This is a genomic window from Neobacillus rhizosphaerae, from assembly GCF_050477885.1.
Lineage (GTDB): Bacteria > Bacillota > Bacilli > Bacillales > Cytobacillaceae > Neobacillus > Neobacillus rhizosphaerae_A.
Map to the genome: position 1 here is coordinate 1 of NZ_JBCNAC010000110.1, position 57,671 is coordinate 57,671.

At 37.0% G+C, this 57,671-nt stretch carries 63 protein-coding genes and 1 pseudogene (1 of these 64 running past the window's edge); 21 read left to right on the forward strand and 43 right to left on the reverse strand.

Features of this window, described 5'->3' with window-relative positions:
* Window positions 1-131: 131 nt before the first annotated feature.
* The 4 genes from ABES03_RS14930 to ABES03_RS14945 all read right to left on the reverse strand — a co-directional run bounded on the left by ABES03_RS14930 (window position 132) and on the right by ABES03_RS14945 (window position 6,358).
* Window positions 132-1,016 carry a YitT family protein gene (locus ABES03_RS14930; RefSeq protein ID WP_430118107.1) on the reverse strand — a complete coding sequence of 295 codons (885 nt, stop codon included), beginning with the start codon at window positions 1,014-1,016 and terminating at the stop codon, window positions 132-134.
* Window positions 1,017-1,196: 180 nt separating this feature from the next.
* Window positions 1,197-3,077 carry a molecular chaperone HtpG gene (htpG, locus tag ABES03_RS14935; RefSeq protein ID WP_430118108.1) on the reverse strand — a complete coding sequence of 627 codons (1,881 nt, stop codon included), beginning with the start codon at window positions 3,075-3,077 and terminating at the stop codon, window positions 1,197-1,199.
* A gap of 267 nt (window positions 3,078-3,344) precedes the next feature.
* Window positions 3,345-4,952 (reverse strand): ABC1 kinase family protein, encoded by a 1,608-nt coding sequence (locus ABES03_RS14940; protein WP_430118109.1) that lies wholly within the window; start codon window positions 4,950-4,952, stop codon window positions 3,345-3,347.
* Window positions 4,953-5,071: 119 nt separating this feature from the next.
* On the reverse strand, window positions 5,072-6,358 hold the full coding sequence (locus ABES03_RS14945) for an NCS2 family permease (RefSeq protein WP_430118110.1): 1,287 nt from the start codon (window positions 6,356-6,358) through the stop codon (window positions 5,072-5,074).
* Window positions 6,359-6,466: 108 nt separating this feature from the next.
* Here ABES03_RS14945 and ABES03_RS14950 point away from each other — a divergent pair, with 108 nt between their 5' ends.
* Both ABES03_RS14950 and deoD read left to right on the forward strand, forming a co-directional pair.
* Complete coding sequence (locus ABES03_RS14950; protein WP_430118111.1) at window positions 6,467-7,183, forward strand: Crp/Fnr family transcriptional regulator; 717 nt, start codon at window positions 6,467-6,469, stop codon at window positions 7,181-7,183.
* Window positions 7,184-7,348: 165 nt separating this feature from the next.
* On the forward strand, window positions 7,349-8,050 hold the full coding sequence (gene deoD / locus ABES03_RS14955) for a purine-nucleoside phosphorylase (protein ID WP_430118112.1): 702 nt from the start codon (window positions 7,349-7,351) through the stop codon (window positions 8,048-8,050).
* 52 nt (window positions 8,051-8,102) lie between these two features.
* On the opposite strand, the gene ABES03_RS14960 is transcribed toward deoD, so the two are convergent.
* From ABES03_RS14960 to ABES03_RS14970, 3 genes are all read right to left on the reverse strand, one after another.
* Window positions 8,103-10,130: a YhgE/Pip family protein gene (locus ABES03_RS14960; protein ID WP_430118113.1), complete on the reverse strand. Its 2,028-nt coding sequence runs from the start codon at window positions 10,128-10,130 to the stop codon at window positions 8,103-8,105.
* Window positions 10,131-10,267: 137 nt separating this feature from the next.
* Window positions 10,268-12,220: an LTA synthase family protein gene (locus tag ABES03_RS14965; protein WP_430118114.1), complete on the reverse strand. Its 1,953-nt coding sequence runs from the start codon at window positions 12,218-12,220 to the stop codon at window positions 10,268-10,270.
* Window positions 12,221-12,438: 218 nt separating this feature from the next.
* Window positions 12,439-12,807, reverse strand: coding sequence for a carboxymuconolactone decarboxylase family protein (locus ABES03_RS14970; RefSeq protein WP_430118115.1), 369 nt, complete (start codon window positions 12,805-12,807; stop codon window positions 12,439-12,441).
* Window positions 12,808-12,998: 191 nt separating this feature from the next.
* Between ABES03_RS14970 and ABES03_RS14975 the strand changes: the two genes are divergently transcribed.
* From ABES03_RS14975 to ABES03_RS14985, 3 genes are all read left to right on the forward strand, one after another.
* Window positions 12,999-13,172, forward strand: a complete 174-nt coding sequence (locus ABES03_RS14975) for an asparagine synthase (RefSeq protein WP_430118116.1) — start codon at window positions 12,999-13,001, stop codon at window positions 13,170-13,172.
* Between the two features lie 155 nt (window positions 13,173-13,327).
* Window positions 13,328-13,840: a DUF3231 family protein gene (locus ABES03_RS14980; RefSeq protein ID WP_430118117.1), complete on the forward strand. Its 513-nt coding sequence runs from the start codon at window positions 13,328-13,330 to the stop codon at window positions 13,838-13,840.
* A 168-nt stretch (window positions 13,841-14,008) separates the two neighbouring features.
* Complete coding sequence (locus ABES03_RS14985) at window positions 14,009-14,329, forward strand: hypothetical protein (protein WP_430118118.1); 321 nt, start codon at window positions 14,009-14,011, stop codon at window positions 14,327-14,329.
* A gap of 54 nt (window positions 14,330-14,383) precedes the next feature.
* Here ABES03_RS14985 and ABES03_RS14990 read toward each other — a convergent pair whose 3' ends face one another.
* From ABES03_RS14990 to ABES03_RS15065, 16 genes are all read right to left on the reverse strand, one after another.
* The gene (locus tag ABES03_RS14990) at window positions 14,384-15,169 is read right to left on the reverse strand and encodes a hypothetical protein (RefSeq protein ID WP_430118119.1); all 786 of its coding nucleotides are present in this window, start codon (window positions 15,167-15,169) and stop codon (window positions 14,384-14,386) included.
* 86 nt (window positions 15,170-15,255) lie between these two features.
* Window positions 15,256-16,104, reverse strand: coding sequence for a tryptophan 2,3-dioxygenase (gene kynA, locus ABES03_RS14995; RefSeq protein ID WP_430118120.1), 849 nt, complete (start codon window positions 16,102-16,104; stop codon window positions 15,256-15,258).
* Between the two features lie 62 nt (window positions 16,105-16,166).
* The gene (locus ABES03_RS15000; protein ID WP_430118121.1) at window positions 16,167-17,579 is read right to left on the reverse strand and encodes an amino acid permease; all 1,413 of its coding nucleotides are present in this window, start codon (window positions 17,577-17,579) and stop codon (window positions 16,167-16,169) included.
* A 41-nt stretch (window positions 17,580-17,620) separates the two neighbouring features.
* Window positions 17,621-18,892: a kynureninase gene (gene kynU, locus ABES03_RS15005; RefSeq protein WP_430118122.1), complete on the reverse strand. Its 1,272-nt coding sequence runs from the start codon at window positions 18,890-18,892 to the stop codon at window positions 17,621-17,623.
* A gap of 46 nt (window positions 18,893-18,938) precedes the next feature.
* Window positions 18,939-19,727: a 2-keto-4-pentenoate hydratase gene (locus tag ABES03_RS15010; RefSeq protein ID WP_430118123.1), complete on the reverse strand. Its 789-nt coding sequence runs from the start codon at window positions 19,725-19,727 to the stop codon at window positions 18,939-18,941.
* A complete protein-coding gene (gene dmpG / locus ABES03_RS15015; protein ID WP_430118124.1) occupies window positions 19,724-20,758 on the reverse strand; it encodes a 4-hydroxy-2-oxovalerate aldolase in 1,035 nt (344 codons plus the stop codon). Before dmpG ends, ABES03_RS15010 begins: the two co-directional genes overlap by 4 nt.
* Before the next feature lie 24 nt (window positions 20,759-20,782).
* On the reverse strand, window positions 20,783-21,679 hold the full coding sequence (locus tag ABES03_RS15020; RefSeq protein WP_430118125.1) for an acetaldehyde dehydrogenase (acetylating): 897 nt from the start codon (window positions 21,677-21,679) through the stop codon (window positions 20,783-20,785).
* Between the two features lie 14 nt (window positions 21,680-21,693).
* Complete coding sequence (locus ABES03_RS15025; protein ID WP_430118126.1) at window positions 21,694-22,473, reverse strand: 2-keto-4-pentenoate hydratase; 780 nt, start codon at window positions 22,471-22,473, stop codon at window positions 21,694-21,696.
* Window positions 22,474-22,544: 71 nt separating this feature from the next.
* On the reverse strand, window positions 22,545-24,011 hold the full coding sequence (locus ABES03_RS15030; protein ID WP_430118127.1) for an aldehyde dehydrogenase: 1,467 nt from the start codon (window positions 24,009-24,011) through the stop codon (window positions 22,545-22,547).
* On the reverse strand, window positions 24,004-24,480 hold the full coding sequence (locus ABES03_RS15035; protein WP_430118128.1) for a RidA family protein: 477 nt from the start codon (window positions 24,478-24,480) through the stop codon (window positions 24,004-24,006). The genes ABES03_RS15030 and ABES03_RS15035 overlap by 8 nt, the downstream gene beginning before the upstream one ends.
* Window positions 24,481-24,500: 20 nt before the next feature.
* Window positions 24,501-25,511, reverse strand: coding sequence for an amidohydrolase family protein (locus ABES03_RS15040; protein ID WP_430118129.1), 1,011 nt, complete (start codon window positions 25,509-25,511; stop codon window positions 24,501-24,503).
* Window positions 25,496-26,035 (reverse strand): 3-hydroxyanthranilate 3,4-dioxygenase, encoded by a 540-nt coding sequence (locus tag ABES03_RS15045; protein ID WP_430118130.1) that lies wholly within the window; start codon window positions 26,033-26,035, stop codon window positions 25,496-25,498. The genes ABES03_RS15040 and ABES03_RS15045 overlap by 16 nt, the downstream gene beginning before the upstream one ends.
* Window positions 26,036-26,054: 19 nt before the next feature.
* Window positions 26,055-26,246 carry a tautomerase family protein gene (locus ABES03_RS15050; RefSeq protein ID WP_430118131.1) on the reverse strand — a complete coding sequence of 64 codons (192 nt, stop codon included), beginning with the start codon at window positions 26,244-26,246 and terminating at the stop codon, window positions 26,055-26,057.
* Window positions 26,247-26,250: 4 nt separating this feature from the next.
* On the reverse strand, window positions 26,251-26,817 hold the full coding sequence (locus tag ABES03_RS15055) for an NADPH-dependent FMN reductase (RefSeq protein ID WP_430118132.1): 567 nt from the start codon (window positions 26,815-26,817) through the stop codon (window positions 26,251-26,253).
* Window positions 26,818-26,855: 38 nt separating this feature from the next.
* Entirely contained in the window at window positions 26,856-27,395 is a 540-nt protein-coding gene (locus ABES03_RS15060) for an FAD synthetase (protein WP_430118231.1), read from the reverse strand.
* Window positions 27,396-27,428: 33 nt separating this feature from the next.
* Window positions 27,429-28,907, reverse strand: a complete 1,479-nt coding sequence (locus ABES03_RS15065; protein ID WP_430118133.1) for a 4-hydroxyphenylacetate 3-hydroxylase family protein — start codon at window positions 28,905-28,907, stop codon at window positions 27,429-27,431.
* A gap of 257 nt (window positions 28,908-29,164) precedes the next feature.
* Between ABES03_RS15065 and ABES03_RS15070 the strand changes: the two genes are divergently transcribed.
* Window positions 29,165-29,800 carry a Crp/Fnr family transcriptional regulator gene (locus ABES03_RS15070; RefSeq protein ID WP_430118134.1) on the forward strand — a complete coding sequence of 212 codons (636 nt, stop codon included), beginning with the start codon at window positions 29,165-29,167 and terminating at the stop codon, window positions 29,798-29,800.
* A complete protein-coding gene (locus ABES03_RS15075; protein WP_430118135.1) occupies window positions 29,797-30,453 on the forward strand; it encodes a Crp/Fnr family transcriptional regulator in 657 nt (218 codons plus the stop codon). Before ABES03_RS15070 ends, ABES03_RS15075 begins: the two co-directional genes overlap by 4 nt.
* A gap of 21 nt (window positions 30,454-30,474) precedes the next feature.
* Here ABES03_RS15075 and ABES03_RS15080 read toward each other — a convergent pair whose 3' ends face one another.
* The 6 genes from ABES03_RS15080 to ABES03_RS15105 form a co-directional block, all read right to left on the reverse strand.
* Window positions 30,475-31,284 carry a rhamnogalacturonan acetylesterase gene (locus ABES03_RS15080; protein ID WP_430118136.1) on the reverse strand — a complete coding sequence of 270 codons (810 nt, stop codon included), beginning with the start codon at window positions 31,282-31,284 and terminating at the stop codon, window positions 30,475-30,477.
* A gap of 205 nt (window positions 31,285-31,489) precedes the next feature.
* Entirely contained in the window at window positions 31,490-32,194 is a 705-nt protein-coding gene (chbG, locus tag ABES03_RS15085) for a chitin disaccharide deacetylase (RefSeq protein WP_430118137.1), read from the reverse strand.
* On the reverse strand, window positions 32,187-32,498 hold the full coding sequence (locus tag ABES03_RS15090) for a PTS lactose/cellobiose transporter subunit IIA (RefSeq protein ID WP_430118138.1): 312 nt from the start codon (window positions 32,496-32,498) through the stop codon (window positions 32,187-32,189). Before ABES03_RS15090 ends, chbG begins: the two co-directional genes overlap by 8 nt.
* Window positions 32,499-32,519: 21 nt before the next feature.
* Complete coding sequence (locus tag ABES03_RS15095) at window positions 32,520-33,836, reverse strand: 6-phospho-beta-glucosidase (RefSeq protein WP_430118139.1); 1,317 nt, start codon at window positions 33,834-33,836, stop codon at window positions 32,520-32,522.
* Between the two features lie 27 nt (window positions 33,837-33,863).
* Window positions 33,864-35,234 carry a PTS sugar transporter subunit IIC gene (locus tag ABES03_RS15100; RefSeq protein WP_430118140.1) on the reverse strand — a complete coding sequence of 457 codons (1,371 nt, stop codon included), beginning with the start codon at window positions 35,232-35,234 and terminating at the stop codon, window positions 33,864-33,866.
* 5 nt (window positions 35,235-35,239) lie between these two features.
* Window positions 35,240-35,548: a PTS sugar transporter subunit IIB gene (locus tag ABES03_RS15105; RefSeq protein ID WP_430118141.1), complete on the reverse strand. Its 309-nt coding sequence runs from the start codon at window positions 35,546-35,548 to the stop codon at window positions 35,240-35,242.
* Window positions 35,549-35,853: 305 nt separating this feature from the next.
* Here ABES03_RS15105 and ABES03_RS15110 point away from each other — a divergent pair, with 305 nt between their 5' ends.
* Window positions 35,854-36,582 (forward strand): GntR family transcriptional regulator, encoded by a 729-nt coding sequence (locus tag ABES03_RS15110; RefSeq protein WP_430118142.1) that lies wholly within the window; start codon window positions 35,854-35,856, stop codon window positions 36,580-36,582.
* 98 nt (window positions 36,583-36,680) lie between these two features.
* On the opposite strand, the gene hpt is transcribed toward ABES03_RS15110, so the two are convergent.
* Together hpt and ABES03_RS15120 are read right to left on the reverse strand one after the other, a co-directional pair.
* Complete coding sequence (hpt, locus tag ABES03_RS15115) at window positions 36,681-37,208, reverse strand: hypoxanthine phosphoribosyltransferase (RefSeq protein WP_430118143.1); 528 nt, start codon at window positions 37,206-37,208, stop codon at window positions 36,681-36,683.
* 362 nt (window positions 37,209-37,570) lie between these two features.
* On the reverse strand, window positions 37,571-39,952 hold the full coding sequence (locus ABES03_RS15120) for a polyprenyl synthetase family protein (protein ID WP_430118144.1): 2,382 nt from the start codon (window positions 39,950-39,952) through the stop codon (window positions 37,571-37,573).
* 175 nt (window positions 39,953-40,127) lie between these two features.
* Between ABES03_RS15120 and ABES03_RS15125 the strand changes: the two are divergent.
* Together ABES03_RS15125 and ABES03_RS15130 are read left to right on the forward strand one after the other, a co-directional pair.
* Window positions 40,128-40,367 (forward strand): annotated as a pseudogene (locus tag ABES03_RS15125) (NIPSNAP family protein); the annotation flags it as partial.
* An 84-nt stretch (window positions 40,368-40,451) separates the two neighbouring features.
* On the forward strand, window positions 40,452-40,901 hold the full coding sequence (locus ABES03_RS15130) for an NUDIX hydrolase (RefSeq protein WP_430118233.1): 450 nt from the start codon (window positions 40,452-40,454) through the stop codon (window positions 40,899-40,901).
* A gap of 36 nt (window positions 40,902-40,937) precedes the next feature.
* On the opposite strand, the gene ABES03_RS15135 is transcribed toward ABES03_RS15130, so the two are convergent.
* Complete coding sequence (locus tag ABES03_RS15135) at window positions 40,938-41,285, reverse strand: hypothetical protein (RefSeq protein WP_430118145.1); 348 nt, start codon at window positions 41,283-41,285, stop codon at window positions 40,938-40,940.
* A gap of 180 nt (window positions 41,286-41,465) precedes the next feature.
* Here ABES03_RS15135 and ABES03_RS15140 point away from each other — a divergent pair, with 180 nt between their 5' ends.
* Together ABES03_RS15140 and ABES03_RS15145 are read left to right on the forward strand one after the other, a co-directional pair.
* Window positions 41,466-41,720 (forward strand): hypothetical protein, encoded by a 255-nt coding sequence (locus ABES03_RS15140; RefSeq protein WP_430118146.1) that lies wholly within the window; start codon window positions 41,466-41,468, stop codon window positions 41,718-41,720.
* A 111-nt stretch (window positions 41,721-41,831) separates the two neighbouring features.
* Window positions 41,832-42,131, forward strand: coding sequence for a DUF3243 domain-containing protein (locus ABES03_RS15145; RefSeq protein WP_430118147.1), 300 nt, complete (start codon window positions 41,832-41,834; stop codon window positions 42,129-42,131).
* 70 nt (window positions 42,132-42,201) lie between these two features.
* On the opposite strand, the gene ABES03_RS15150 is transcribed toward ABES03_RS15145, so the two are convergent.
* Window positions 42,202-42,441 carry a hypothetical protein gene (locus ABES03_RS15150; RefSeq protein WP_430118148.1) on the reverse strand — a complete coding sequence of 80 codons (240 nt, stop codon included), beginning with the start codon at window positions 42,439-42,441 and terminating at the stop codon, window positions 42,202-42,204.
* 335 nt (window positions 42,442-42,776) lie between these two features.
* On the opposite strand from ABES03_RS15150, the gene ABES03_RS15155 reads away from it, so the two are divergent.
* Together ABES03_RS15155 and ABES03_RS15160 are read left to right on the forward strand one after the other, a co-directional pair.
* Entirely contained in the window at window positions 42,777-43,739 is a 963-nt protein-coding gene (locus tag ABES03_RS15155) for a DMT family transporter (RefSeq protein ID WP_430118149.1), read from the forward strand.
* A 14-nt stretch (window positions 43,740-43,753) separates the two neighbouring features.
* A complete protein-coding gene (locus ABES03_RS15160) occupies window positions 43,754-44,326 on the forward strand; it encodes a cysteine dioxygenase (protein WP_430118150.1) in 573 nt (190 codons plus the stop codon).
* A gap of 53 nt (window positions 44,327-44,379) precedes the next feature.
* On the opposite strand, the gene ABES03_RS15165 is transcribed toward ABES03_RS15160, so the two are convergent.
* The 7 genes from ABES03_RS15165 to ABES03_RS15195 form a co-directional block, all read right to left on the reverse strand.
* Window positions 44,380-45,990, reverse strand: a complete 1,611-nt coding sequence (locus tag ABES03_RS15165; RefSeq protein ID WP_430118151.1) for a DUF4352 domain-containing protein — start codon at window positions 45,988-45,990, stop codon at window positions 44,380-44,382.
* Complete coding sequence (locus ABES03_RS15170) at window positions 45,987-46,853, reverse strand: ABC transporter permease subunit (RefSeq protein WP_430118152.1); 867 nt, start codon at window positions 46,851-46,853, stop codon at window positions 45,987-45,989. Before ABES03_RS15170 ends, ABES03_RS15165 begins: the two co-directional genes overlap by 4 nt.
* 198 nt (window positions 46,854-47,051) lie before the next feature.
* Window positions 47,052-47,447, reverse strand: coding sequence for a DsrE/DsrF/DrsH-like family protein (locus ABES03_RS15175; protein ID WP_430118153.1), 396 nt, complete (start codon window positions 47,445-47,447; stop codon window positions 47,052-47,054).
* A gap of 219 nt (window positions 47,448-47,666) precedes the next feature.
* Entirely contained in the window at window positions 47,667-48,338 is a 672-nt protein-coding gene (locus ABES03_RS15180; protein WP_430118154.1) for a GNAT family N-acetyltransferase, read from the reverse strand.
* An 18-nt stretch (window positions 48,339-48,356) separates the two neighbouring features.
* Window positions 48,357-49,028, reverse strand: a complete 672-nt coding sequence (locus tag ABES03_RS15185; protein ID WP_430118155.1) for a GNAT family N-acetyltransferase — start codon at window positions 49,026-49,028, stop codon at window positions 48,357-48,359.
* Window positions 49,029-49,060: 32 nt separating this feature from the next.
* Window positions 49,061-49,924: a carbon-nitrogen hydrolase family protein gene (locus tag ABES03_RS15190; protein ID WP_430118156.1), complete on the reverse strand. Its 864-nt coding sequence runs from the start codon at window positions 49,922-49,924 to the stop codon at window positions 49,061-49,063.
* A 703-nt stretch (window positions 49,925-50,627) separates the two neighbouring features.
* Window positions 50,628-50,996 (reverse strand): winged helix-turn-helix transcriptional regulator, encoded by a 369-nt coding sequence (locus ABES03_RS15195; RefSeq protein ID WP_430118157.1) that lies wholly within the window; start codon window positions 50,994-50,996, stop codon window positions 50,628-50,630.
* A gap of 231 nt (window positions 50,997-51,227) precedes the next feature.
* On the opposite strand from ABES03_RS15195, the gene hxlA reads away from it, so the two are divergent.
* From hxlA to ABES03_RS15210, 3 genes are all read left to right on the forward strand, one after another.
* Window positions 51,228-51,857, forward strand: coding sequence for a 3-hexulose-6-phosphate synthase (gene hxlA, locus ABES03_RS15200; protein WP_430118158.1), 630 nt, complete (start codon window positions 51,228-51,230; stop codon window positions 51,855-51,857).
* Between the two features lie 8 nt (window positions 51,858-51,865).
* Window positions 51,866-52,423 (forward strand): 6-phospho-3-hexuloisomerase, encoded by a 558-nt coding sequence (hxlB, locus tag ABES03_RS15205; protein WP_430118159.1) that lies wholly within the window; start codon window positions 51,866-51,868, stop codon window positions 52,421-52,423.
* A 116-nt stretch (window positions 52,424-52,539) separates the two neighbouring features.
* On the forward strand, window positions 52,540-53,259 hold the full coding sequence (locus ABES03_RS15210) for a 3-ketoacyl-ACP reductase (RefSeq protein WP_430118160.1): 720 nt from the start codon (window positions 52,540-52,542) through the stop codon (window positions 53,257-53,259).
* Between the two features lie 152 nt (window positions 53,260-53,411).
* Here the strand turns inward: ABES03_RS15210 and ABES03_RS15215 are convergent, their stop codons facing one another.
* A complete protein-coding gene (locus tag ABES03_RS15215; RefSeq protein ID WP_430118161.1) occupies window positions 53,412-54,950 on the reverse strand; it encodes an ATP-binding protein in 1,539 nt (512 codons plus the stop codon).
* A gap of 198 nt (window positions 54,951-55,148) precedes the next feature.
* Between ABES03_RS15215 and ABES03_RS15220 the strand changes: the two genes are divergently transcribed.
* Window positions 55,149-55,532 (forward strand): hypothetical protein, encoded by a 384-nt coding sequence (locus ABES03_RS15220; RefSeq protein WP_430118162.1) that lies wholly within the window; start codon window positions 55,149-55,151, stop codon window positions 55,530-55,532.
* Between the two features lie 9 nt (window positions 55,533-55,541).
* On the opposite strand, the gene ABES03_RS15225 is transcribed toward ABES03_RS15220, so the two are convergent.
* Window positions 55,542-56,048: a hypothetical protein gene (locus ABES03_RS15225; protein ID WP_430118163.1), complete on the reverse strand. Its 507-nt coding sequence runs from the start codon at window positions 56,046-56,048 to the stop codon at window positions 55,542-55,544.
* A gap of 170 nt (window positions 56,049-56,218) precedes the next feature.
* On the opposite strand from ABES03_RS15225, the gene ABES03_RS15230 reads away from it, so the two are divergent.
* Both ABES03_RS15230 and ABES03_RS15235 read left to right on the forward strand, forming a co-directional pair.
* A complete protein-coding gene (locus tag ABES03_RS15230; RefSeq protein WP_430118164.1) occupies window positions 56,219-56,419 on the forward strand; it encodes a hypothetical protein in 201 nt (66 codons plus the stop codon).
* A gap of 3 nt (window positions 56,420-56,422) precedes the next feature.
* A complete protein-coding gene (locus ABES03_RS15235) occupies window positions 56,423-56,719 on the forward strand; it encodes a hypothetical protein (protein WP_430118165.1) in 297 nt (98 codons plus the stop codon).
* A 56-nt stretch (window positions 56,720-56,775) separates the two neighbouring features.
* On the opposite strand, the gene ABES03_RS15240 is transcribed toward ABES03_RS15235, so the two are convergent.
* A complete protein-coding gene (locus ABES03_RS15240) occupies window positions 56,776-57,024 on the reverse strand; it encodes a hypothetical protein (protein ID WP_430118166.1) in 249 nt (82 codons plus the stop codon).
* 275 nt (window positions 57,025-57,299) lie between these two features.
* On the opposite strand from ABES03_RS15240, the gene ABES03_RS15245 reads away from it, so the two are divergent.
* Window positions 57,300-57,671 carry the 5' portion of a cell wall hydrolase gene (locus tag ABES03_RS15245; RefSeq protein ID WP_430118167.1) on the forward strand. The gene runs 57 nt beyond the window's last position, so 372 of the gene's 429 nt are visible here — the first part of the coding sequence; the start codon lies at window positions 57,300-57,302; the stop codon falls past the right edge of the window.

A 57,671-nucleotide genomic window follows, 5' to 3' on the forward strand; every position in this document is an offset into this window, starting at 1 on the left:
GCTGGAGCTAGATTCAGATATCTAGTCCAATTATCCACACTAGGACCTTTTATAACTTCCTGGTGTACAATAAAAAAAACGGATTTGCCTTTTAACAGGCAGATCCGTTTTTTTTTTTACAAATTAGAAAGCTAATGAATATCCCTTTTCTTAAAGCGTCCACCACGAACTTCAGAAATATCAGCGATAGCTAAAAAAGCTGAAGGATCTATTTCCTCCACAATAGTGGTAAGTTTAGATTCTTCCAGTCTTGTGATGATACTAAAGATGACCTTTTTATTATCCCCAGTATAGGCTCCTTCTCCCTTAAGATAGGTTACTCCTCGCCCCAAACGAGCATTTACCGCATTCCCTATCTCTTCTGCTTCATCACTAATAATCCATACAGATTTAGATTCCTCTAGTCCGGCTACGACCGTATCAATTGCCTTGGCAGCAATGACATAAGCCAAAAGTGAGTACATGGCACGATCCCAACTAAAGACAAATCCCGCTGCTCCTAAAATGAATACATTGATAAACATGATTATTTGTCCGACAGAGAATGGCACTTTTTTAGTAATCACTAATGCAAGTATTTCGGTGCCATCTAAAGCTCCACCATTTCGAATAACCAAACCTACGCCTATGCCTAAGATCATTCCTCCAAAAACAGTGGCAAGTAGTATATCTTCTGTAAAGGGTGGAATTGGATGAAAAAATGAAGTGAAAATGGATAAAACAATAATTCCATATATGGTAGAAAACGCAAAGGTTTTCCCCAATTGTTTATACCCTAAGTATACAAATGGCAAATTGAGAATGAATAGAAACAGTCCTAATTTCCATCCGGAGATATGAGCAAGCATAATAGATATACCTGTTATTCCTCCATCGATGACATGATTGGGAACCAAAAAGATTTCTAACCCGGTGGCCATGAGAATGGCACCAATTGTAATGGCGATTACTCGAAGAATCACTTTCCTGAGGGGAAGTTTACGGTGTTGAATATTTGTATTGGTGATTTCTGTCATTCGGTCACACCCTTCTGTATTTTCGCTTTTATGTTTTCATTCTTTAAAGCACTATAAACAGTTTAACATATTTCAGCAAAAAAGTGAACCTTAGTTCACTTTTTAACACCGTAAAGCCGCGCTCACTTAAATGTGAACGCGGCAATATTCTTTATCGGATTACCCACAGTCTTTTTGGGCTTACACCATTATTTTACAAATATCATTAGTAAATTCTACTGGGTCCTGAATAGGCAGTCCTTCTATTAATAATGCTTGATTAAATAATAATTTTGTATATAGGTCTAGTTTTTCTTTATCGTTTTCAAATGCTTCCTTTAACGATTGGAATACTTCATGATTTTTATTGATTTCCAATACTTTTTCAGCTTTAATATTTTGATTGTCTGGCATTGCAGCAAGAATTTTTTCCATTTCAATCGATATTTCACCCTCAGTTGCTAAGCAAACCGGGTGAGATTTTAACCTTTTAGAGACTCTTACATCCTTCACTTTGCCAGCTAGAGTTTTTTTCATATAGTCAAAGAGTTCCTGGTTTTCGTTAACCGGTGTTTCAGAATCTTCTTTGCTCTCTTCCCCTTCGATTCCTAAGTCACCACTAGATATAGATTTAAATTCCTTTTCGTTATATGTCATCACCATTTTAATGGCAAACTCATCGATATCATCTGTAAAGAATAAAATTTCATAGCCTTTTTCAGAAACGAACTCTGTCTGTGGAAGTTTTTCTATTCTTTCAATAGAATCTCCTGCAGCATAATAAATGTACTTTTGTTCCTCAGGCATTCTAGAAATATACTCGTCAAATGTAACTAATTTCTTCTCTTTAGAAGAGTAGAACATGAGCAGGTCTTGAAGTACCTCTTTGTTAGCACCAAAATCACTATACACACCGTACTTTAACTGACGACCAAATGATTGATAGAATTCTTCATATTTTTCTCGTTCATTTTTTAAGAGGCTCTGCAATTCACTTTTGATTTTTTTAGTAATATTTTTAGCAATTAGTTTCAACTGACGATCATGCTGAAGCATTTCTCGAGAAATATTGAGTGATAAATCCTCCGAATCCACCATCCCTTTTACGAAACTAAAATAGTCAGGAAGCAGGTCTGCACACTTGTCCATGATTAAGACACCATTAGAATAAAGCTCTAATCCCTTTTCAAATTCCTTCGAATAATAGTCAAATGGGATCTTTTCAGGGATATATAGTATCGCATTATATCTTACCGTTCCATCCACACTGATATGGATATGCTTGATAGGCTTGTCAAAACCATAGCGTTTTTCAGTATAAAAGTTTTGGTAATCTTCATCTGTTAACTCACTTTTATTCTTTCTCCAAATAGGAACCATACTATTAATTATTTGTTCTTCTTGATAGTCCTCGTATTCGGATTCACTGCCTTTCTTCAGCCTACTACCAGTTACTTCCATTTTTATTGGATAACGTATAAAGTCTGAATATTTTTTGATAATCGACTTTAAGCGATATTCCTCTAAATATTCATCGTAGCTTTCGTCTTCTGTATTCTCTTTCATTTTTAAAATTATCTCTGTGCCTACTGCATCCTTTTCAACCATCTCAATGGTATAGCCTTCAGCACCCTCGGATTCCCACTTATAAGCCTCGTCACTTCCTAAAGCTTTACTAATAACGGTAACAACGTCTGCAACCATAAATGCTGCATAAAATCCTACACCAAATTGGCCGATAATGTCATAGCCATCTTTTAGCTCATTCTCTTTTTTAAATGCCAAGGAGCCGCTTTTTGCGATCGTCCCAAGGTTCGTTTCTAACTCATCCTTGGTCATACCAATACCAGTGTCTATAATTTTCAACGTCCTGTTTTCTTTATCTGCAACCACTTTAATAAAGTAATTATCTTGGTCAAAACTTAATGAGTCGTCAGTTAATGCCTTGTAATAGATTTTATCAATCGCATCGCTTGCATTTGAAATTAACTCCCGTAAGAAAATCTCGCGATGAGTATAGATGGAGTTGATCATCATGTCTAATAATCGCTTTGATTCTGCTTTAAACTGTTTTGTTTCCATTAAGACCTCTCCTTTATTCTTCCAGTATTTAATAATTTTTAGAGGCTGAGTCGTCCAGCCACATTATTTTTAGCACTCAATAAACGAGAGTGCTAACCACTTATTTTAATAACATATCTCTTTATTTTCTGTCAATATTTTTACCCATGTTTTGTAAAATTCATTTTGAGGAATGGACTATTACCGACTATAAATCTTCATAATATCAATAATTTCTAAAATGATTATATAAATAGATAGAGGCCGACAAATGTCAGCCTCTATTTTTCAGGTAATTTTCTTAAGCCACTTTCTTTGTTTCGCACTGCATATTATGTAAAATACCAATGATACTCCTGCTATTCCAAGGGATCCTTTCCAAATTAAAGGATGAGTTATATAGGCTCCGGTAAAAGCGCCAACAATTCCAAGTATACCTATATATGACAACTGTTTTTTCTGATTTTCAAAGATTTGAAATTGAAATTCTTTCTGCTTCTCAGATTCCTTTGCCGCAAGAAGTTTCTGTGGGATTTCAATCATTTCAGTAATAGAATGAAACACTTGGAAAATCGGTTGTGACTGAATCCATTTTACGATTAGTTTCCATTTGTTTTGGTTGCCTTGATTCAGCCACTCCAAAAAGGCTGGCTTGGCAATTTCCAAAAACTCCTGATTTGGGTTAATCGTATGTAGCATCCCCTCGATTGTTACAAAAGACCGCCCTAAAAAGATAAACCTGGTAGGAACTTGAATAGGAAGTGATTTAACCATCTCATTTAAGTCCTTTTTTACTTGAAACAGGTCCATTTCCTTTAACTGATTCAGATCAATAGAAAGTGCTTCTTTTAAAATTGGTTCAACCGTTTTTAGATTTGTATCCGGTAATAAGAAACCTAAATCAAATAAGACTTTTACTGCCATTGAATAATTCTTCGCTAGGATTGCCTGTAACAGCTCTTGGAAATTGGCAGCATCTTTTTTGGATATTTCCCCCACCATTCCAAAATCAATTAGGACAATCGTTCCGTCTGATTTTACTAGTACGTTACCTGCATGTGGGTCTGCATGAAATGTGCCAGCTTCTAACCACTGTGGAATAAATATCCGAAAGAGTCTTTGTGATAATTCTACTCTATCAATTGAGTGGCGGTTTAAATACTCCTCATCAGTAATCCTTGTTCCTTCAACCCAGTCCATCACTAAAACCTGTGAAGTACATAGTTGAGAATAAACCTTTGGGATCTCTAAATTGCTGATCGTTTGGAACCGTTGACGAAAATGATTAACAGATTCCATTTCTTTATTAAAATCAACTTCCCTTTCAATCACTGTTTTTAACTCTTGGAATAACATTTTAAAATTTATGAAACCCTTTGGAACAGGTGCAAAGTGGTGAGCAAACCAAATAATAATAGAAAGTGAACGAAAATCCGTTCGAATGATAGATTTAATAGTCGGCCTCTGCACCTTTACCGCTACGTTTGTACCATCTTTCAATCTCCCTCGATATACTTCCCCAATTGATGCGGATGCAATTGCTGTTTTTTCAATTGATTGCAACTTGTCTTCAATAGGACTCTCCCATTCACTTTCTAAGACTAGTTTAATATCTTCCCACGGAGAAGGTGGTACTTTGTCCACTAAGTCTTGAATTTGTTCGACAAATTTACTGGGAAGCAGGTCTGCACGTATGCTTAGAAATTGACCTACTTTAATTAATAGACCCTCAAGCTCAAATAATGTCTGACGAAATTCTTGACCGAACCTGCCCCATAGCTTTTCGCGCTCGGACAGAGGCTTTCTTAACAACCGGAACCAGTAAAATCTTATTAATACAGATAAAGCAAAGGATAAGATCCTCCACATACGGTACCAATTTTTATTAGTTTTCATTTTAAGCTCCTCTCAAAAGCTTGACGAGAAAAATGCTTTTTTATAGATTTTACCAGTAACACATACAAGCTGTATATTAAATTTCATAAAAATAAAACCAGGCAGCAGCCTGGTTTTTGTTAAAGTGAACCTAAAATAAAATACAGCAGAAAGAAAAATGCAATCACGTACATTGTAACTGAGACTTCCTTCTTTCGACCAGTTACAACCTTTAAAATAGGATAAGCGATAAAACCAAATGCAATCCCGTTTGCAATACTAAAGGATAATGGCATAATCGCCATCATTAAGTAAGCTGGGAAGGCTTCTGTAAAATCATTGAAAGGTATTTCTTTCAGACTTTGAACCATTAAACAGCCAACAATAATCAGAACCGGTGCAATCGCTTCGTTTGGAATCACTTTAAAAAGTGGAACTAGAAAAAGTGCCGGTAAAAACAACAATCCAGTCGTAAACGAAGTTAAACCGGTTTTTCCCCCGGCAGCAATCCCAGTCGCTGATTCAGCTGCTGTTGTCGTTGGGCTACAGCCTAGTAATCCTGCACTTATAACAGATAAAGCATTTGCCTGAAAGGACCTTTGAAACTTAGACTTATCAGGGAGCATTCCAAGCTGCGCCCCCATATTTTGAAAAATGATCACCATTGATAAGGAGAAAACAGCTGTCCAGAAATTAACAGTACCAATTTCGCTAAAATCAAATGCTAAAAAAATCTGATCGTATCCACTAAAAGATAAACTAAAATCCCTAAGCGACGAGAAATCCACGATACCAAGTAATGCACCAATTAAGGTACCAGCAATAATTCCAATCAAGAAGTTCCCCTTCACATTACGCAAGAAAAGCGGAACTAAAATCACCAATGTAAGTATTGTAGTAAGCGTATGCGGGCTTCCCAAGTCCCCCAGTTGTACAAATGTACCTTCACTTGCTTCGATAATACCCCCATTTTTCAATCCTAAAAAGGCGATAAAAAGTCCAATTCCAGCTGTCATCGAATGAATCATAGATTTCGGAATTGAGCGTGATAAATAATCTGCTCCTTTGGTCACTGTTGTAAGGAAAAAGACAATCCCAGCAATAAAAACAACGGCAAGTGCTTGCTGCCAAGATAACCCAAGTGAAAAGACTAGGGTAAAAACAAAAAATGCATTATCACCCATACCCGGAATAAGGACTAATGGTGAATTCGCCCACAATGCCATTAACATACAGCCTAAAAAGCAGCTAATTACAGTTACTAAAGTGACTGCCTCGTAGGGCATGCCTGCTTTACTTAAAATAGCACCGTTTACGGCAATAATATAAGCAACCGTCATAAACGATGTTAATCCAGCAAGTACCTCTGTCCTTATACTCGATTTTGCTTTTTCAATATGAAATAAACCATTTAATATCTTATTCAACCAAAGTTACCCCTTTTGTTTACACGAATCAATGATGCAAATCGTGTTATAATTATGTTACTACTATTTATTAAAACTAGGTACCAAGCCTTGAAAGGTTGTATGTTTATGATTACCAATATCTCAGAAATCGCGATTTTTTCTGATATTCCTGAGGGTGATTTGCCAAATATTCTTCCGCTTCTAAAGGAACGGAAATTTAAAAAGAACCATGTCCTCATGTTTGAAAATGACCAGGGAGACGAAATATACATCATCCGATCAGGAATGGTGAAAATTTATCGTAATCATGAAGGGAAAGAAATCGTTCTCAGCATAGCTATGCCAGGAGATATCGTAGGTGAAGTGGAAGCATTGTCAAATGACAATCACCGAATTTCCTCTATTGAAGCACTTGAAAATGTAACAGCTTGGCAAATTACGAAACAAGATTTCCTTTTAATTGTAGATAAGTATCCTTCTATTTTAAGAAAAGCCTATTTGATTCTCGTTGAGCGCACACGGATGTTAAACCGGTTAGTTCGCTACTTGACCTTTTATGATGTCCGTACAAAAGCAGCAAATCTGTTAATGGATCTCTATTATAATTTTGGCACACCAAGTGGCACGATTTTTAAAATTGATTTTAAAATTAACCAATCCTTACTAGCCAGTATGCTGGGTGTCACTAGAGAATCCATATCGAAAACACTGGGTGATTTTCAAAATGAAGGTCTTATTGATATTCGCGATAAGTATTTTTATCTTTTAGATAAAAGTCGGTTGGAAGCCATTTGTAGTGAAACAGAGGAAGTTCCCACGCTTCGAAAATGGTATAACATCTAATACATTTACCAATATACCAAATGAAAGCGTTGTATTGCAGTTATCCCTCTAACGAATATTTTGTTAACTAGTTCACAAAAATGTAGTTATCTTTTTAACAGATTGTAAAATGGCAGTATGCTATGCTAACTCTAACAAACATGACATATGAGGGAGGACTATGAAATGAGTGTACATATAGAGGCAAAAGTTGGAGAAATCGCTGAGTCTGTTTTACTGCCAGGAGATCCTTTACGGGCAAAATATATTTCTGAGACATTTTTGGAAAATGCGGTTTGCTATAATAATGTTCGCGGTATGTTAGGTTTTACAGGCACGTATAAAGGAAAGCGTGTTTCAGTTCAAGGCACTGGGATGGGTATGCCCTCTGCATCCATCTATATTCATGAACTCATCACTGAATACGGGGCAAAGAATTTAATCCGAATTGGAACATGTGGTGCTATTAAAGAAGATGTAAAAATACGTGATGTCATTATTGCACAAGCAGCTGCAACAGATTCAATGATTATCCGTGATAGTTTTCCAGGATACGCTGTTCCTCAAACTGGAAACTTTGAATTGATTAAAAAAGCCTACGAACTTGGAGTCGAAAAAGGGCTTAATCTCCATGTTGGAACGGTTCTTTCATCTGACATTTTTTACTCTGAAAAGGAAGACCCATATAGCAAACTAAGTAATTATGGAGTTCTTGCTGTCGAAATGGAAGCAGCTGGCCTTTATTACCAAACGGCTAAATTCGGGGTAAAGGGTTTAACTCTCTTAACTGTAAGTGACCATATCCTTACAGGAGAACAAACCACTTCACAAGAGCGTCAAACCACTTTTAACGACATGATTGAAGTCGCTCTTGAAACTATTATTTGATAAAGTTTAAGGGGAAGTACTAAGAGAGCAGCTCTAATGAACTGCTCTTTTTTTATGGAATGATCTTGGTTGTTCTTGCTTTTTGGGCGGTTTGTTGTATCCGATTTTCTAAAGGCTTTTTTAAAACAAGGGCTAATAGAAAACTCACGGCTGCAAAAGCTAGGAGAAAAAAGATATCCCTTATTACTACCTCTTTAACCATTCCGCCGACCGTCTCACGAAGAATACTTACTGCATATGTGAATGGCATAAAAGGATTAATCGCCTGAAAAAATGAAGAGGTCGTACTTACCGGGAAGGTGGCACCGGAACTGGAAATTTGCAGCACCAAAAAAATAATCGCTAACCCTTTCCCAATATTTCCAAACACGGAACATAAAGTATACGTAATAATGATAAATACCATGCTGACAAGAATGCTTAACAGAACAAACCAAAGTTTATCCACTACATAGGTGTGAATTAAAAGCAAATCACCAAGGGAGACAATGGAAGACTGGAAAATTCCTATAGTCAAAAAAGTTAGGAGTCTTCCTAAATATAAATGATAACCACGGTATATAGCATTAGAATTCTCTACATCTACTCGGAGTGACGCTATTAGGAGAGTCGCTCCTACCCATAGCGCCAGCATCGTATAAAAAGGTGACATGGCTGAACCATAATTGGGAATAGGAAAAATTCGTTTCGTATTTAATAAAATTGGGTTTGAGAGAAAGCTGCTCTCTTTTTCAGGGTCATGTTTAAGAAATTCAATTAGGTCACGGATATTCACACTTCTCTCAAATTGGCGGAGCTTATCTGCAGCATTTCTAATTTCTGCCTCGAATCCAGGAAGATCATTCCTAGCAAAATCAGCTGCTTTGTGAATCAGCTTTTCCACCTCAGGAAGCTTTGTTCGAACAAGGTCCGCAGCTTTTCTAATATCTGACTCCACTTTTGGTAAGTCATTCCTTACAAAATCAGCTGCATTATGGACCTTTTTTTCAACGACTGGCAATTCATTACTAAAAAAATTTGAAGCAGTATTCAGATCCTTTTCCACAGTGCTCACTTTCTGCTGTAGACCTAAATGGATTTCCTGGATTGTTCCTTGAATTTTTTCTAATTCAGCTTGTAACTGATTTAACGCTTTCTGATTTTCATCAGTGTTAACCTGGACCTTCTCCTTTACCCTGTCAATGGCCTCGTTCACTTTCGCTTCTATATCCGAAATGCTCGCTAAAACATCTGAAATAATGGAAGTGGTCTTTTTCAAATCATTCATCTTAGCTTGAAGAGCTACTATTTTGTCACCAGCTTCCTGTATTCGAGGTAATGCACTTTCAACCTTCAATATACTATCCCCTGCTTTTTGAATCTCTGGTATTCTTTGTTCGAGTTCTATTACTTTCTGTCCTTTCTCGTGTAATTCCGGTAACTTCCCTTCAAGTTCAATCGCTTTTTTCCCCATTTCTTGAATCTGAGGTAAGGACTTTTCAAGTTCAAAAATTTGATTTTCTACCTTTTGGATATTTGGCAGGTTTTTCTCCAACTCCACACCCACCTTATAAAATCCAGAAAAAATAGCATTCCCGACCGTCTTAATAAACGCCTGACTGATTTGAGCTGTGACACTTGAGGCTCCCGAGCTAGTGATTTTTGGTGCAACCGCATTAATTTTTTCATTTACTCCAAACTCAATTTTGGGTTTTTGCGGATTGATTTCTAAAATACTAGTTAATTTTTGAGAGAAGTCCTTTGGAATTAGCAAGTAGGCATAATATTTTCCATTCTTTACACCCTGCACTGCCTTATCCTGTTTGACAAATACCCACCCAAGTTTATGATTTGCTTTTAAGGTACTTATGATTTCATTTCCCACATTAATCCTTTTTCCATTAAGCTCTGCACCAGTATCTTCGTTCGTAACCGCCACTTTAATACCTGAAGTATTGCTATAGGGGTCCCACATGGACTTGATATTAATCCAGGCATATGCAGACGGTAAAACCATAAGTGCCACAATTAAAAACAATACGGTTGGTACTCTGATAATATTGACCCAATCAGTTTTGTAAATGTGCCAAATCTTTTGCATCCATTCTCACCCTTATCATTCCATACTTTCCTATATTAGCTTTAGGAAAAGTATTTAAATTAATACAAAAACCAATGATAAGAAGTTTTAGGCAAATAAAAGGCTACCTAAGAATTTCTTAGGCAGCCTTTGAGTGTTTATTTTTCTGTTGTGGTAATGTCCGCTTTTTTATAGTCATATTTTGAGCGGTCAACTGGGGTAAAGTTATCAGGTGTATAGAATCGTAATAAATCACCGTTTACCACTTTATCAGAAAGTGCTAATTTTTGCATAACTGATTTCTGATATTTTTTTGCTTCTTCTATTCTTTCCTGCTCAAGTTTCATCCCTGTCGTTGAGTCATAGAATTTACCATCAACCGATGTAATCGTTGGACTTACAAAGTCTCCATTTCGGAATGGGATAAGATCATCGTGCTGTTCAGATAATAGGTCTGTACCAAATTGAACATAATCTTTTGAATCAATGCCTACGAGGTGAAGTAGAGTTGGAAGAAGATCTATTTGTCCACCGTACTCATGGTTCACTCCACCCTGCATGCCTGGAACATGAATAAATAATGGTACACGCTGTAACCCAGAGCCTTCAAATGGAGTAATTTCTTTACCCATTATTTGCTTCATTGCTTTGTTATGATTTTGTGAAATACCATAGTGGTCACCATACATAATAATAATGGAATGATCATACAATCCAGATTTCTTCAAGTAATCAACAAATTGCTTCAAAGCTTCATCGGCATAACGGGCCGTTTGGAAGTACGTATCCACTGATGAATCACCAGTTGTTGCCGGTGCAATCGTCGCATCCTTTTCAGGAATTGGATACGGATAATGGTTTGAAACCGTAATAAATTTCGTATAGAAAGGCTGAGGTAATGATTCTAATAATGGAATCGATTGATTAAAGAATGGTTTATCCATTAAACCATACTCTGCTAAGTCTTGAGATTTCAAATCATAATAATTTGCATCAAAAAATTTGTTGAAGCCGAAAGATTTATAAATCTCATTTCGATTCCAGAAGCTTCCTGAATTTCCATGGAACACGGCTGATGTGTAGCCCTGTTGACCTAAAATAGCAGGTGCCGCTTGGTACGTATTTAAACCTTTAGTCGTATATGCTGATCCTTGAGGTAAGCCAAATAATGAGTTCTCTAGCATAAATTCGGCATCAGATGTTTTACCTTGTCCAGTTTGATGGTAAAAGTTATCAAAATACATTGTATTGCCTTCGTTGACCATCGAATTTAAAAATGGTGTAACTTCTTCACCATTTAACTTGTAATTAATAAGGAAGTTTTGCATGGATTCAAGATGCAGGTAAATTACGTTCATTCCTTTACCAGCACCAAAATATTTAGGGTTTGGCTCAGCATAGTTAGATTTTGTATAGTTAATCACTTCTGTCATATCATCACTATTTGCCATTACTCTTTGTGCAGAGGCCTTCGTGCTCTTTACTGCATCATAAATAGTATAATTGTACATTCCTAAATATTTAACAATATAATTACGGTCAAATCCTCTTGTCAATAATTGAGGTCGATCGACTTCTGCTAGAGATAAATTAGCGCAAGAAATCGCGAGTGACAATGAGAAAAGAACAGAAACCTTTCTGCGGTTCATATCCTTAACATCGATTTTAACCAAACGAAATGCAAGCAACCCTATTAAAATAAGAATATCAATAAAAAATAAAAAGTCATATGGTCTTAATAGAGAAGTTACACTTCCACTTACATCTCCAAAGTTTTGCGTCTGAGTTAAGGTTGGCAAAGTAATAAAATCATTGAAGAAACGGTAAAATAAAACATTCGCATACAATAAAAAAGACAAAAGAAATTCTATAATAATAAGACCTATATATTTTTTTCTTCCTTTTAGGAAAAAAGAAAAACCTAAAAATAGTAAGGATGAGCCTAAAGGATTGAAGAATAGTAGAAACTTTTGCAAGGAATTTTCAATTCCTAAATCAAATTGTGTTAATTGAATGATATATGTTTTAACCCAAAGGAAAATAACTGTCAAAAAGAAAAAGCCAATATATTTATTGAAAATACTTTGACCTCTGTGAAGTAATGTATTCATTTTTTTACACCCGCCTTCTAGAAACGTATTATTACAAAGTTTTATTGATTTGGCTATATGTGATTAGTTCCAAATCACCTAACATCTAGCATACATGTTAATTATGAACAGATTATGAACAAACCAAGAAAAATTGGTTTAAAATTGTAAATTACTCCTAACAGAATGAAAAGAAAAAGAAGAAGCAGGTTCCCACAGAAATCCTGCTTCTTCTATCATTAATGCTTCATATTTGAGAGTTGGTTCATACACTCCTGAACAAGTGTGACTCCCTGACTCATGGCCGCCCCGCCTCCAAGTGCTGCAGCCACTCCAATTGTTTCAAAAATTTCTTTCTCAGTACAGCCTTGATCAATGCATCCTTTTGTATGATAAATAATGCAATATTCATCCTGCGAATAAACACTTATTCCAAGCGCAATTAAATGTTTATTTTTTTGAGATATTTCTCCTTCCTTAAAACATGCACCAGTAAATTCATTGTAGGCACCAATTAATTCTGGCATCATCTGTGTGTAGGTTCCAATGCCTTGTTTATAATTATTCAAGTGTGTTTGGATCGAATTATTTACTCCTGATTGTTCCATTATTGTTCTCCCTTTCTTTCCACGTTAATATTACCACTCCATTTTAGGTTAATTATTTTCAGTGAATTTATACTTTCTTTATAAATTTATGTTCGTTCCTAAAAGAATAGGTTAATCCACTATTTGAGAAAATAACAAAGGATATTCAATTAGAATGTTCACTAGAACCAACATAGTGGGAGGTAGGTAGTTTGAATATTCGCGAAGGATTAATACCAACTGCTTTAGGAACAGCTGTTACAGCGACCGGCTACGTATTAAAACAAAAACGAAGATCCAATAAAATGCTGGCTAATACAATATTTGGATTCGGTTTAGCTCATATTGTTTTGGGTGCTATTGACCTGGTTGAACATCGTCGTTAAATCATAACGAGCTCAGGAATGAGCTTGTTGTAAGTGTTAATTGGAATACAGAAACCATAAATTATTTTGATTCTAACGGGCAGACTATTTGATGTGCTTCAAGAAAGGTGGCACTTCAAATGAATAAATTTTCTTATAATCTAAGGAGGGTTACAATGGGAATATTAAATGGAAACCCTAAAGAAGAGCCTTTACATTACGGAGAAGTGTTTGATATATGGGCTTCTCTTTTAGCCGGAAATAGCTTAATTGCTGGGTACCAAACAATGTTAAACCATGCAGGTGACGATGATTTGAAAAAGTTAATCGTCGAAGCAATAGAAAGTTGCCAACAGGAAAAAAAGCAAGTCGAAGAACTTTTAAAGGAAAACGGCATTGGGTTACCTCCTGCAGCACCTGAACCTCCGGAAGCATGTTTAGAGGATATTCCAGTAGGTGCAAGAATTCCTGACCCAGCAATTGCTGCTACTCTTTCTGTTGATATTGCGGCTGGTTTAGTTGCCTGCAGTCAGGTAATTGGTAAATCCATCCGTGAAGATGTTGCTATGATGTATGGTCAATTCCATGCTCAAAAAATGGCACTTGGTGCAAAGGTATTGCGTCTAAATAAAGAAAAGGGCTGGTTAATCCCACCACCCCTTCATCTAAAGAAACATACTGATTGCTAATGAGTGAATTTCAAGAAGAGCACGATTCGTAATCGTGTTCTTCTTTTTTTAATTCGTTTCACTTGAAACTTTTTGAAAATATGGTATTCTAAATTTAAATTTTTATAATATTCTTTATATTCAAAATACAATAAATCATAAATTAATGAAAATGGGGTGGATGTAAAAATGTATCAATCGCAAGGTGGGTCTGCTGAATTAGCCAACTCAGCAGTTTGTCAAAGTTGTGGTAGCGTTACAGTCCTTTATCCAGAAAAGTCTACCGGTAAAAAATCAGGCATGGCATTTGTTGTTTTTGGATGGTTGTTTGCAGCTATTTCGTTTCTATTCCTTCCAATTGTTTTCGGAATCTTAGCATTATATATGGGCTTTATGACTTATATTGACAGAAGTAAGGCCCATGGCGCAGTATTAATGGCCTTCGCAGCAGTTGGTTTAATCTTTGGCTCACTGATAAGTATTGTTGTAGCAGGAACTGTATTTATTTAGTCAAATTTAAATGAAAAACCCCTTAGGTAGTAGTAATTTACCTAAGGGGTTTTTTTACTTTTTATTAAAACTACTTCTAAATTGATCATAGTCTGTTTTGATGTAATGAAAAGCTGCTGCCGTTCCTCCATGGTCAGGATGTGTTATTTTTAATAGTTTTTTATATCCTACTAGAATATCTTTTTCACTTGCTGTTTTTGAGAGACCTAATTTTTGCCGATGATTTGTCTGCATTGGAGGAGGCGGAGTATGATTCTGGTCTTGTTCCTTATTAGACCCTCTAAGAAGTTCCTCTTTAAGCTTTAACATTTCATTCCGCAAATTAATATTCTCTTGAAGTAACTTTTTCGTTTCCTTTTGTAATTCATTTTTTTCTTTGTCTATGTGGGCGATCTCTACTTTTAGTTTATTTCTTTGCTGTATTAATGTATTAATTGAGTTTTGATGGAGCTTTTCCATACCTTCTATATGCTCATCTTGTGCTTTAATTTTGACTTTTAATTGGCGGATGATCTTATCATGATCAGTATGACCCACTCGCTTTGTGGCAGTTTCCTTGGGAATCGTTTCTGTTACGAGTTTCCCATTGCCTACATTTTGAATCTTGCCTTCTCTCAGCCATCGTCTTACTAATGGAGTACACATGCCTTCCGGGACACCTGCGTCCATTAACATGCCAAAAGCTTGATCGGTATCCTCGAGTATGTATCCGGATTTTCGAAGTCCATTGCCTTCGTAATTAATCTTTCTTTCACGAAGCCAACGCCGGACCGTTTGAATACAGATATCCTCTGTCACTCCGGCTTGCCTTAAAAAGTCAAAAGCTTGCTCTGTGTTCACAATGCCCCTCCATCCCCTCGTCATATCTTATGTTATTAATAATATATAAGTATATGGATTATGGGAATGGATAAAAAAGACTACAACTAAAGCTTCGTTCGTAAACTCCAAAGTTCAGGGAAAAACTTCTGATCCACAACTCTTTTTAAATAGGTTACACCCGAAGAACCACCTGTCCCTTGCTTATGGCCAATAATTCTTTCAACGGTACTCATATGATTAAAACGCCATAACTGTTGCTGATTACCAATATCGACTAATTTCTCCGCTAATTCGTATAAATCCCAGTATTGATCAACATGACGATACACGGTTAGCCATGCTTCTTCTACACTGGCATTTGGCTCATAGTTTTTTGATAAATCGCGCTCGATAACCTCTTTATCAATAGGTAATCCTCGTGCAACAAGCGCATTGATCGCTGCATCATATATACTTGGTTTTTGTAGTGCAACCAGCATTTTTTCATATAATTCTGGTTGATGCTGATAGACTGCTAGTGTTTGAACATTTTTGTTCCCTAAAGCAAATTCAATTAAACGGTTTTGATAAGATTGAAACCCTGAAGCTTTTCCCAGTTTATCTCTAAATTCCAAGTACTCTGAAGGGGTTAAGGTAGAAAGCACACTCCATGACTGTATTAATTGCTGCTGTACTCTTGAAACTCGTGACAAAATTTTAAATGATGGTTCCAAGTCATTATTGCTTATATACCTAATAGCTGCTGTCAATTCATGTATTATTAATTTCATCCATAGCTCACTTGCTTGATGAATGATAATAAATAACATTTCATCATGGTGATCTGATACCAGATTTTGACTAGATAAAATATTATCAAGATGGAGGTAATCTCCATATGACATTGATTTTTGGAAATCTGTTTGAATCTCATTCTCTAGTTCCATGTTTGTGTTTTTCTCTTGGGTACTCATGGTTTATTTTCCTCCCCGTTTTTTTATTAAAATACTTCTAAAGGCTTAATTAACATTTACGGTTAAGATATCATTTGTTTCTTTTCAGGGTTTTGATTGAATCGCCTCTTTTTAAAAATAAAATAAGAAACTGTTAAAAAAAGTAACCATGGAATACCGAATTGAAGCATGATTTTAAAATCTGTAAACCAAGTTGTAATCATTAAACTCAATAAAAGGATTGCTCCAATGCTCGTTAAATATGGGAAACCTACCATTTTTACAGGTAATTTCCTGCCTCCAGATTTCTCCCACTTTCTTCTGAAAAATAAGTGTGAAACAAACACCATAAACCAGGTGAAGATAGCACCAAACATGGAAATTCCCATCATAAAAGCATATGACGAACCTGGTAATACAGTACTAACTAATGCAGCGAGAAAAATCCCCAGTGTAGAAACAGCAAGTGCTCTTAGTGGAACTCCTTTTTTGCTTAATTTCCCTAAAAAGGCTGGAGCATCATTCCCTTTGGAAAGCGAAAACATCATTCGAGTAGAAGCATATAATTGGCTGTTCATAGATGATAGGGCTGCTGTTAAAATAATAAAATTCATAATTCCTGACGCCCCTGGAATATTTAAGAGATCCATAACCTTTACGAAAGGACTTTCTTCCACACCTGCAGATTTCCACGGAACTATCATTAGCATGATACCAATTGTCAAAATATAAAAGGTGGATAAGCGGAAAACCGTAGCTTTCAACGCTTTTGGGACTGCAACATCTGGATCCTTCGCTTCACCAGCTGTAACCGCTATCAATTCTGTGCCCAAAAAGCTAAATAAGGAAATAAAAGTCGCAACCCACACTCCCCACCATCCGAAAGGTAAAAAACCTCTGTCATTTACTAAGTTCTCTGGTCCCAAATTCGATTGATGTGTTCCGCCAAATAAAATATATGATCCAAGTAAGATGAATCCAACAATGGCACTTATTTTAATCATGGAAAACCAATATTCAAATGTACCAAAAGCATTTACACTTGTAGCATTTACATAAATAAGAACCGCCGCAAACAATAGTATCCAAACCATTCCAGGCACATGAGGAAACCAGTACTTCATATATACAGCAATGGCACTTACCTCTACCCCAATAGCTAAAACGTTGGCAACCCAATAGGAATATTTCACAAGATATCCTGCGAGTGGGCTAACATATTTCTCAGCAATCGTGCCAAAAGCACCTGTAGTAGGATGAGCAACTGTCATTTCAGATAGGCATCCCATTAACAGGAGGACAATAATAGCACCGACTCCATAACTTAGTAATACACCTGGCCCTGCTGTACTAATGGCTAAACCGCTCCCAAGGAAAAGACCTGTTCCAATGGCACACCCCATTGCAATCATCGAAAGCTGGTTGGTTTTTAATTCACGCTTCAATCCATTTTCAGAATTATTTCCGTTATTCATAGGAATATGTTTGTTCACCATTTAGCTCCTCCTCTATTAAAGTATCAATGCAACCTATCTCTTTATGCTACGACTTCTCTTTCATTCTCAAACTTATCATATTGTTTTTCCGTCATGATTTTTTTAAGAATTTGTACCACCTCAAAAACTTCTTTATAAGAGGTATAAAGTGCAACAGGTGCAAGACGAATAATGTTAGGAGCTCTAAAATCAGGAATAACACCATTTTCTTTTAATGCTTTGCATATTCTAGCAGCTTCATTATGTTCTAAACTAATATGACCACCACGTTTAACATCATCTATTGGGTTTCCAATCCTGAATCCCATTTCTGGTACCTCATGTACCAATAAGTCCATTAAATATTGATTAATCTTTAATGACTTCAAACGGATATTATCAATCCCAGCTTCCGCAAAAATCTCCAAAGCTCCAAGTAAAGGTGCCAGACTCAAAACATGAGGAGTCCCAATCTGATAGGCACCTGCGGACTCTGCGTGTGTTAAAGTGTGCTCCATATCAAACTGTTTCTCTTTCTTAGATCCAAACCAGCCAGCAAGACCAGGATTTGTTCCAAAATGTTTACTATTTACATATAAACTACCAACACTGCCCGGGCCGCCATTTAAATGTTTATAATTGCACCAATACGCAAAATCAACACCCCAATCACTAAACGAATGAGGTATAGCCCCAATGGAATGGCATCCGTCAAAACCTATTAAAATTCCTCTTTTGTTTGCTTCGCCTGTTAATCTCTTCATGTCCAAGATTTGCCCGCTGCGATAGAGGACAGTAGGCAAAATGATTAAAGCAATCTCCTCAGTCATAGCTTCAATAATATCCTCTTCTTCTAAAAAACGACCATCCCGACTTTTCACACGAATTAAATGTGTCTCAGGGTCATACCCGTGAATTCGAAGCTGACTTTGGAGAGCATAAATATCAGATGGAAAGGTTAATTCATCCGCTAAAATTTTTGTCCTCTTACCTTCTGGCTTATAAAAAGTTGCTACAAGCTGATGTAAATTTACAGTTGTGGAGCCCGTTACAATCACTTCATTAGCTGAAGCACCGACTAATGGTGCCATCATTTCTCCTAATTTTTCGGATAAGAAAAACCATGGGTGTTTCCCATTTGTCCATCCATCGATACCATGCTCTTTCCAATCTGCTAAAGATTCCAAGAGGGTGCGTTCTGCTCTTTTCGAAAGAAGTCCCAATGAATTCCCATCCATATAAATAGAGTTTGGTTTTATGTAAAATTCTTCACGAAATTTAGAAAGGATATCTTCTTGGTCCAGTTGTTTTGCATATTCTAATGTAAACTGCATAATAAACCTCCATTCTTCTATACCTATTTTGCGATTTCATCTCTTATTATTTGCAAGAGAATGATACACTTCCGAGGTCCGCAAATTGTGCTAGGATTGTATCACCCTTTTGAAAGCTAATTGCTTCCGTAATCGCACCGCTTAAAACGATGTCGCCCTTTTTCAAGCCTAAGCCCTTTTCCCCAAGCTTGTTTACAGCCCATGCAACAGCAGTGGCAGGATGGCCTAAAACAGCTGCACTTGTGCCAACTGTAGCTACCTCTGAATTTTTAGACATATAGACGCCAATTTCTTTCAGGTCAAGAGCTTTGGGTGATACCCACTTGTTTCCTACAATGAATTTGGAGGACGAACAGTTATCTGCTATAACGTCAACGAGTGTAAATTTAAAATCTAAATAGCGGCTATCGATAATCTCAATAGCTGGTGCTACATATTTTGTTACTCGTAATATATCCTCGGCTGTTACAGAAGTACCTTGGATGTCCTCTTCCATCAAGAAGGCAATTTCAGGTTCTGCCTTCGGATGGATAAACTCGCTAAATTGTACTGGTTCCCATTCAGGTGCAAGCATATCATCCATCAAATAACCATAGATTGCTTCATGAACACCCATCATCTCTTGCTTCGCCTTACTCGTTAATCCAAGCTTAACACCAATTCGACGTAGACCCTCCTGTTCTTTTTGTTCAATTAATTTTTGTTGTATTTCATATGCCTGCTCAAATGTTAAGGAAGGATAATTAGTAGTAATTTTTTCGACTTCTCGTTTTTCCTTTTCTGCCGCTAACAGGTATTCTACTATTTCTTGTTCTGTTCCTTGCATCAGTGTCATGATTGAACCTCCACTTTTTTCTTATTTGCCATTTCAGCTGCTACATCAAGAATCATATCTTCTTGGCCTCCAACGACCTTTCTTTTGCCAAGTTCAAGTAAAATATCACGTGGATCAAGGTTAAATCGTTTACTCGCTCGTTCCGCATGAAGGAGGAAGCTAGAATAAACACCCGCATATCCCATAACTAAGCTTCCCTTACTAATTTCCTGTGAACCAGGAATTAAGGGCTTCACAAGATCCTCAGCAATGTCCATCATTTTGTAAAGATCAATTCCCAAGTCGATCCCCATTTTATTTAAAACCGCAACCAACACTTCTGTTTGTGTATTTCCTGCACCGGCACCTAAACAGCGAACACTTCCATCAATTCGAGTAGCCCCTTCTTCAATCGCAACAAGAGTATTGGCAACTGCAAGTGATAAATTGTTATGAGCGTGAAAACCTATTTCTATATCTAAAGACTCTCTAAGGGCGCGGATTCGCTCTCGAACTTGATGCGGTAATAAGGCACCTGCGGAATCTGTCACATAAACTGCTTGTGCACCATAGCTCTCCATGAGTTTGGCCTGTTCCACTAATTTTTCTACTGGTGCCATGTGGGCCATCATGAGGAATCCAAGTGACTCCATCCCTAGTTCTCTTGCCATGGCAATATGCTGTGCAGATACATCTGCCTCTGTTACATGTGTTGCAACTCTAACCAATCCTGCTCCAAGCCCATGTGCTTGTTTCAGTTCATGGACTGTGCCGATCCCAGGAATCAATAATACGGCAACCTTTGCCTGTTTACATTCCCCTACAGCAGCTTCGATTAGTTTCATCTCATTTACCAATGAACGTCCGTACTGGAGTGTTGATCCGCCTAAGCCATCTCCATGACTCACCTCAATATAATGCATTCCAGCTCGATCCAATGCACGTGTAACCGAACGGACTTGTTCCTCTGTGTATTGATGTGCAACAACGTGACTCCCATCCCGTAAACATACCTCGGTAATTTTGATTGGCAGGTTTTTATTTACATTCATCTTTCTATGTCCTCCCTTAAATGATTAATCCAATGCGGCAGTTCCAACCGTTTTTTGTCCTAATTGGGCACGGGCAAAATCTTCCGCCACTTTTGTCGCTGCCGCTGTCATAATATCTAAATTCCCAGCATATTTCAGAAAGTAATCGCCTGCACCTTCCACTTCCAAGAAAACTGTCACTTTATTCCCATCAAATAATGGTTCTTGTTTTAATCGATAACCTGGTACATATTGCTTAACAGTGTCGATCATTTCATAAATAGATTGAAGAATTCGGTCCTTTTCCACATGCTTCACTTCACAAAAAACGGTGTCACGCATAATAACAGGCGGTTCTGCTGGATTTAAAATAATAATGGCTTTCCCTTGATCAGCTCCACCAACCTCTTCAATCCCTCTTCGTGTAGTAATCGTGAACTCATCGATATTTGCCCTTGTTCCAGGACCTGCACTTTTGCTGGAAATTGTCGCAATAATTTCCGCGTATGAGACATCAGCAACTCGGTTAATCGCATGAACAATCGGGATTGTCGCTTGCCCGCCACAAGTAATCATATTTACATTCAATTCATTTAGGTGTGTTTCTATATTTACAGCGGGGCATACAAATGGCCCTCTAGCTGCAGGAGTAAGGTCAATGGCAAGTTTACCTAACTCCCTTAAAATTTTCGCATGTCTAACATGGGTTTTAGCAGATGTAGCATCAAAAACGATGTCTGCAAGAGTAGGTGAATCTACCAGTGCCTGAATCCCATTTGAAAAAACTTGAAGTCCTCGTTCCTGTGCTCGTTTCAAGCCATCTGATTCTGGGTCAATCCCAATCATGGCCGTTAATTCTAACCAATCACTTCTCTCAAGCTTATACATAAGATCTGTACCAATATTTCCTGAACCAATAATTGCAGCTTTTAGTTTTTCCATGATTAAAACCTCCTCTACTCAAATGTGACAGAAACTGTACCCAATGGACCGAATTGTGCGGAAATTACGTCGCCTACTTTTACAGCAATGGCACCTGTTAGTGCTCCAGGAAGAATGAGTTCACCTGCTTTTAGATGAATTCCGAATTCATGCAATTTATTTGCTAACCATGCCACGGCTTGTGCGGGATGGCCTAGCGCGGCTGTTCCAGATCCGGTTGCCACAAGCTCTTTATTTTTATAAAAAACCATTCCTTGCGTTCGTAAATCCAGCCCATCAATCGTGCTTAGCTTTGTTCCGACGACAACCCTTGCTGATGAGCCATTATCAGCTACTGTATCGACCAATTTAATTTTCCATTCTGATATCCGGCTATCTATAATTTCAATAGTTGGCACCACATATTTTGTAGCCAATAATACATCTAGATAATTCACATTTGGCCCTACTAAGTCACGGTCTAAAATAAAACCAATTTCCGCCTCCACTTTCGGACTAATGAAATCAGCTAGTTTCACTGTTTCACCATCTGCTATTTTCATATCATTTAAAAGATGGCCGTAATCTGGCTCATTGACACCAAGCATTTGTTGCATCGCCGCACTTGTAAGTCCTACCTTCTTCCCAATTACCTTCTGCCCTAGTTTTAACTTTTTATCAATCACTTCGAGCTGTATTCGGTACGCATCACTCACATTCAGCTCAGAATAGCGCTGTGTTAAAGGATCAACTGAATACTGACGTTTTTCTGCATCGAGTAATTCTTGAGCAATCGATTCTACTAGTGTTTTCAATCGTACTGCACCTACCTTTGATATTTTTATAGATAAAAAGTGGCCTATCAGCCACCTCTTCATTTTCAATATTATAATTTCATTGTAATAGTCTTGGCTTCTGTATAAAATTCAAAGCTGTGACGTCCACCTTCCCTGCCAATCCCACTAGCCTTTGAACCTCCAAATGGAGTTCTTAAGTCACGATAGTACCAACAATTAATCCAGAATAATCCTGAATTTATTTGGGCCGCTACACGATGGGCACGTCTAAGATTATTTGACCAAACGACTCCTGCCAGGCCGTAAATAGAATCATTAGCTATTCGAATAGCCTCTTCTTCCGTTTTAAACGGAATGACAACTAAAACTGGGCCAAAAATTTCTTCCTGAGCTACTCTCATTTTAGTATTTACATCGTATAGTACCGTCGGCTCATAAAAATTACCCTGAGTAAATCCTTCCACGCGCTTGCCGCCAATTGCAAGCTTTGCGCCTTCAGAGATTCCAATTCGCACATAATTGTCAACAGTTTCTAAGTGACTTTTAGAAATAAGTGCACCCATATCAGTACTTTCATCCAATGGGTCGCCAACTTTAATTTTCTTTACAGCTGCGACAAATTTTTCGAGGAATTTATCATAAACGGATTCTTGCACTAACAAGCGTGAACCGGCTAAACAAATTTCTCCTTGATTTCTAAAAATCGCCTCAATCGAGCCAGCAACGGCTTCGTCTAAATCCGCATCGTCAAATACAATATTGGCAGATTTCCCACCTAATTCTAATGATACGGGGATTAACTGTGATGCTGCATTTCTCATAACCGTTTTACCGGTTGAACTTTCCCCAACAAAGGATATTCGACGAACGTTAGGATTAGTAGTCATCGCGGTACCTACTGTTCCACCTGGTCCTGTAAGTATATTCAACACACCCGGCGGTAATCCTGCTTCGTTGGCAATTTCACCTAACATGACTGCACTAAGTGGGGTATAGGATGCTGGCTTAACGATTACCGTATTACCTGCAGCTAAAGCAGCTGAAGCTTTCCAAGTCATTTGCATAAAAGGTAAATTCCAAGGAATGATTAAACTTGTTACACCTGCAGGAGCATATTGCGTATAGCTCATATGCATGGGTTGTTGGTAATGCTCATGATTGATATATTTAGCCATTTCAGCGAAAAATCGTAAATTGGATGCTGCTCTAGGAATATCAAAATCTCTGCTTTCTTTAATCGGCTTGCCTACGTCTAAGGTTTCGATTAAAGCTAGCTCATCCACACGTTCCATCACTAGATCTGACATGCGGCAAAGAATTTTTGCCCGCTCTTCAACCGCCATTTGGCTCCAAATACCACTTTCATAGGTTCGTTGTGCTGCTTGAATGGCGATTTCTACATCTTTTTCACTAGCACTTGCGACAGCAGCAAGCTTTTGATTGGTTGCTGGGTTAATCGTATCAAAGGTTTCTCCTGAAATAGCATCAACGTATTCTCCATTAATAAATAGCTTTGCATCGTTCATTTGTAGCTGTTTTTCAAGCAATTTACTCATTTTGATCACCCTCCTCAACCTCTAAAATCATCTCAACCTCAACGGTGTTATTGTGGGGTAACTGTGCCATCCCTACTGCCGATCTCGCATGCCTTCCTTTTTCCCCAAACACTTCAACCAATAAATCGGAGGATCCATTCATTACCTTAGGCTGATCCGTAAAGTCAGGAGTACTATTGACAAAACCAAGAATTTTGACCACACGTTTTACTTTGCTAAGATCACCTAGCTCATGTTGAACAACCGCTAAAAGATTAAGCATGCACTGTCTTGCGGCCTGATACCCAACCTCTATAGATACATCATCACCAAGTTTTCCACGATATTCATCTGTACCCTGACCAGAGGTAAAAATAAAATTCCCTGTTCGAACACAGCTTACATAATTTCCAGAAGCGGGGCGAAGAGCTGGTAACTCTAAACCAAGACTTGCTAATCTCTCTTCTGGTGTCATCACTTTTTCTACCATTTTCTCATCTCTTTTCGCTGCTAGATTAGTTGATTTACCGGTAAGTTTAAGAATCGTAATGCGTTTTCCCCTAACATGGCTCTTTTCTGCGCTTCTGTAAGTGTTAAGGTATCATCTATGATCTTGCCTGGTGGAGTTTCACGGAGTAAGAATGGATAATCGGACCCCATGATGACTTGTTCTGCCCCAAATTTTTCAACTAAGAATTTAATATTCACCGGGTTATTGACGATCGAATCATAGAAAAATTTCTTTGCATAAAAACTTGGCGGCTTTTCCGTCATCTGCAAGTGCGGCCAAACATTCCACCCATGATCAAGTCTTGGTAGGATGTAAGGAAGTGAACCCCCGCCATGAGAAAAACAAATCTTTAATCCAGGAAATTTCTCCAACACTCCACCGAGGATGAGACTTGCGGCAGCTAATGCTGTCTCACTTGGCATCCCGACGGTATACATTAGGTTATGAGAGGCCAATCGATCACTTCCCATTGTTTCCCATGGATGAACGAAAATAGGAACATTCCATTTGTCACACATTGCGAAGAAGTCTAATAGTGATTCATCATCAAGGTTTTTTCCGTTAATATTTGTACCAATTTCAATCCCTTTTAAGCCTAGTTCATGCACACAGCGATCTAATTCCCGAATTGCAGCTGTCACATCCTGCAGAGGGACCGTCCCTAACCCTATAAACTTGCTAGGATGCTGTGAAACTGTCTCAGCAATAAAATCATTTTGAAATTGAGCCATGGCTACTGCTTCTTCAAGGGGTGCCCAATAAGAAAATGTAACAGGAATAGGTGATAAAACTTGAATGTCTACATTTTCTTTTTCCATATCACTAATTCGTTTCTCAGGGCTCCAAACCTGGTCTGTCACTTCTCGAAAAACGTTGCCAGCTACCATAATATTGGCACCACATGAACAGGTAGGCTGAAGTACAGGCCACTTGTGATTTTGGTACTTTGTTGCAAAGTCCGGAAAATTTTCAGGGATAATATGTGTATGAAAATCTACTCGCATTTCCATTCACTCGCTTCTTCTGGCATGATATGTCCACAATTCTTACATGTACGAAGTTCAAGATTTCCATTAAACCCGTTGATTGCTTCTTTCACTTGTACCTCAATATTCGTTAATTGAACGGTAACTCGATGCAATTCATGATCACATTCGTCACAGAACCATACAAAATCCTCTAATTCTCCTGTAGCCCTGTCTCTTTCGATGACAATACCGATCGTATCAGCAACACGATGTGGGGAATGAGGAACATTCGCAGGCAGGTGGAAAACTTCTCCTTCTTTCACCGTAATAACTTCTCGCTTTCCCTCGTTATTAATAATCTCAACGTAGCAATCACCCTTAATTTGATAGAAAATCTCTTCAGAAGGATCCACGTGAAAATCGCGTCGTTTGTTCGGGCCACCGATTACCATAAACATTAACTCCGAATCCTTCCAAACGACCTTGTTATTAACTGGCGGCTTAAGTAAGTCCTTATTTTCTTCTATAAATCCCCATAGGTTTATTGGCTTTAATGAACTTGACATAAATAATAGTCTCCTCTCATTATTCAGGTGAACTTGATTTTGGGGTTCCCCCAACGATCCAATTTTCTGCCGGAATTTCATATAACAGAATCCTGATCTTGTCATGTGGAACACTAAGATTCTCCGCAATGACATCGGTGATATCTTTCACTAGCTTCTTTTTGACTTTTGCTTCTCTGCCTTCTACTATTTTCAGTTCAACTATTGGCATAAACTTATTGAACTACCCCTACAAATTTTTCTTCCGACGATTTTAATGCCTCCTGCATGAAGACCACTTCTTTGGCTAAGGCTGAGATTCTGGATTGTACTTCAGAATCTATGATTTCATTTTCTTTGTTAAAATGATCATTATTAACGTATACGTATCCAGGTGCTACAAATGCCCGAAAAAATCCTGCAATTGGTTTCAACTGATTTTCGATCACAAGGTAGTGCTGATACGTTCCGCCTGTCGCAACAAACCCCATCACCTTATTGCGAAAATCTTTTGGATTAATCAAATCAAATAAATTCTTAAGCGGGCCTGATAAAGATCCTTGGAAAATCGGTGTACCGATAATATAAAAATCTGCTGAATGAATTGCTTCAAGAACTTTTCTTGTGTCATCGTTGTAGGATGACGGATTTCGCCCATCACAGAATTGAACGTCATAATCTCTTAAATCCAAGAGTTCAACTTCTACATGAGGATAGTATTTCTTTGCTTCCTCAAGTACTTTTTGAACAACAATACTCGTTTTCGCTCCAATGATCGTGCCAGAAATTCCTAATAGTTTCATATACTAAAGACCTCCGATATTTAACTAAGCAGTAATTGTTATTTTATTCCTGCCTGCCATCCCAGCAATGAGTAAGACTGCTGAAAATCTCCTTGTGAAATAAGCTGTCGGATTCGTGTAGATGAAATAAGTTTGCCCCCATTACAATAAACAGGTGGTGCTACATTTAGCCTAAAATACTTTTCTAAAAGACTAACATCACCTTTTCTATCTTTACCAAAATGAAAATCGGAACCAACCGTAATCTCAATCGGATTAAGTTTCGATAATTCACAGATAAAATCCTCAGGTGGACGAGTTGCATACCATTCATTAAAACTAGCAACCACCACATAATCTACACCTAACATCGAGATCCTTCTCAGTTTTTCCTCAGTAGAAGTCAATGTTTGAACGCCCTTAAAAAAATGTCGAGGAGGTGGATCGAATGTATACACGACACTGGGGACTTGAGAGATCCGGCTCTTTATTACCGCCTGCTTAATCACCGCTTGATGTCCTTTATGAACCCCATCAAATGCACCTATAGCAATTACTGAACCCGAAAGTGTCAAAACTCCATCTCTTAGCGTCTTAATCGTTCACACCTCCCCATAATTAACTAACTATTTTTATAAACTGGGCACTTCACCTTTACGTTCAAATATTTTCATGGCTTCATCAACAAGCTCAAAAGAATTTTTCCTCTTAAAGTTGTTATAAAAGATTGCTCTTTTACGAATTGGGTCTCCTGTATAATAGCGTTCGTATTGAAGAAGCCTTTGTCCAAACGCTTCACCGCATAAATCCCAAGCAAGTTTAAAGAGGTGAACACGCTCTTCTGCGGAAACTCCCTCTCTTCCAAGATAGTACTTCTCTAAATCCTCTCTTAATTCTGGATTTTGGAAGTCGGCATCTGTAGGAGACATCAAAAGACCGCCAGCACCAATAATTTGCATGACTTCAATCGCACGTGGGTACATTTTTGGCAGCAATCCCCGTATGGTTTCTAGTGATGTATAGGCAGGCATAACCTCACCAGATGGCAGCACTTCATATTCATATTCTGCAATCCTAAGCAAAGCCCTAATAGTTTCAACCGATTGTACCAATTCACCTAAATCATTTTGAACATTTAGGTATCCATCTACGCCAATAGAATCAGCTATCTTACAAGCCACCTCAGTAGCAAATTGAAGCTTAATTAACCCTCTTACTCCCGATTGATGTGCCGGTTGCTGTCCAATTCCAGTCTTCGGATAAAGTAGATTAGCAGCTTCCACATTGTTATAAAGGAATACACGATCCCATGGAACTAAAACATCATTAAACACTAGAACTGCATCCATTTCCTCGAATCTTGATGCTAACGGATGGTCGTAAACAGGTCGTTTTCCGTCTTGCATGGCTTCACGACATAATATACGAAGACCAGGTGTATCAAGTGGAAGAGCAAAAGCAAGTGCATATCGCTCATCCCCAGGTTTAAACCCAGGAAAAGAATAAACAATCACTTCATCCGTTATCGGTGCAAGAGTTGCTAACATTTTAGCTCCTCTGACCACTAAACCATCTGGTGTTTCTTTCACTGTTCCTAAGTGGGTAAACATATCCTGTTGTTCATGCGAAGATTTACTCCTGTCATTTTGAGGGTTAATAATCGCATGTGTTAAAAACAAGTCATGATCGCGAACATGCTTAAAATATGCACGAATGTTTTTACCCCATTCAGGATTGTATTTATCCAAGAACTCTGAATTGCTTGCCATTGATGTAACAACGACATTAAGGAAATCAGGCGTTCTACCCATTAATCCAAATGTTACTTTGGCGAACACCTCAAACGTTCTTTTTCGAGCTTCTAAATCTTGATAACTTCTAGGTACCAAGAATGCATTCGAGGTCCTTTCGCCAGTTTCTTCACAAATATGTGTAATGTCCTCTTGATACTGAGGGTTATGTTGTAAATCATATAGTTTTGCCATTTCAAGGATTGGTTGATTGAAAACAGGCTCTTCAAAGACATTATTAATTCTTTTTCCGGATAACCAAACTTCTGGATTTCTGGCCTTTAGTGCTTCAATATACTGTGCTCCTGTACGAATTCCCATAAACATCCTCCTCATGATTCATAAGGTCATTATAAATCTGAATATTTCGAGTAATTGTAGTCTATTTAACATTTTTTCTGAAAAATTACTTTTTTCTTTTCTAAATATCAAAATTCTTTTACACTATTGTTAAGCTGTTAACATCTATAAACTTTTTTTCTTATAAGTATTTTCAAAAAATGTAAGCGTTATCAAAGTTGATTCATATTAGACATTTCTCTACCAAGGCAGTCAAATTTCACTTAGGAGTTGATTTAGTGGCAATCCTGTTTGATAGTGATATTAATTGGGAAACATGTTTGCAGTTTGGTACTAGAGAATTTTTCAAGGAAAAAGCTTGTATTTACCAGCAGGGCACTACCGGGGAAGGATTCTATTATATCCAACAGGGGTTAATTAAAGTGACGACTACAACTGCTATGGGAAAAGAGCGTTTGTTAAACATTGCCATTCCCGGACAGCTATTAGGAATTCAAGCAATGGACCGTCAGCCCCATTTTACAACGGCTACAGCTGTTAATGACTCCATTCTCTATTTTTTCTCATGTGATCATTTTCAAAAATTAATAAAAAAACAACCCTCCATTCTAAATATGTTGATCAAAACCGTCATACATAAAATGCATATTCTTGCTGATAAAATATATTTGGATACTCTTTTACCTGAACAACAACTGGCCGCCCTTCTTCTGAATATTTGTTACGAATTTAAGAACCTTGAAGTTCCCCTCACCCAACAAGATCTAACCAAATGTACAGGTTTAACTAGAATTACCATTTATAAAATTTTAAAACAATGGAAGGAAGAACAAATCGTAGAGATTCACGGTAAAAAAGTTTTCATTCGAAAACCCGAGGAATTAAAGAACCTGCTTGGGGATGTGATAATATGAAGAATCTTCGATATGCATGGACACCTTATTTACAATATGGAAAAAAAGTTGAGCTTGAGGAAAATTCGGTCGTCTACCATCAAGGAGAAGAAGGGAGAGGATTTTTTTTCTTGTCTACTGGTGGAATTAAGATCACCCTTTTATCTCAAGAAGGAGTGGAACGCACCGTTAATTATGTTCCAGAAGGGATGTTGTTTGGTGAGCATGGGGCCAGAAAGGAAAGTTATTTAACCTCTGCCATCACAACCACTCCCTCTGTCATCTATCATTTTTCGGATGAAGCATTAGTAAAGATCTGTACTGATCACCCTGAAGCTGCATGTACTTTTACTAATTCTCTAATCTATAAATTTAGGATATTAGCAGAAATTATTTCCTTTCTTAACTCGCCTGTTGAACAACAGATGGCGCACTATTTATTAAAGCTAATAAACGAGAATGGGAATTTTTCCATTGACCAAACCTCATTTGCCCGTTATATAGGTACCTCTAGGATTACCGTAAATAAAATACTTAATAAATGGAAAAGTCAAAAGGTAATCCGATTATCCAAACGAACAATTGACATATTGGATTTTAATTATTTAAAAAACATTCGAGACTCTGGATTGACTCACATATCGAACTTGGATATTTTAATGTTAACTATGTAGATATGAAAATAGAAAAAGACCTCAGTTATTGTGGTCTTTTTCTAAGTGGGTAGTAAGCGGAACTAGATTCGATTCTTCAATCCCCTCAATCACAAGACGAGCAATCAACTTTGCCCCATCCTGCTGAAAATGAGTGTTATCCTGAACACCATTTGGATAGTTCCCATTCTCATGGTCATCAAGGTAAAGAAATACATCTTTCGTACTTTTGGGTCCAAGCTTTTGAAATAAAGAATGGCTTTTAGACGTAAGGTCGATGACGGGTACATGTTCTACTAATCCAAGTTCCTTCATCGCCGCCGGATAATCACCGTGCGTTCTACTTAACACTCCATCCTCTGTAAAATATCTTCGTTCGACTGGAGTCACAAGAACAGGTATAGCTTGTTTTGCACGGGCACCATCAATATATTGTTTTAAATAATTTTTGTATGTTGAATACGGTTCAGTATACCGGTTCGGATCCTTAATTTTTTCATCGTTATGGCCAAATTGTATAAAAAGATAGTCCCCTTTATCTATCTCATTCAAGATCGTATCAAGTCGCCCTTCGTCAATAAAGCTTTTTGAGCTCCTGCCAGGGGTCGCTTCGTTTTTAATTGTTACTTGTTCATCGAAATATTTTTCAAGCACCTGTCCCCACCCAGTTCGAGGTGCCAACGAGCTTGAATAGTTAGATACGGTCGAATCTCCAGCTAAATAGACTGTTATGGGCTTTCCTTGCGTGTTTACTTTCCTGGCAGACTTAGCAAAGCTGTTTCCAAATATCAAGATAGGCACTAAAAAAAACAAAGAAAAGAAAACAATTTTTCCCCAATGATATTTTTGCATGATACTCCTCCTAGATGCTGGACAGTATTGTTCCCTTTTATAACATTATATAGGATACATTTTGATATAACATTACTATCAATAATATCAAATTGATAATGAATTTCCACGTTGAGTAGTGAATTGTTGAAAAAAAAAAGCCCACATTGGCAGGCTTAAGAATTTCAAAGGAATATAATTTTTAAAAAAGATTTTTTGGAATTAGTTAAACCAGTATTATTTTTTCCGGCAATGTAACTGATTGAAGAATTTCTAACTCTGTTAATCTCTGATACGCATATGATGACACAGTTAACAGGGTATTATCCAAGTATGCTGGGTGACACATTACCTCAACAGTCAAACCATCATTAACACGTTCATTAAGCTTTGCAAAATAATCAGGTGTTACACCTTCATTATAAAAATCAAACAAAGCTATGTCTGAGAATGAGTCCACTCCATCAATACCTACGTTTCCGTTCTTCCTTACTGGCAGCCCGAATTTATTTGATAAGCATTTTACTACTGGAACTAATTCTTTTAAGGTATGAACATGGTGATGACTATCTAAATGTGATGGTTTAAGACCAGATTTAATGAATCGGTCGATTTGAGCGGTCCACTCTCTTTCCAACTCCACTAGCGAAATATCCGATGGATTTAGGTTGGAACAAGACTTAAAATCCCCATGCTCGTCAACCAATGATAGTACATTGTGTGATAATGGTTTCCCACATGTGATAACTAGATGAATACCTACACGTAATTCAGGATATCTTTTGGCTAATTGAATGGCATGTTCTGTCCCATCCATGTTCATCATCATCGTGGTAGAATTGACAATCCCATACAAATAGCTGTCAATGATTCCATAGTTCACTCCCTTACTCAATCCAAAATCATCTGCGTTAACAATTAAATTAATCATGAATTCTACTGTATAGCTCCACTACTTCTGCAGCTAATTCCTTCATGGTTATTGCATTCATTAAATGATCCTGTGCATGGACCATTAAAAGAGACATCTCTGTTTTATCGCCTCTAATCTCTCCCTGAATGAGTGTTGTTTGGATATGATGTGCATCATTCAAGGATTGGTCTGCTTCGCTCAGTTTCTCTTTCGCACCCATAAAGTCCCCTTGTTTGGCTGATTGAATGGCCTCCATCGCTGCACTCCTGCCATTTCCCCCATGCAGAATAATTTGAAAGATTACTTGCTCTATATTCTCCATTATCTCTTCCCTCTTTTTTAATTATTCATGAAACTGTGGCAGGTATTCCTTATGTGCTTCAAGCATTTCATCTAAAATGACTTTTGCCACTCGGTCACTTGGTACGAGAGGATTAATCGTCATGGCCAGTAATGCTTGATCATAATCCCCACTAATGGCAGCTTCAATGGCTACCCTTTCAAAGGATTTCATTTGCTGAACAAGTCCGCGGATTTGAATTGGTAACTCTCCCACTGCAATTGGCTTCGGTCCATCCTTTGTTATCATACAACTGAGTTCTACAGCAGAATCATATGGGAGACTTGTAATAGCACCCTTGTTTAAAGTATTAACAGCCTGTATGTCACGTTTATCTGTATACATCGAGTGGATTAACCTAACAGCTGCATCACTATAATAGGCACCACCTCTTTTCTCTAATTGGGGCGGCTTAATAGCTAACTGTGGGTCTTTATATAACTCAAACAGCTCTTCTTCCAGTTTTTTGACAACCTCTGCTCGAATGGTACCTTCTTTAAAATTTTCCAATTCTTTTGCCAGCATATCTCCAGATTTATAATAGTAGTTGTGATAAGGGCACGGAAACACATCTAACGCCTTCAAAAACTCAGGCTCCCAGCCCATCGAATGAATATTTTGCATGGTTATACTTTTTTCGGGGTCATTTATTAATGAAATCACTTGATTTTTAACGGATTCCCCATCAACAAACACCTCTAATCCGTACACCATGTGGTTTAATCCAGCAAAATCAATTCTGACTCTGCTATGTTCCACTCCTAATAATTTCGCAACGCCCATCTCCATTCCAATAGGTACATTACACAGTCCTACTACTCTATTAATATTGCTGTAACGCAGTACTGCCTCTGTAATCATTCCAGCAGGATTAGTAAAGTTAATAAGCCATGCACTCGGACAAAGCTCCTCCATTTCCCGGCAAATATCTAGAATAACAGGAATGGTTCGAAGTGCTTTAAATAAACCGCCCGGCCCATTCGTCTCCTGACCCAATACTCCATGCTTTAACGGGATACTCTCATCCTTTTTGCGTGCCTCCAGCAGACCCACTCGAAATTGAGTGGTTACGAAATCCGCAGACTTTAAAGCTTCTTTGCGATCTAAGGTTAAATATATTTGTAGAGGTACACCAGCTTTTTCCACCATTCTTTTTGCGAGGTTACCCACTATTTCGAGCTTTTCTCTTCCTTCTTCTACGTCAACCAACCATAATTCACGTACGGGTAATTCGTGATAATATTTGATAAATCCTTCTATTAATTCAGGGGTATAGCTCGAGCCGCCACCTATGGTTACTATTTTTAAACCATCATTCATTTTTTACACCTCTGATTGAAATTTCATTTAGACATTTAGCGTATCAGTAGGTTTGGATGATACCTCACCCATTTCTCTCCTAGCGTCCATTCGCCCTTGAGCGATGACAAAAGGAAGGTAAATAACGATAGAAATACATAAATTCACTGCCGCTAATATTGCACCAGAAATATGCCCACCAGTTGCAAGTAAACCACCAACGATCGCAGGGGTCACCCAAGGAATATCAGCAACGACTGGATGTACTAAGCCTAAGCTTATTGATGTATACGCTACGATTGTCATAATGATTGGTCCCAATATAAATGGAATAAACCAGATTGGATTCAAGACAATTGGTAATCCAAATAAAATAGGTTCATTGATTTGGAAGATCCCAGGAGGTGTACCTAAAGCAATTATCTGCTTATTTCGTTTTCTTCCAGCAATAATCATTGCTATTATTAATCCTAAAGTGGCACCAGACCCGCCAAGATACACAAATGCATCTAAGAAAGAACCAGATAGGATATGGTATTTGCCTAAATCATGTACACCTTGTGCATACATATTTACATTTTCTTGACCTAGTTTCGTCATTAATGGAGTGGTAATTCCACCTAATATATTGGGACCATGAAGACCAAGAATCCAAAATCCATGTACCAAGGCTACTATTAAAATAGCGAACCACATTGAATCAACTGCTCCAGTAAGCGGTGATACCAGAACTTTATTGATCCAGTCGTTTAAATAAGCTCCATCACTAATAAATTTACGTAAAATAAGGCCAAATAATCCAACAGTAAAAATGGTTGCCATCCCCGGAAGCAGCTTGGCAAATGAACGAGCAACAGCTGGTGGAACTCCATCGGGCAATTTGATGACTAAATACTTTATTTTTGCTAAACGAACAAAAATTTCAGTGGCTACAATTGCAACAATGATACCGGTAAATAGCGCGGTCGCATTGAAATAATTCCAGCCAATAAACCCCCACACCCCACCTGAAACTGCCTCTCCTCCCTCAGGAGTAATTGAGACATTAGCAACTTGTGGAATCAGTACAAAAAAGGACGCACCCGCAACCAACATTGCTTCGAAACCATCATCCCCGTATGACTTAGCTAGTTTGTGAGCAATACCGAAAACAGCAAATATCGTCATGAAGGCAAGTGTTCCCCACCAGATATCTCCACCCAACGTTTTCCATGTCTCACCGAAAATAGAAACCATGAGTTTTTCATAATATTTTCCTACACCAGGAACAGATCCTAGGTTATTTAAGAGGACAGCTAAGGAACCGATCATCGTTATCGCAATCATACCGACCAATGCATCACGAATAGCAAGAAGATGCCTGTTATTACCAAGCTTATTTGCGAACGGCATAATAAATTTATCAACAAAATCCATCATGATTCCTACTCCCCTTTTATTAAATTGATTGCTTGCCTTAATACTTCCTCTCCGTTGCAAAGTCCATAGTGTTTAGGGTTAATAGTATCTACCGGTATCCCATTCTTTTCTCCTTCTTTTTTTAACTGAGATAGTAAATACCGTACTTGTGGACCAAGAAGCAGGACGTCTGCTTTATTAATCTCGTTATATATCTCCGTTGATCCTACTGCCCAAATTTCACAATCAATCTCTTGTGATTTTGCACTAGCTTCCATTTTAGAAACCAATAGACTTGTAGACATACCTGCTGAACAGCATAATAAGATTTTCATAAATACCCCCTAAAGAAAGCGATTACAAAATAAATAAAAAAAAGAGTTTAATAAATTCTAAATTAGATGGATTAGTTTTATTCTTCCTCCTCTCCTTAGAAATGAGCATGTATCCTATTTCGATGTATAGTACAACGTTTGTTACAATTTATTGTAATGACAATTCAGAATATTTACAATACAATTTTTATTAATTTGTTATTATTTTTAATATTTGTAATAACAACTTTTAAAAATTGTATTTTTCAGGGTACAAATATTATCTATTTTTTGGTAATCTATAAATAATGAGGGGGAATACCAATATGGTAGAAGAAGCGAGAGATGGAAGTGCTCTGCACCTTAAGGTAAAAGATGCAATCATTCAATTAATAAACGATGGGGAATATAAACCAAACTCACAACTGCCGACTGAGGCTGAATTTTGTGAAAAATATAGTGTTAGCAGAACCACAGTCAGAACTGCTTTACAACAATTAACAACTGAAGGGTATGTTTATCGTAAACGTGGAAGTGGAACCTTTGTGTCTGCAAACAAAGTAAAACAAATATTAACCACGACTGTCGATCACTTTTCAAGTCAAATTTCCATGCAAGGAAAGAAGCCCTTAATCAAAGTAATTAAATTAGAAGTGATTCCTGCAGACGAGTTTTTATGCGAGCAATTAAAACTTCAAGAAGGCGAGCCTGTGAATATGCTTGAGAGAATCCGTTTTGTTAATGATGAACCAATTCAGTTTGAAACTGCTTATTTACCCTGGTATAAAACACCTGCACTTCATAAACAAGGCTGCGAAAAGTCTCTATATAGCCAATTGCAAACTCAATTTGGGTTAAAAATAAATAGGACGATTGAAACTTTGGAATTATTTATCGCTGATCAGGAGGCTGCAGAAAAGCTGAACATCGAGGTTGGGGACCCCTGCTTTTCACTTGATACTCTAGCCTATCTTCATGATGAGTCAATCATTGAGTATTCACGAACCATTTACCGCGGAGATTTGGCCCATTTTGTCATTGAAAGAAATTACTAGATTTTAAAAATATTCGACTCCAATAGAGGATGTTGGCTCTAAGGGTTCAGACCCCATGAGCCAACACTCAAAAAGAAAAAAGCCTGCCGCAGCAGGTCTTAAACTTCTTTTACAGTAGCAATATACGGCAGATTTCGATAATGCTCTGCATAATCAATTCCATATCCAATAACGAATTTATCAGGAATAACAAACCCAACATAATCTGCTTTTAAATCGACTTTTCGGCGCTCAGGTTTATCGAGTAAGGTACAGATCTTCATGGATTTCGGTTTATGAAGTTCGAAATGTTCTTTTAAGAAGCTTAATGTTAACCCTGAATCGATAATATCCTCGACAAGCACTACATTTTCCCCTGTAATGTTAACGTCTATATCTTTTAACAAACGAACTTTTCCCGTAGTCTCCGTTTGATTTCCATAACTTGAAGCGGCGACAAAATCAACGGTCACGTTTCCTCCAAGCTCTCTAACTAAATCAGCCGCAAAGACAAAAGCACCCTTTAATACAACAATAAAAACAATCGATTCATTTTGTAAATCCTGCATCATGGTAGCGCCTAGTTCTTTCACTTTTTGCTTCAGTTGTTCTTCTGATATTAAAATACTATCGAATTCGTATCCCATAATCTCACCTTTCAATCTTGTATAGAATCCACAATGACTCTATTCTATACAATTTGTTGTCATTTATCATCTATGTAATAGTGAGATATTTAATTGAATTCTCCAAAATAGCTAAACGGATCAATTTCACTTTTACTTCCTTACTAAGTGAAAGCCATTCAGATTTATCGATTCTCAATTGATATCCCTCCATTTATTATTCATGCTTAATAGTTCACATTATTCCTATCTCATTAAAATTTCCATTTATAGTAATCTTTTTCCCGATTATTTATGAGTTCTAACCTACTTTTCATTTCCATTTTTCTACATAATCCGCATCATATAAAAAAGCCTTGGCTTATTCCAAGGCTAATCGTTCCTTAATGATCACGGTTAACAATATAGTCCAACAAATGCTTCAGAAAAGCTGTTTTACGAGGTACCTCATGCAAAGCCTCTATGGCGAGACAGTAATGTTCCCACATTTCTTTTCTAGCGCCTTCTTGTCCGAGGAGCGATACAAACGTTGAACTGTTATTATTCGCATCTATTCCCACAGATTTTCCGAGTAAGGTGATATCCCCTTCAACATCAAGTAGGTCATCCTTAATCTGAAAAGCAATCCCGGCATGATAAGCAAATTGCTTCAGAGCTTTCATTTCTAAATCATTTACTTGTGCAAGAATAGCAGGCATAATTAAGGATGCTTCAAAGGCAATTCCCGTTTTATAAAAGCACATCGTATTCAATTGGTCGAGTGTTAATGGCTTTCCTTTTGAACAAAGGTCCATCGCCTGTCCCTTACACATGACTTCCGTTACTTGAGTCGAATATTGAATTAATTTAAGCACTGTTTTCGAATCAAACTGATCAAGTGATGCTTGTTCCTCAATCGCCTTTTGGGTCAAAAAAAGGCCCGTTAATTCCGCGGTTGCAATATTATATTGTTGATGAAGTGTTGCGCGCCCTCTACGAAGAGAAGCATTGTCCTGTGAAGGCAAATCATCAAAAATTAGTGAGGCGGTGTGCATGTATTCAAGCGATCTTAGTAATGGAACAATGGCAGTTTGATTTAATCCATATTCGTTAACCCCCATGACCCACGTCATAATGGGCCTCAATCGTTTTCCATCTCCAGCCAAACTATAGTTGGCAGCATCCACGATTGATTCATTAATTTGCGAAGAATTTTCCTTCTTAGAAATGGTCAAGATGTTGTTGATTTGATTGCGAACAGTTTTAACTGTATCAATAAATTCATCTTGTTCCTTCCGTTGGTTCCTAATGTTGGTAATGATATGGTCACGAAGAAGTTTATCAAAAAAATCAACATCATCCGCTCTTCGAACCATTGTTTGAATGACATGATTGAATTCTGAATCCGCAGAAGCAAATAATTTCATCACTTCAGAATATTTTTCCATGCCTATTCTTGCTTTGAATCGTTTGAGACCATTAATTGCTCGATCAAGAATGACCTCACAGGTCAGTAAATCCGAGTCATACACATTATGGATTAAATGGCTAATTACCGCCCAGTATAATTCAAATGGATTTATTAAATCTGGTCGCAACCCATGATATTTCAAATAATAGGTATACGGAGTTACTGCCCCTTCCTTCATGTCATCAAACATATCGGCAAAATCATCTGCCAATTGGTTATATATTCCATAAAAGAAAGCTCTATTGTCAAAACCTCCATCTTCAGAAGCACTGATGACTGATCGAACAATTAAGCGGGATGAAGAGGATTTTAAAATAACTGGTATATAAAGGTCTTCATTTGTGTAGCTAGGGTTAGACAGATCTTTTTTACGGTCCACTTCCTGTGATTGAAAAAACACATAGGATTGTTCAAAGAATGTGTTCAATGTTTCAGAATGCTGATAAGCTTTAATATACTTATAGGCCTCCCTGAGTTCAGCATGGATAAATTGAATTAGTTTCAAGTTATCACCGCTCCAACTACCCAATTTTGGAACAAATCCTGTGATAAGTGTGGTCCGTATCAAATCTGTATATTGTTGTTTCTCTTCTGTGGACAGGACGTTGGCATCTAAAAGGTCATCAATAAAGGGATAGGTCAGACCATAAGAATATCCGAGTCTAATCGCTTCAGCTAGTTTCTCCCTACGTTCAATTGGTGACACGCTATTGTCCATCTCTTCTATCACGTGCATCAATACTCCGGCAATGATTTTGATTAGCTTTCGTTGAGCATGCTCGGCATCCATCCCCTCTGGAATGTGAGAGGAAACTGTCTTAAGTTTGTCCATCAGCCAGATGAAAGTAGATTCAATTCCTTCCTTCTGTGCCCACCTGTACAATCCTGCCATGCTGATTAATTCCGATTTGTTTCCTTGATTAGAGCCTGTTAGATGATCTTTCAAACTGTCTACGACATGTCGGATTCTATTCTGTGTGTCTGGTGATTGGAGAGATTTCCCTAAATCCCTCATATAAATATAAGAAATACTTCGATGTAGATACGAATCTAATTTCCCTGTTACATTCATCCAGCGAATATAATTGGAATAATCTTTAGTATTGGGTTTATTCTTTCGAGCTCCCCATAACGATAACAATGGATGTCTCACATGGTTCTGTTTCCACATCTGAAAATCATTCGTTAAGGTTGGTATATAGGTTCTTTTAATTACCTGGTCATAAAGCGTCTGAAAATAGTGAGCCGCTCTTTGCTCCGCCTGTTGATAGCATTCATCGACATTCTTTGTGTTTTCCACATTAATACTATTCATACATTACCTCTACTTAATAGTGTCAGATACAGGACATCATGAACATGCATTTTTTTATCACTAACAAAATATTATTATGTATAATCGATTGCTAACAACTTTATTACCTACATTTTCACTTCTACTACTATTTTACTAGATTTGACAAAATGAGCCAACAGAAAGTAGGGTCATCATGTACTACAAAAGAGAACTTTATACGATTACTCCTGGAAGGAAACTCGAGTTTAACCATTTCTTTGATAAATTCTTAAAGTCTAATCAGCTAAAAAACGGGGCAATCCTTATCGGCTGTTGGAATACAGAGGTAGAGAATGAAATTTTAGTCATATGGCAATATCCAAGCTACGCAGACTATTTGAACATTCAGAAGAGAGTCAAAAAAGATGTACTTTATCAGCAAACACACGACCAACTATTAGAATTAGGACAGCTTTATTTAGACTTTCAACAAGATACTTTAACTTCAACTGAGGACCACCAAGCCCCAAAACAAACTGTGACGGTAAGCGGATATATTACAAATGAAAAGGAAGAAACATTACTGGTTAAGACCTTTTGGCGAGCAGATACCTGGGAGCTTCCTGGTGGCGGAGTTGAAAGTGGAGAAACATTAGATCTTGCACTATGTAGAGAAATTTTCGAAGAAACTGGAATCACGGTTAAGTTACTAGGCGTAACCGGGGTTTATTCAAATGGCAGCACGGTTTCCATCGTTTTCCATGGTAAAAGTACAGGAGGAGTTTTAAGAACATCAGAAGAAACACAAGATGTTCGCTTTGTGAAACTTGATTCCTCCAATGTTCATCAATATATAAAACGAGGAAAATTTATACCAAGAGTCCTTGATGCCATGAAGGGGCACTCCATACCATTTGAAGCGTTTAAAGTTAGGCCCTATAAACTTTTGGAGAGGTTAGAAGGAACAGCTATCCATGATGAATCATAAAAGAGGAGAGCTATTCATTTAAAAAGTTCTCCTCTTTCATTTATTAAAGGATAAGCTTAGATTTTTTAGTGTATAAATTCTTGCAGTAATAAGGAATAAATCATCGTAGTTATTTTGTACGTATTCATCGATAATGCTCATCCCTTGACGAAACTGGTTAAGCAAATAATAGGTATACTTCCCGTCCCAATCGAACTGATTGATTCTAATTAGTTCATCAGCAATAATTTGAAACTTATACTCCTCTGTTAGAAGCTTGATTTGATACAATTTATCCGCTTGCACCCTGAAATTATTCTTATTTTCATGTTTCTGCTTAAGAAACTTTATAAAGCTAGTGATATTTTCAGCAAGAAGAATTGCTTTATTCCTCTCGTGTATCATCTCTTCCTCTCCTCTCCTATCTGTCGAAAACTGGACCTTTATGAAAAGTGTATGTCTTGAACCGTTTTTCTAACACTCTATGTCTATCTAAAATAATCTAGACTAGTGTAATAACCCTTACCATTTTCTATTATTTTCATATTTTATAGTAGGTCCTATTGGAAAGGGGGGAATGTCAGTATGGATTTAACCTATGAGCATGCACAACAATTAAAGCTAGTTGGAAAAATGGTTCGTTTTCGCAATGCGAGTGGCGAATGGGTTGTAGGTAAAGTTATTAAAATACAGCAAGATGGACTAGAAATTGAGGAATTTGGTAATCGCAGCTCCAGTGAGGGCTATGGATTTGGTTTTTTTGGCCCTGCACGTTTTTTTGGATGCCCTTGCTTTGTACCTTTTGTAAATGTATCGCTTTTCAGTTTCTTTTTATTTTAATTAGAAGAGACTTAATAATTGTTTAATAGGTTTCATTTTGGAGTTCACAGGGAATGTATATGTTAGAAACATTGAATCCACTGTTAAACATCCAAAATAGGAGTGATATGTATGGACAAGCAATTAAATGAGCAAACAATTGAAAATCAGATTTACAAAAACGGAGATTCCTTAACAAGCTTTGATGACTTCAGGGAATTTCTTAGCGGGAAGGTTCAATTAGGCGAAAGACTAGGAATGGATGAAGAACAATTAGCCAACTCTGCACAAAAAGTTGCTGATTACCTAGCGGCAAAAGAATCACCTAAGAATTCCGAGGAGAGATTATTACAAGAGCTATGGAAGGTTGGTACGGAGGAAGAGCAGCATAAACTGGCACATATGCTTGTCCGTTTAGTTCAAAAAAGTTAGGAGAAAAAGAGTTCTAGATAAAAATGGGCTTGGTTTGCTAATATACCAAGCCTGTTTTTATCCGAAACAATTAAAGCACCAACAAATATTGAATCTGATTCGGTGAGATTGGAGTAATGGCCATTATATGATAACCGATGCTAAGCAATTGTGATAAAGTTTCTGCACAATTGGTCCGTGGAGGCTCGATTGGTGCGTGAAAACTTTTATAAAGATTTATCAACTGATTATCAGTTGTACAATGAAGTAATAAAACATGTCTACCAGTCCATGGCTGACCGATTATTGGTTGTGGATGGAGTTCCCTCATATTGAACACCCTCATTAATTGATACAATAGACTATGAGAAACCACTCGTCCATTGTTCTTGAGGATTTAACTATGATTGAATCTTCTTTATGATCCCTTGATAATTTTCTTCACTTATAATTCCTAACCATTTACACAGGTAAGAATTTAGTATAATTCTCTTCTTAACTCTTCTAGATATATACATATGAACAACTCCGCTTTTTCTTCATTATATTCTATATACTCAAAAAAGTTTCCTTCATCCAAAAAAATTACTTTAATCAAACAAAAGGACAAAAAGAAGATATACTCCTCATCTAAAGGAAACATTTTCTCGCAGGACAAGCATAAGATTGAATAACAATCATTTGCTGAAGGGAATGCTCATCGTGACTACTAGCAAATCCAGGTTATCTGCTTCAATGTACGCGACCATGTCAATTAGTTTTTGGGGAGTTTCATTTGTATCTACCAAGGCAGTATTAGGAAAGCTTGACCCCTATTCGTTACTTGTCTTACGTTTTGGAATTGGTGCCTTATTTTTGCTGCTCCTGTTACTTGTGCTACGAATCCGGATGTTCATTTCTTTAAAGCATTTGCCACATTTAATGATACTCGGCATCCTTGGCGTGTTTGTACATCAGGTGCTTCAAGCAACTGCCTTGTTAACGATTAACGCTTCTTCAGCTGGATGGCTAATTTCGTTTTCACCTATTTTTACGGTTATTCTTTCACTTCTCTTTTTACATGAAAAAATAAATTTCACTAAGCTTGCTGGAATGGTCCTTGCCATTACTGGTGTGCTACTTGTTACGACGACAAGAAGCGGGCACTCCTTACAAATAGCTATGAATATCGGCTTTTTTCTCATGATGCTGAGCACGCTAAATTGGGCTATATATTCGGTGCTATTAAGAAGCTTAAAGCTACCTTATTCTCCTCTTTTGGTGACTTTTTATATGAGTTTACTAGGCTTAATTCTTACAACACCTTTTATCATTAGGAACAGAGGATGGGAATCACTTTCGCTTTTGACCCAAACGGAATGGGCTCATTTGTTGTTTCTAGGTATTTTTGTCTCTGGCATTGCCTATTGGTATTGGGGAAAGGCACTTGAAGTGTTGGAAGCTTCTAAGGTATCCATGTTTTTATATTTAGAACCAATTACCACCTTAATTGCTGCGGTAATGCTTTTACAGGAGAAAATTTTACTCATAAGTGTTGCTGGCGGAATCATAATTATTATTGGAGTCATCATTGTTAACGGACATCTGGTGCCTATGTTGTTCAATTTCTTTAAGAAAAAACGACTATAGGAGGAGACAACTTCATGGATTTAATAAATAGGATGAATGAGATTTTAGATCCATTGAAATGCCCATCAAAAGAGGAATTGAAAGAAGCTTTAGTGAAACTAAATGTAAAAATCGATGAACTTGCTAATTTGCCAGAGCCATCTAAGGGAAAACCTTACAATCGTAGGCTTCTTTATAAAAATGATGAAGTTGAATTGCTTGTAATGAATTGGTCGCAATTAGAGTGTGCTCCTCATGATCATGGGAATTCCCACGGTTGGATACAAGTCCTATCCGGTACTTCTCTAAATTCGGTTTATGAAATGAAAGGCAATGGGTTGCCTGACGAATTGTTTCGTCAATACCATCATCAAGGAAAGTATTTTTATGCACCACTGAAAGCTATTCATAAAATGCAAGCTTCCAACCAAACGTATTTAGTCACACTACACCTATACTCCCCTCCCATCTCAGGAATGATTGTCTATGACTTACAAAAATGTGCTGCCTGTTTAGTATCTGATGATTGCGGAGCGTGGTGGCCTGATGAGCAGTATCAGAAGGTGAAAGAAATACAGCTTAAAAGCGCTGAAAGTATTGAAGAATAATAGCTTAAAAAACCCTCTACAATTATTGTAGAGGATTACTCACTATTAAAAATCTATTGTAAATCAATAATTGGGCCATTTACTTGCTGGAAAGGGAAGTATTGCACCTGGAACTTCTCCCCTATTGGCAATTCATAGGCAAGTGTGCCCGTGATACTACTACCGGCATCGAGTTCGCCTGATGAGAGGGTTGTGTCAATATCGATCATCAAAAATGGCTGCATATATAGGTTACCCTTGCTATCTGTAACACTGAAGTAGTGAGGGGCAAACTTTACTTTCTCTGTTCCCGTATTTTTAATTTCAACAGTAATAACGAAAAATTCATTTCCTTTTTTAGGTTTCTCTTCAGGAGTACCCTGTGATTTTTCAACCTTCGTTATCATCAGTGCTGAATCTTTCAGTTTAATTTCCTCTCCAACCGCATGATGTTTCTGTTCCTCTGGGGGAGGCGTTTCTTGTGCTAGTGGCGAAATGGAAACAACGGGCTTAGTGGCTGTAAATTTCTTTTTGGCACTAGCCGCCTCCGGAATTCTTGCTTTCCCACCCGGTTCATACATAGTCACTACACTAATAAAAACAACCACAAATCCCCATATCAAAGCTTTTCTGCTTAAGAACCTTTTCTTAGAGCCATTACCAACAATCTCCGGTAAAACTTTTGAGTGTTGTTCATTTTGAACAAATTCAAAATGATGCTTTTCTAGTTGAAATGGTGAAGATGCCACCAATTCTTTTTTTCTATCTTCCTTTTTCAGGACAAGTGAGCTATTCATTTGTTCTTCTAATTCTTTTCTCATCATGTTCACAATTAAAATAACCACAAAAAATCCTAAGATTGGGACAAATACCATCCAGGGTGCTCTCATAAAGTCATGAAAATTCTGGCCAATTAAACCCGCCCACTCATTCGTTAAAGAGGCAGCCTTTGGCGGTTCTTCATACCCAAACGTTCCTCCAATTGTCTGTCCCCCAAGGAAAAACTCAAATATACCTAGATGCATGGTAATCTGCAATGCGCTTAATAACTGCTGGAATGTAAATAAAACTCCGTACGATCGAAAATAGGGCATCAAATGTTTTCGGATCACATGAAATTTACTAGCTCCCATCAAATATGAACTTTTTACAAAGGAAGTTCTGACCAATTGATCTGTAATTTCTGATGCAAAAATAGTTACTGACGGGAAACCAAGGAAGACTAACATCAAAATCTGATAAGCAACAACTGAAGACATAGGTCTTTCAAACGTACCATTCACAGGCAACATTAAAACAATCCCTAAGAATATAGTTGGAATATATCTAAAAATAACGAAAAAATCCTTGAAATATTTTTTCAAAATAGGAGCATAAATGGATAAGAAAACGCCCATAGCTCCTCCAAATATGACTCTTAAGAGGGCAACAACAAGTGCTGTAACCAACGTGTACTTCGCACCATACAACAACAGCAAATGCATCTCCTGCCCGTTACGATCCGTTCCCATTATATGTTCAAATGATGGCGGAAACGGGGCTCTTCCCAGAATATTGCCCTTTTCATCGGAAACTAAGATTTGTTTATTAAAATCCATTGGTCCGTAAAGGGGATATAAATAACTTGCTAGAAAAAGGAGAAGGAGGAGTACTACTCCGATCATTGTTTTTTTGTACTTCCTCATAGACTAACACTCTCCTTCCCTTTAAAAAACGTTAGTACTAAACGGCTCACACCTTCTATGATCAAAAGAGGCAATGCAAACAGTAATAGACAAATCACTAGTAATACAAACTCCCCCATTCCCATTCCGATTGGGAAAGTTTTCGTAAATCCATTGATATTAAACATGAACTCTAGTAGATATAGACTGGAGAGAATAATCCAAATACTTGTTCTCAGTTGGATTATTAATAGCGGAAAAATGTTACGAATCATATGTACAACTAAAATTCTAATCTGTCTGAATCCCTTGGCCTTCAGGTATAAAACATAATCCTTTGACTCTTCCTCCTCAAGAACCTTAATTAGAAATTGTATAAAAAACAAAGTGGGAAGGAAAGAGATGGTTACAATAGGCACAAAATAGGGTTTGTGACCAAAGATGCCATATAGCTGCAAAAATTTGAGTCCAGTAGATTTATAGAGAGTGATGACGAAAAACATAAAAAGACAAATAATAAGTAAGTCAGGAACGGATTCAAAAAAATAAATCACTTTCTTAAATAGGTTTCCTAGTTTTCTAGGTGCCATTTGCACCATAATTGCCCCTAATATACCTATAAGGATCACAACTAGTAAAGAAGCAAACACAATAATCATCGAATAACGGTAGCTTTCACCCATATGCATTTGTTCATATAAAACCATGGCTTGGGAATCTTTATAATGAATTAATTTTTGAATATTAATCTCAATAAATTGCCAAAACGGTTTAAAATTAATCGTTAGTTCCCCTATTCCAAATAAAGTGGGTAAAGCAAATACAAAAAAGATTCCTGAAATCATGAGGAATATCCTAAGGGGCAAATCTAGATATTTTTTCATTTTATACCTCTCTCGCATTTATATTATTCAAAGTTTATGAGGAACTCTCTAAATCAATTAGACGTTACAGAGCAGGTTTATTGTTCACATTTTTGTAAAAAAAAAAGAAATTCATTATACAAAAAAGCCTCTTTCACTTAAATGGTTTCTCCCATTTAGCAAAAGAGGCTTAGATTTTCTATTATTATAGTTTCTTTATTAGAAGGTTAATGTTACTTGTGCATCTTTAGCAAATTCTAAGAATGTTACTGCGCCACCCACTTCGATACCGTCAACAAACGCTTCTTTTTCTAATCCCATTACATCCATTGTCATTTGACAACCAATGAATTTAACCCCTAACTCCTGGGCCATTGCTACTAATTCTGGTATAGCAGGAACATTTGCTTTTGCAAATCCCTCTGCAAAGTGTTCTTTACCTTCAGGCATAGGTAGTGCTTGATATGCTTGTTTATGAATTAGGTTTAGACCTTCGAATGTAAAGAATACAGCTACTTCCTGATCTGTTGCTGCTGCAGCAGTTGCGATATTAAATACCTTATATGCGTCAAATAGTCCACCATTGCTTGCAATAATTGCTATTTTATTACTCATGTTTAATTCCTCCTAGGTTAGATATACTTAGACTTTTATTCAGTCATTTTATAATAACTTTTTTCATGGTTGTAAGGATAATACCATTACCCCTATGGGTATGATAATAAATGAAAAAAAAGTGGATGTCAACTCATAAAAATTACTTCCCAAAGTTTCATAAAAAAAGCTTGCTGATTAAGTTTAAATTTCGACTTAATCAGCAAGCTTTTTAATACATTAAAAATATAATAATGCCACTTTCTCTTTTGCTTCTAAGTTTTGAATCATTGCGTACCAAGATTCTGGTTTATTTGATAGAACGGTATAATAACGCTTCAAAAATTTCACTATTAAATCTGTTTGCAACTCATTCATTTCTCCATCCATTGGAAGGAAACAAAGGTCAAGTCCCGTTACCGCTTCTCCATCATTATTCCAAGACGGGTGAACATATGGGAAATCAAGTCGCTTGTACCCAAGATGAGCCAATACTTCTCGACGAACATACGGATCCATCGGCTTAACGCCGCCAAATTCATAATGATCGACACGATAGGGATCATAAATTTCAGCAAACATCCCCATTAATTTCTTACCATTAGCAGATACTAATTCATTCAGGTCTTCTAGTCGTTTATTAGCTAAAAAGGGCCCGATGCCCAAGCCTGCTTGGCCAATAATGGTAAAATCCGTCATTGCTACATTAAAATCTTCATAATAACGGTACTCAGTAGCGCCCACTATTTTTCCTTCATGAACAGCGACAAAAACACGGATACCTGGATCTTCTAACGGTTCTTTCCAAAGATCAAATTCTAGTACTTCTTCTGGGGGGAACACATCTTGCATTAATTGATGCATTTGTTTAAATAACGGATCGTTGATATTGGTTATTCTACTATATTCCATTGGATCATCCCCTTTTCTTTATTTTGAATGGAAAAACGGATTTTTCCATTCCATTAGAGTCCCATAATTATAGGATTCTTCATCTTCTAAATAGTTTGCTACTACCCTTACAGGGGAACGGCCACAACGGAGGAGAAAAGTAATAACTGGATCCTTCAACTCTCCTTTTACCACGGCATCAATATATTGTTCTGGTGTCACTTCATTCGCATGTTTGTGATACCCTGGCATTCTTCCTCCACCAAGCAATCTGTCCAATCCCAAATGAACAACTACATCATACATTGAAAACATCAACCACTTGCCTAATCCTAATTTTCGAAAAGCAGGTCGGACACCTATATCTACAACGTATAAGGTATTCCCTTTAGGATTGTGGTTCCGAATATAGCCATTATCCGTTATTTCTTCCCACGAATGCTCTGGATGTTGAGGATCAAATTCGACAAGAAGTCCAGTCATAGACCCGGCTATTTTACCATCCACTTCGATACATAAAGCTCCTTGTGGAAAAAGAGTCACATGATTATTTAGTTGCTCTTCGTTCCACCATAATTCAGAAGGAAATGGAGGAGGAAAGCTTTCCTGTTGAATACGAATTAAGTCAGGAAAGTCCTTCTTTTCATAATTTCGGATGACAACTGGAACAGGTTTGTCTTTGTCGAAAACGAAAAATTCTTTTCGATACATGAGGATTCCCCCATTTCATTGTATTAATCAGCTTATTTTGTTTCCCAATCTGGGTAAAGATCTGTGCGTCGGTCACGCCAAGTGGTAACCGATCCTTTTTCACGGACTTGATATAATAGCTCTAAATTCAAGTCAGCTGTAACGATCATATCCTGATTAATCTCACCTTCCACCAAAATCCCTTTTGGCGGGAATGGAATGTCATTTGGTGTGATGACGACTGCCTGGCCAAAATTGGCACGCATGAAATCAACTGTTGGCAGCGAGCCGATCGTACCAGTAGTGACTACATAGACTTGATTTTCGATGGCTCTTGCATGACTTGTGTAACGAACACGGTGAAAGCCGTGGCGATCGTCAGTACATGATGGACAGAAAATAACATCTGCCCCTTTCGCCTTTGCCATACGAACGATTTCCGGAAATTCAATGTCATAACAAGTTAACATAGCAATGGTACCTTTTTCTGTCTCGAATACCTCAAGGCCTTCACCTGGACTCATATTCCACTCATTGACTTCTGTTGGAGTAATATGCAGTTTTGCTTGTTCTACCACTCTTCCATCTGGATAAAACATATGTGCAACATTATAAAGGCGATCACCTTTACGGATCACGTGTGTTCCACCTATAATGTGCATCTTATATTGTTTGGCCAATTCAATAAATAATGACCGGTATTGATCGGTATAGTCAGGTAGTTCCTGAATCGTTAATGCTTCCCCTTTATCGTTGCCAATTGACATAAGCTGTGTAGTAAAAAATTCAGGGAAAATGATAAAATCAGATTCAAATTCTTCTGCTGTTTTAATATAATGCTCCACCTGATCTGCAAACTCTTTAAAAGAGCTAATTGTATGAAGATGATATTGGACCGCTGACACTCTCAATTGCATATAATCCCCTTCTTTCTATTTGTAATCATCATTTAATCCTATTATTAGCGAAATGAAAAATTTGAACAAGTACGCACTTTTTCATTACATAGTGTAAAAAAGTATACTGTAAAAATATAAAGATTATCGACCATTTTTATTAGGATAAAGTTATCTTTTACTTTTCATACTAAATGTAAAAATTCCTATTACGCTTTTTATACGAATTGGAGAAAAAATAGTTAGACTGGAGTCTACGTGACCCAAGTTGGCTTTGGAAAGAGAAAACGGGCTCGTACCAGTGGGCTACGCGACCTTTCTTACTTTGATATTGAATGAACGGGCTCGAAGACGCTGGCTATGCGAACCTTCTGCCTTTGATATTGAAAAATCGGGCTCGTAGACGCTGTATACGCGCCCCTTCTGCCTTTGATATTGAACGAACGGGCTCATAGGCGCTGTATACGCAACCTTTCTGCACTTGTTTTTGAAAAAACGGGCTCATAGACCCCGGCTATGCGACCCTTCTGCCTTTGATATTGAAAAATCGGGCTCGTAGACGCCGGCTACGCGAACTTTCCGCACTTGTTTTTGAAAAATCGGGCTCGTAGAAGCAACAACGAGATCTTTAACTGGGATATCACAAAAACATCCATTAGCAGTAACAAACGTAAATATAAAAAAAGAGCGGTCCTAAATTGAATGGCCACTCGTACTTGAAACTTTATTTCGTATTCGCCTCTTGACGTATCAAAGGGTTCAACCCAGCTGTTTCCATATAATCCTTCCCCCATTTATACATCGCATCAAGAATCGGCATCAAGCTTCTTCCTTGTTCAGTAAGGGAGTATTCTACTTTAGGAGGAACAACGGGATAAACTTCGCGTTTTACTATTAAGTCTTCTTCCAGTTCCCGCAATTGATTAACAAGCATTCTTTGTGTAATCCCTGGCATAAGAGCCTTCAGTTCACCAAAACGCTTCGTCCCCTCTTTTCCAAGATGCCATAATATAAGCATTTTCCATTTTCCACCGATCACGGAAAGGGTTAATTCTTTTTCACAGTTAAACATCTTATCTTGCATTCGTGACATATCAATTCACCTCAAAGACTATTATATCCCATAGTATACTTTTTAGCACTATGTAAAATAAAAGTGCGTACTTCCAACCAAATTATATACATTGTATACTTGCAACTGTTCAGCATAATGAAACAACCGCCCACTCCTATCCCAATAGGATAATATTGCTCTTATAGTATTTTGGGCATTAGAGATTTAATCATTGCATAACAAATAAAAAATAATTAGGAGTGAATATAGATGGAATTACAATTAGCATTAGATTTAGTTAACATCCCAGAAGCAATTGAATTAGTTAAAGAAGTAGAGGAGCACATTGATATCGTTGAAATCGGTACACCGGTTGTAATTAATGAAGGACTTCATGCAGTAAAAGCAGTAAAAGAAGCATTTCCTAATTTAAAAGTATTAGCAGACCTTAAAATTATGGACGCTGCTGGTTATGAAGTAATGAAAGCTTCTGAAGCAGGTGCAGATATCGTCACAATTCTTGGAACTGCAGAAGATATGTCGATTAAAGGTGCAGTGGAAGAAGCTAAAAAACAAGGTAAAAAAATCCTAGTTGATATGATTGCAGTAAAAGATCTTGCTGGACGCGCAAAAGAAGTAGATGCAATGGGTGTTGATTATATTTGTGTGCACACTGGCTATGACCTTCAAGCAGTTGGAAAGAACTCGTTCGAAGATCTACAAACCATTAAAAGTATTGTAAAAAATGCTAAAACTGCAATCGCAGGTGGTATTAAATTAGATACACTAGCAGAAGTCATTAAAGTACAACCAGACCTTGTTATTGTTGGTGGCGGAATTACTGGACAAACTGATAAAAAAGCAGCTGCTGCCAAAATGCAACAAATGATCCAAGGGTAATTCAGATTATGAATACAACTCAATATTTAGCTGAAATCATAAAAGAGCTTAGTCGCTCCGTTGATTTAATTTTAGATGAAGAAGCTGAAAAATTAGTAAAAGGAATTCTTGAATCTAAAAAAGTCTTTGTTGCCGGTGCAGGTAGATCAGGATTTATGGCAAAATCATTTGCCATGCGAATAATGCATATGGGCATAGATGCCTTTGTCATTGGTGAAACAGTTACCCCTAACTTTGAAAAAGATGATATCTTAATTATTGGATCAGGTTCAGGGGAAACAAAAGGCTTAGTTTCCATGGCTGAGAAAGCAAAAGCCATTGGTGGGACTGTTGCTACTGTAACTATTTTTCCTGAGTCCACTATTGCCCAATTAGCGGATATCACAATTAAGCTACCTGGCTCACCTAAAGATCAGTCGGAAAGTGATTTTAAAACCATTCAACCTATGGGCTCATTATTTGAGCAAACACTTTTACTATATTTCGATGCAGTAATTCTTCGGTTTATGGAGAAAAAAGGTTTGGATACTAAAAAGATGTACGGTAAACACGCTAATTTAGAATAAATATCGTGATTTCTCGAATTCTAAATAAGAATGACAGTAAGCTGTTTCCATGCACAATTACGGTCTTTCTGTTAAAATGAACTACTTCAATTTGTAATTATTTTAGGAGTGATAAAATGATATCATTAAATGGAAAAACTGCCTTAGTTACGGGAGCAGGAAGAGGCATTGGGCGAGCTACTGCTATTGCGTTAGCGAAAGAAGGCGTAAATTTAGGACTAATCGGCTTAAATATGTCTAATCTTGAAAAGGTAGCAGCTGAACTAGCACAATATGATGTAAAGGTTTCTGCAGCAACAGCAGATGTTACCGATCTTGAATCCGTTACTCATGCTGTTGAACATATCAAATCAGACTTAGGAGCAATTGATATCCTAATCAACAATGCCGGCGTTGCAAAATTTGGTGGGTTCCTTGATTTAACACCTGAAGAATGGGAAAAAATCATCCAAGTTAATTTGATGGGTGTGTATAATGTAACAAGAGTAGTACTGCCTGGTATGATTGAAAGAAAATCAGGTGATATTATCAACATATCTTCATCTGCTGGCCAAAAAGGCGCGCCTGTTACAAGTGCTTACAGTGCTTCTAAATTCGCTGTTTTAGGACTTACAGAATCACTCATGCTTGAAGTAAGAAAACACAATATCCGTGTTACTGCTTTAACACCAAGTACGGTCGTAACAGATTTAGCCATTGATACAAATCTGGTTAAAGGTACTGAAGAAAACGTTATGCACCCAGAAGACCTTGCCGAATTAGTTGTGGCTAGTCTAAAACTTAATCCAAGAGTTTTCGTTAAAACAGCTGGACTTTGGTCGACAAATCCATCTTAAAACGAAGCAGACCGGCTGGGGTCTGCTTTTTTTGTTGGTCCAAAAACACTTTTATGTACCACTCTTCAAAACCTGTATATACAAGTATTCTCGCAATATAAGTGAAATAAATCTTTACTCAAGGATTTTTAAATGTTTGATATATCTTAGCATCAAATGTTTAAGGCTTCTTTTTTTGGTGTTTTATTAAATGTAATGATAAAAGTGGTTCCTTGCTGTAGTTTACTTTTAACATTAATCGTTCCCTTATGGTTCTGAATAATTTTATAGCTGACCATTAGGCCTAATCCATTTCCATATAGTTTTGTAGTGAAAAAAGGTTCTCCCAATCTCTTAACCTGTTCCTCCCCCATTCCCACCCCTTCATCCTTGATTTTTATTACAATATTATGAGCAGTGGATTCAATGGAAACATAGATTTTACCACCAGTGGGCATCGCCTCAATGGAATTTTTGATTAAATTTATGAAAACCTGTTTTAACTGATTTTTTTCCCCAGTAAAAACGATATCCTCTGAAGGAACTACATATTTTATTAGTACATTTTTCAGTAATGCTTCGGGCTCAAGAAAGGTAATCACACTGCTTAAAATATTTTTTAAATCGAATTCACTGAAATATACTGAATGAGGTTTAGCAAAAATCATAAATTCATTTACAATAAAACTTATTCTTTCTATTTCATCTAAAATCGTATCGACAAAGTATGGTCCTTTTTCAATTTCAGTAAGGAGTTGTACAAATCCACGAATGGTTGTTAATGGATTTCTTATCTCATGTGCAATGCCTGCAGCCAATTCACCAATCATAGATAACTTCTCGGTTTTACTTAGTGTTTCTTCCGTTGATTTCTTTTCAGTAATGTCATACTGTATACAAATATGTTGATACCTTTCTCCCTTTACATCAACAAATGGAACAATTGTTGTATCCAACCAGTACTTGGTTCCATCCTTCGATTTATTAAGAATTTCCCCTTTCCAAACCTCTCCACATTGAATTGTCTCCCATATATGATTAAAAAAAGCAGGGGGATGAAAATCAGAAAAGAAAATATCATGTTTTTTTCCTATTAGTTCTTCCCTTGTATACTTATATAAATCGCAAAACTTGTCATTAACATAAGAAATTCGATCGTCTCGATCGGTAATTGAAAAAATGGTAGCTTCATTTAGTGCTTTCTGCAGATCTGCGAGCTCTCTTAGAGTAATTATCAAATCTTGATTGGACTCATCTAATGCAAATTTGGTATATGATAACTCCTCATTGTAGCAATTTAGGAGAGTCTTAGAAATAATCTGGTACAAATATTCAAGTATTTTAATTGATTCAAAAAAAGTATCTATAGATATGCCTTTTTCTCGAAATTCCTGTTCTAGCAAGTCCATAATTGAGCAACGGGTTAGATAAACAAAATTGATAGATTTTTCAAGGGAAACCCGGGAATGGATTAATTTCCGCCCGAAATCTTCTACAAACGTAATAAGGGTATTTTTATTCCTATCACTACTGTTAATAAATAACTCTCCTACATATATAAATAAGGTTACTTCTGAAGTTTGGTTCGAGACCAGTTGTTTTTGTAGAATACTATATCCATACTTCTCATCAATCGAAGAGTTCGGAATCTTGAATATCCCACTAGATAATTTTTTAATCTTCTTACCAATATATTCAATTTCTTTGCTCATTTCATCCCTCTAAAATTATTATTTTGATTTCCAATATTCGACAAAACTCCTGTAATTTCCTTCCTCTTTACTATCTAAATAATAAAAATAAATCTGTCAGCTAGTAAAAATACCTTCCTTATCCTTTTATTAATAAGTCCTGTTTTTCTGCATAAAGTTATTAAAGGAACAAATCATCATCCACCAAGGGGGGAGTTTATGTTTAAATATTTTTCTTTTAGAAAAAAACAGAAAGAAAATAATATAAACTCTCTTATAGTTTCAAAATTAGATCAAATTATTGAGCTTCTGGAAAAACAACAAAAGGATAACAATGGAGGGAAAAATTTTCACTTTGAACATGTACAAATTGATTATCTAGAAAACATTGTCTTCCGATTAGACAATATTGATATTGACGAGTTAAGTGGAAAATTAATTATTGGAAATAATATTACGAGTAAAAAGGATTGTGCCACAGGAATTGACCTAAATATAAATAAGAAGAAGGCTAAAAGCGAAGCTATGTCTGAAACGATCCCACCTAATCAAGAAAGGATGGAAAAAACTTCAAAGGGGTATCGTTTTCGAAATAAATTCTAAATAGAATGGTTATTTCTTTTCAATATGAGCAATTTTAATGTCTTGATCCTCAATAATTGCATCAATCTGATCTTGGTCATTATTAATATTTAGATTATTTAATAACCTATTTTTGTTTCCGTAAATGTGGCCTTGAGAATAATTTACCTTTTCATTGGCGTCCATCCCAGTTACATGACCTTCCCCTACAAATACTGTACTATCTGACATCGCATTGACCTGTAAATTATTGAGTGAGAGGTTAGAAGTATGATTTTCATCACAACCATTCTCAAAAGAAATATTAATATCACGATCATCAATAGGTGTATCAATAAAATCAGGATCACTTAAAATAGAAATATTGTTAAAAAGAAGATTAGATTGACCGCTTATACTTCCAATCACACTATTATCTTTTCCGTGTGCACTCCAACCGATTGCATTATTACTTTCCCCTATAAAGATACCAGACTGTCTTTGCATGGTCTGAACCTTAATATCCCCTATAAAATTAAATTGTGAAGATTTTAACATTTTCTATCCACCACATTTTATATATTTATTTAAACCGAAATTCTCATCAATCAATGTACCTTATGTTTGGAAAAATAGTATGGTGACATTCCCCTAGCGACCTATGAATATTCGTGTCAATCGCCCACTTCTTGAATACACTAATTTTGAAAGGAAAGGAGAAATTGCAAATGATCGAAATTACATTCGGGGATATATCAGTAGCAAACATTAAAACCTCTTCCGGTATTTTCATTGGTAAAAAAAACACACATAAAAATTTCCGAAACATAAGGATTATAAACGAGGGTGTTGGATCCTTGTCTGGAAATGAAAATAAACTAAGTAATAATCACTGGGTAAAGAACAAAGTTAAACGGGATGGTGAATAATTAATGTCTAGTCCAATTTTATCGCCCACCTTTCACATCGGTACGATAAGAATCGGTAGTATCGAAGGAGCTTCTTGCTTTAGTATTGGGAACAACTTTATTGAGGACTTTAAAAACAGCAAAAAACATAACCAAGGCTTAGGCAATATTCATGGTGATCGAAACAACTTTGACCATACTCGTTCTTGGTTAACAAATTACGAACATGACTTAAAAAAAAGAAATAAAATGGAGAAGAAAAAAAGACAAGAAGAAAAATATAATGCAATGGGCAAAAGTAAACAACAAACCCAAGTTTGAAAAGGGTTTGTTGTTTTATTTTCAAACAAGATTCAGATATGACACAAATCTTCTCCCTAAAAGTTTCCACCAACACTTGGTTTGTAATCTTGGTCAAAGATAACCCCATCCATAAACTCAAAGCTATCTGCATTATTTGATATATTCCCTGATATTACATTAAGATAACCATAAATACCCCCAAACCCTAAATTATACTTTCTGTTTGCATCCATTCCAGTAACTACAGATTCACCGACAAAAACTGCAGAACTTGTTTGAGGGGAATTTATATTCATAATTCCTAAATTAATAACCGATGGCACTTCATTTCCCCCTTTTCCTTTCTCTTTCCGTTACTGTACCATCTTATGTTTTCATAATTATTTCTGTGAGGAAATAACTGAATTGTCCATATTTGTATCATCCCCCAAAATAATTTTTAATTTATATCAAATAATTCAGGCTTTTCATCCACTCTATATTTTATTATTCTATTATTTTGAGACATGCACGAAAATTCTACCTATTCATAGTGTGTCTAAAAGGATGCTATGCAAGCCACAGTAGAGTGGGCATTTAAAAAATGGGGTGAAACGCAATGCCGGTTGTAAAAGCGAGAAGTTCGGATATAGATCTTTTAGCGAGGTTACTTCGAGCAGAAGCTGAAGGAGAAGGAGAAAGGGGTATGCAGCTTGTTGGGAATGTTGGGATTAATCGAATACGAGCAAATTGTTCAGACTTTAAAGGACTTCGAACGATTCCACAAATGATTTATCAGCCTCATGCCTTCGAAGCTGTTCAACATGGCTATTTTTATCAAAGAGCTAGAGAACGAGAAAAACGTTTAGCTCGTCGTGCAGTTGACGGAGAGAGGTTTTGGCCAGCGAAATTTAGTTTGTGGTATTTTAAGCCACCAGGTGATTGCCCTTCAACTTGGTATAATCAACCTTTTGTAGGGAAGCTCAAAAAT

Coding starts and splice junctions, on each gene's coding strand:
- ABES03_RS15160 (WP_430118150.1), top strand. CDS start 43,754: ATGGATTTAATAAATAGGATGAATGAGATTTTAGATCCATTGAAATGC.
- ABES03_RS15210 (WP_430118160.1), top strand. CDS start 52,540: ATGATATCATTAAATGGAAAAACTGCCTTAGTTACGGGAGCAGGAAGA.
- ABES03_RS14930 (WP_430118107.1), bottom strand. CDS start 1,016: ATGACAGAAATCACCAATACAAATATTCAACACCGTAAACTTCCCCTC.
- kynA (WP_430118120.1), bottom strand. CDS start 16,104: ATGAGTACCCAAGAGAAAAACACAAACATGGAACTAGAGAATGAGATT.
- chbG (WP_430118137.1), bottom strand. CDS start 32,194: ATGATTAATTTAATTGTTAACGCAGATGATTTTGGATTGAGTAAGGGA.
- ABES03_RS15080 (WP_430118136.1), bottom strand. CDS start 31,284: ATGCAAAAATATCATTGGGGAAAAATTGTTTTCTTTTCTTTGTTTTTT.
- ABES03_RS15145 (WP_430118147.1), top strand. CDS start 41,832: ATGGACAAGCAATTAAATGAGCAAACAATTGAAAATCAGATTTACAAA.
- ABES03_RS14970 (WP_430118115.1), bottom strand. CDS start 12,807: ATGGAACAATCAGGAGTAAATAATTCGATCCAAACACACTTGAATAAT.
- hxlB (WP_430118159.1), top strand. CDS start 51,866: ATGAATACAACTCAATATTTAGCTGAAATCATAAAAGAGCTTAGTCGC.
- ABES03_RS14960 (WP_430118113.1), bottom strand. CDS start 10,130: ATGCAAAAGATTTGGCACATTTACAAAACTGATTGGGTCAATATTATC.
- hxlA (WP_430118158.1), top strand. CDS start 51,228: ATGGAATTACAATTAGCATTAGATTTAGTTAACATCCCAGAAGCAATT.
- ABES03_RS15165 (WP_430118151.1), bottom strand. CDS start 45,990: ATGAGGAAGTACAAAAAAACAATGATCGGAGTAGTACTCCTCCTTCTC.
- ABES03_RS15140 (WP_430118146.1), top strand. CDS start 41,466: ATGGATTTAACCTATGAGCATGCACAACAATTAAAGCTAGTTGGAAAA.
- ABES03_RS15045 (WP_430118130.1), bottom strand. CDS start 26,035: ATGTCAAGTTCATTAAAGCCAATAAACCTATGGGGATTTATAGAAGAA.
- ABES03_RS15065 (WP_430118133.1), bottom strand. CDS start 28,907: ATGGGAATTCGTACAGGAGCACAGTATATTGAAGCACTAAAGGCCAGA.
- ABES03_RS15135 (WP_430118145.1), bottom strand. CDS start 41,285: ATGATACACGAGAGGAATAAAGCAATTCTTCTTGCTGAAAATATCACT.
- ABES03_RS15190 (WP_430118156.1), bottom strand. CDS start 49,924: ATGCAATTGAGAGTGTCAGCGGTCCAATATCATCTTCATACAATTAGC.
- ABES03_RS14940 (WP_430118109.1), bottom strand. CDS start 4,952: ATGAAAACTAATAAAAATTGGTACCGTATGTGGAGGATCTTATCCTTT.
- ABES03_RS15235 (WP_430118165.1), top strand. CDS start 56,423: ATGTCTAGTCCAATTTTATCGCCCACCTTTCACATCGGTACGATAAGA.
- ABES03_RS15050 (WP_430118131.1), bottom strand. CDS start 26,246: ATGCCAATAGTTGAACTGAAAATAGTAGAAGGCAGAGAAGCAAAAGTC.
- ABES03_RS15020 (WP_430118125.1), bottom strand. CDS start 21,679: ATGGAAAAACTAAAAGCTGCAATTATTGGTTCAGGAAATATTGGTACA.
- ABES03_RS15170 (WP_430118152.1), bottom strand. CDS start 46,853: ATGAAAAAATATCTAGATTTGCCCCTTAGGATATTCCTCATGATTTCA.
- hpt (WP_430118143.1), bottom strand. CDS start 37,208: ATGGGATACGAATTCGATAGTATTTTAATATCAGAAGAACAACTGAAG.
- ABES03_RS15180 (WP_430118154.1), bottom strand. CDS start 48,338: ATGGAATATAGTAGAATAACCAATATCAACGATCCGTTATTTAAACAA.
- ABES03_RS15010 (WP_430118123.1), bottom strand. CDS start 19,727: ATGACACTGATGCAAGGAACAGAACAAGAAATAGTAGAATACCTGTTA.
- ABES03_RS15215 (WP_430118161.1), bottom strand. CDS start 54,950: ATGAGCAAAGAAATTGAATATATTGGTAAGAAGATTAAAAAATTATCT.
- ABES03_RS15230 (WP_430118164.1), top strand. CDS start 56,219: ATGATCGAAATTACATTCGGGGATATATCAGTAGCAAACATTAAAACC.
- ABES03_RS15185 (WP_430118155.1), bottom strand. CDS start 49,028: ATGTATCGAAAAGAATTTTTCGTTTTCGACAAAGACAAACCTGTTCCA.
- deoD (WP_430118112.1), top strand. CDS start 7,349: ATGAGTGTACATATAGAGGCAAAAGTTGGAGAAATCGCTGAGTCTGTT.
- ABES03_RS15175 (WP_430118153.1), bottom strand. CDS start 47,447: ATGAGTAATAAAATAGCAATTATTGCAAGCAATGGTGGACTATTTGAC.
- ABES03_RS15035 (WP_430118128.1), bottom strand. CDS start 24,480: ATGGTAGAAAAAGTGATGACACCAGAAGAGAGATTAGCAAGTCTTGGT.
- ABES03_RS14980 (WP_430118117.1), top strand. CDS start 13,328: ATGGGAATATTAAATGGAAACCCTAAAGAAGAGCCTTTACATTACGGA.
- ABES03_RS14985 (WP_430118118.1), top strand. CDS start 14,009: ATGTATCAATCGCAAGGTGGGTCTGCTGAATTAGCCAACTCAGCAGTT.
- ABES03_RS15055 (WP_430118132.1), bottom strand. CDS start 26,817: ATGAAACTATTAGGAATTTCTGGCACGATCATTGGAGCGAAAACGAGT.
- dmpG (WP_430118124.1), bottom strand. CDS start 20,758: ATGAATGTAAATAAAAACCTGCCAATCAAAATTACCGAGGTATGTTTA.
- ABES03_RS15105 (WP_430118141.1), bottom strand. CDS start 35,548: ATGAAAATCTTATTATGCTGTTCAGCAGGTATGTCTACAAGTCTATTG.
- ABES03_RS15030 (WP_430118127.1), bottom strand. CDS start 24,011: ATGAGTAAATTGCTTGAAAAACAGCTACAAATGAACGATGCAAAGCTA.
- ABES03_RS15220 (WP_430118162.1), top strand. CDS start 55,149: ATGTTTAAATATTTTTCTTTTAGAAAAAAACAGAAAGAAAATAATATA.
- ABES03_RS15100 (WP_430118140.1), bottom strand. CDS start 35,234: ATGATGGATTTTGTTGATAAATTTATTATGCCGTTCGCAAATAAGCTT.
- ABES03_RS15075 (WP_430118135.1), top strand. CDS start 29,797: ATGAAGAATCTTCGATATGCATGGACACCTTATTTACAATATGGAAAA.
- ABES03_RS15000 (WP_430118121.1), bottom strand. CDS start 17,579: ATGGTGAACAAACATATTCCTATGAATAACGGAAATAATTCTGAAAAT.
- ABES03_RS15120 (WP_430118144.1), bottom strand. CDS start 39,952: ATGAATAGTATTAATGTGGAAAACACAAAGAATGTCGATGAATGCTAT.
- ABES03_RS15110 (WP_430118142.1), top strand. CDS start 35,854: ATGGTAGAAGAAGCGAGAGATGGAAGTGCTCTGCACCTTAAGGTAAAA.
- ABES03_RS15095 (WP_430118139.1), bottom strand. CDS start 33,836: ATGAATGATGGTTTAAAAATAGTAACCATAGGTGGCGGCTCGAGCTAT.
- ABES03_RS15195 (WP_430118157.1), bottom strand. CDS start 50,996: ATGTCACGAATGCAAGATAAGATGTTTAACTGTGAAAAAGAATTAACC.
- ABES03_RS14950 (WP_430118111.1), top strand. CDS start 6,467: ATGATTACCAATATCTCAGAAATCGCGATTTTTTCTGATATTCCTGAG.
- htpG (WP_430118108.1), bottom strand. CDS start 3,077: ATGGAAACAAAACAGTTTAAAGCAGAATCAAAGCGATTATTAGACATG.
- kynU (WP_430118122.1), bottom strand. CDS start 18,892: ATGCAGTTTACATTAGAATATGCAAAACAACTGGACCAAGAAGATATC.
- ABES03_RS14965 (WP_430118114.1), bottom strand. CDS start 12,220: ATGAATACATTACTTCACAGAGGTCAAAGTATTTTCAATAAATATATT.
- ABES03_RS15090 (WP_430118138.1), bottom strand. CDS start 32,498: ATGGAGAATATAGAGCAAGTAATCTTTCAAATTATTCTGCATGGGGGA.
- ABES03_RS15040 (WP_430118129.1), bottom strand. CDS start 25,511: ATGGAAATGCGAGTAGATTTTCATACACATATTATCCCTGAAAATTTT.
- ABES03_RS15225 (WP_430118163.1), bottom strand. CDS start 56,048: ATGTTAAAATCTTCACAATTTAATTTTATAGGGGATATTAAGGTTCAG.
- ABES03_RS15150 (WP_430118148.1), bottom strand. CDS start 42,441: ATGAGGGAACTCCATCCACAACCAATAATCGGTCAGCCATGGACTGGT.